A 57671-nucleotide genomic window follows, 5' to 3' on the forward strand; every position below is an offset into this window, starting at 1 on the left:
CCAGTCGCGCCAAAAAATCTATACCTCAATGGAAGTGCAGCCGAACTTTGCCAACAGCGGCAAAGCCTACCTGGTCGGTCTGGCGATCACCGATGACCCGGCGAGCCTCGGCACTGAAATGCTGGCCTTTAGCGCCAGCGCCCAAAGCAATCCCCTGGCGGCACGCAAGACCGCGCCGGAAAACCTATTCACCGCGGCGGTTGAGGTGGCGCTCGAATTTGAAGAGGTGACCGAGCCGGGCCTGTCGCTGTTTACCCGCGTGAAAACCCTGCTGACCAGCAAACAGACCACCGACGACGCCCGGCTGGCGGATGTGTTTAAGGCCGTTGAAGCGGTGGCCGAGCATGTGCAGCTCACCGCCACCGAGCACGACGGCAAGCTATCCACCCTGGAAACCACCTTCACCGAGCGCCTGGCCGTGCTGGAACACGCGGTGGTCACCGACCATAACCAGGTCGCCGCCCTGGCCACCAAACTGACCCAAACCGACAGCCAGTATCAGACCCGCCGCCCGCTGGCGACCGGCGGCCGCGAAGCGCCCGACGAGGTATTAACCGACTGTTAAACCCTGCCCGGTAGAGCCTTGGATAACCTGTTTTCCCTGTTTAGGACACCCAATGAAAACCAACACCCGTTTTAAATTTTATGTGTTTTTGACCCGCGTCGCCGAGCTGAACGGCGTCGGGGCCAACGACCTGAATAAAAAATTCAGCGTCGAACCGACCGTGACGCAAACCCTGATGACCCGCACCCAGGAATCATCGGAATTCCTTACCCGTATCAACATCGTGCCGGTGGCGGAAATGAAGGGCGAAAAAATCGGTATCGGCGTGTCAGGCTCCATTGCCAGCACCACCGACACCGCAGGCGGTGATGAAAGGGAAACGGCGGATTTTGCCACGCTGGATTCGGAGGGCAATTCCTGCCAGCAGGTGAATTACGATTTCCATATCCGCTATAACACGCTGGACCTGTGGGCGCGTTACCTGGACTTTCAGACCCGGCTGCGCGACGCCATCATAAAGCGTCAGGCGTTGGATCGTATTATGGTCGGCTTTAACGGCGTGAGCCGCGCCAAGACCTCCAACCGCCTGGCGAGTCCGCTGCTGCAGGACGTGGCGGTCGGTTGGCTGCAAAAGTACCGCGACAACGCTCCGGCCCGGGTGATGAACACCGCCACCGCCGAGGACGGCACCGTTTCCCCGACTATCCGCATCACCATGCGCTATGCGCACTTTGCCCCCGACCATCTGGAAGACGCGATCCATCTCAACCCATTAGCCGGTTTGAATGACTACAAAGTGTCTACAGAGCGCCATAATGGGTAGAATACGGTAGAACAGGGTGGGGTTAAGTGGCTGATTTATCACGTAAGTGGTTGATTACCCTGCCCCCATAAAAAAAGACCGAATACGATTCCTATATTCGGTCTAGGGAAATGGCTCTTGGGAGAGAGCCGTGCGCTAAAAGTTGGCATTAATGTAAGCTGCTTAGCCTTACATGCATTGAGTATAGAAGTCGCCGGCGGTTTTTCCATCGCCTTAGTCGCATTACCGACCCTATTGTTTTACCAAATGATAACTTTGTGATATCAAGCACACTTAGAATTATTAACATAATAAATTATAAGCTTTCTACTCACATTCCTGAACTCGCGCGCCTGGGGCGCGCCGAAACCATCCCGGGGCTTAGCCCGGCGCGTTGCATAGCTGTCCGGCGCGCTCGGCAAACGGCGCGATGCTCATCTTTTTACCGGGATTCGCCGGGTCATCCAGAAGGATGGTGTCGACAGGCGTGGCGTTGACCTGGCCGCTGGCCATGGCGCGGGTGGCCTGCTCATTTAGCGGATATTGCATCAGGGTGCTGATATTGAGCGCAAACAGCGAGCCGTCGGGGCGGCAGAGCAGCTGCACTTCCTCCTTGGTAAAGGCCCATTGCTTGCCGAACTGGAATTTACTGACGGTGATGATTTGCGCCGCGCTGACCGTCTGGGCGGTCAAGGCTAGCAGCAGTAACGCTATACTCCGGGTTTTCATGTTTTATCCTACAAGTGGGTCTGTCGCCCGCGCGGCGTCAGGGTTCAAAGGTGGCGAAAATGCTCACCAGGACCAGGACCAGGTTGCCCAGGATCATCTCCATAAGCGTGAGCAAGGTCAAGAGCCGGATAGCCGCGGGATGCCGTCGCGCCATGGCGGGCACCACGGCATAACGGTTGGTCGCCGCCAGGATCACCATGGCCGCCACCACGGCTATTTTTATCAATAGCAGCCGCTGGTACGGCGCCGACCAGTCGAGCGGCCAGCGTCCCAGTACCAGCATGGTATTGGCGATGCCGGTGAAAATGACCATCGCCACGGCCCCATGCCCGCTGCGTGAAAAACGAATCAGCGCGCGCAGCGCGTCCGGACGCTGCGCCTGACGAAGCAGCGGCAGGCAAAACAGCAGCGGCAGCAGCCCTCCCAGCCACCAGGCGGCGGAAAACAGATGCGCTATTTGATTAAACCGTTGCAGCACGCCGCGCAATCCCACACTCATCGCCGTGTGCCCGACCAGCGCCTGGCTCGCCAGCAGGCCCGCCATGGCGGCCAACAATAAGCGACTCCGGGTGGCCGTTAACGGCCCGCGACCCGCGGCGAACAGCGCCGCCACGGCAATAGCCATATGCCATAGCCAGACCGTGCCGAACGAGGTGCCGAGCACCGCCGACCAGACGGCGGGAGAGAGGGTTTGCGCCCAGCCGTCCCCCATTTGCCCGGATTGCAGCGCCAGCAGAATCACCGCCGTTGCCAGGGCGAACCAGGCCAGGATGCGCAGCGTGGCGCCAAGGGACGCGCGCAGCCGGTCGCGCAGCGCGGGCGGCGCCAGGTATTCGCAAAACAGCGCCGTGCCGAACGTCTGCATGACCGCCGCGATATGGAAATAGCGGCAGGCGGAATAACACTCCGCCAGGCTTAGCATCTATTTGACGCTGAACTGATAATTGCCTTGGGTTTTATGGCTGTCCACCGAGACCACATGCCATTGCACCTGATAATCGCCGGCGGCCAGGGGTTTTTCGATGGGTACGATAAGCTGCATGGGGTTGGCGGGGTCTACCTTGACGGCGCCGGTGGGAATAATGGCATTAGCGGGACCGGTGAGGGTCAGGCCGCTGAAAGCGGGCTCGATACCCTCGCTGAAGGTCAGGGTCAACGCCTGGGGGGCGTCCGTCATAGTGGCGTTGGCCGCCGGATATTGCGTTTTCAGGTGCGCGTGCGCCTGGGCCTGTTGCGAACCCAGCAGGGTCAGTGCGGTTAAAAACAGCGTAAACAGGGGGGCGGTAAAACGTTGGCTGGACATCGATGTCATTTCCTAAGACTAAACGGTTATCCTGTCGGTTAACCCGACGCTTTGCGGTCCATCGCGCGGGCGCTGTCGGTTATTCGTTTATGCTGAGGAAACAAAAAACCCGGCGCTGCTACCGGCTTGCCTGGACGCAAGCTGATGATAACGGCAGCCGGGGCTGAAGTCGAGCAAACCTCATTGCGAGCGCTTTGCTTACATCGGCGCGGCGGTATTATCCCCGCCGTTCATTTTTTTCAAATCCTGATCGATAAAGAACAACCCGCTGTTATTGGTATCCACCAGCGCGAGCTTGTCCAGAATAGATTTGAACAGTTTTTCCTCTTCATGCTGTTCGGAAACGTACCATTGCAGAAAATTAAAGGTCGAATAGTCTTGACTTATCATAGCCGCATGGACCAGCTCGTTGATTTTACGGGTGATCATCTGTTCATGCTCATAGGTACGCTTAAACAGTTCGGCAAGCGAAGTAAAACCGGTCGGCGGCGCCTCGATGGCGCCAAGCACCGGCATGGTGCCCGTATCGTTAAGATAGTCGAACAGGCGGCGCATATGGTCCATCTCTTCCAGAGACTGGGTTTTGAGGAACGCCGAAGCGCCTTCATAGCCTTTATCACTGCACCAGGCGCTCATCTGCAGATAAAGATTAGCGGAAAAAAATTCAAGGTTGAGTTGTTCGTTGAGCTTAATTGCCATTTCTTGTTTTAGCATGGGCAGGTGTCCTTTTAAAGATAAAGTAAATAGCGAATATATACATTATGCCAAATGCTAACAAAAATTACACTATAATTTAACCAATGAGTTATTTTAATAATTTTAGCTATAAAATCATGCATTTATTTATTATCAAATAAGGAATTTTTCATACAAAACAATATTTATTAATGCTAGTGATAGGCGTTCTTATTTGTATTATGAATTGCACGGGCAATTATTATGGCTATTTTTGACCGGTATTACCGCACCGACTGTTAACACAAACGATTATTATTTGTATTACTCCCCTGGCGACGCTTGCGTTTTGACGCCCGGTGCCTTATTTTTAGCATCATCATACCTTACAGGCACCGGGAGACTAAATGGAGTATAACCTGGCCAAACTGGGCAGCGAGGCGATGGACAAGATCAATGTCGATCTGGCCGCGTCCGGCGTGGCGTTCAAGGAACGGTACAATATGCCGGTGGTCGCCGAGCATGTGGAACGGGAACAGCCTGAGCATCTGCGCGCTTATTTCCGCGAACGGGTGGCGATTTATCGCCAGGCGTCGCTAAATTTTTCCCGTTTGCCGTATGAGCCACGAAAATAATCCGCCAATGGCTTATACTGTACTGGCAATGCCCCGGCCCGATCCTGAACCACAGGCTGGAAGGCAAGCAGGTGAATCGCGCGCCCTTCCCCGCGGGACATGGCTTGCCGGCTCGTCCGGCGACGTCCGCCGGGGGGCAGAAAAGCACAAAATGACTTGATTATCAGTGCCAAATGGCAGTTAATCATTTCTACATTTCCGGTTCTTTTACAGAGAGGCAAATATGAGTAAGGGAATGGATCGTAAAAAAGACACGAAAAAGAAACCGCTGAAATCGCCGGAAGAAAAACGCGCCGACAAGCGTAACAGAAAGACCCAGCCTGATATCGTGTAAGGCTAACCAATATTAAACCCGCATCTGATGCGGGTTTTTTGTTGGCCCGATTCCGGGCATAATGAGCATTCCTTCTTCTGGACAGGTAACCTCATGTCTTTTCGTGTTATCGATACTGAAACCTGCGGGCTGGACGGCGGCGTCGTGGAAGTCGCCTCGGTGGATGTCATTGACGGACAGTTGTGCAACGCCATGAGCGATCTGGTCAACCCCGACCGTCCCATCGGCCACGAAGCCATGGCCATCCACCATATCACCGAAGCCATGGTCGAGGATAAACCGCGTATCGCCAAGGTTATCGGCCGCTATCACGGCAGCCCCTATTATGTGGCGCATAACGCCGCCTTCGACCGCCGCATGCTGCCGGAAATGCACGGCCAGTGGATTTGCACCGTCAAGCTTGCGCGCAAGCTCTATCCGGGTTTGAAATACAGCAACCAGTACCTGCGCTACGCGCTGGACCTGGACGTCACCGTGCCGGAGGGTCTGTATCCCCATCGCGCCCTGTACGATTGCTACGTTACGGCGGCGCTGCTGGTGAAAATCATCGGGGATTCCGGCTGGAGCGCCGAGCAAATGGCGGCGCTATGCAACGAGACCACCCTGCTGACGACGTTTAAGTTTGGCAAATACCGGGGCCAGCCGATGGAGCGCGTGGCGCGTGACGATCCCGGCTATCTGAAATGGATGCTGGCCAACCTCAAGGACCTGTCGGCGGATATGCGTTTTAGCATCAAGCATTACCTGAAGCAGTCATCAGACGGAACGCTTTGATAAACGCGCCGCCTGATGTCGTCACGCCGCCATATCAAGCCGCCGGCGTTGCCATGCCGGCGTTCAGCAGCCTGGCATTGTCGGTCGTCAGGGACAGAATGAAGGTATACTCCATCGCAATGCCCTCATAACCCTTGAAACGCCCCGATTTACCACCGTGGCCGGCATCCATGTCGGTACAAAGCAGCAGCAGGTTGTCGTTGGTCTTCATCGTCCTGAGCTTAGCCACCCATTTGGCCGGTTCCCAGTATTGCACCTGCGAATCATGCAGGCCGGTGGTGACCAGCAGGTGCGGGTAAGCCTGGGCGCTGACCCGATCGTAGGGACTGTAGCGCTTGATATAATCGTAGTATTCTTTTTCCTCCGGATTGCCCCATTCGTCATATTCTCCGGTCGTCAGCGGTATGCTGTCATCCAGCATAGTGGTCACCACATCCACGAACGGCACCTGCGCCACCACGCCCTTGAACAGATCCGGCGCCATATTGATCACCGTGCCCATCAACAGGCCCCCGGCGCTGCCGCCCATGGCAAACGCCTGTTTTTTGTCGCCATAGCCGCTGTCCAGCAGATATCGGCTGACGTCGATAAAATCGTTAAAGGTGTTGAGCTTATTGAACAGCTTGCCGTCTTCATACCATTGCTGGCCCAATTCGCCGCCGCCGCGGATATGCGCCAGGGCAAAGACGAATCCGCGATCGAGCAGGCTGAGCCGGCTGGCGCTGAAATCAGGGTCCATGCTGCTGCCATAGGAACCATAGCCATACACCAGCAGCGGATTTTGCCCGGGCTGGAACAGATCCTTGCGGTAAACCAGCGACACCGGCACTTCGACGCCGTCGCGGGCGGCGACCCACAGCCGTTCGCTGCGGTAGTGATTGGCGTCGAAGTTTTTCACCTGCGACTGTTTGAGCAGCCTGCGTTCGCCGGTATCCATATTCAGTTCAAACAGGGTGGTCGGCGTGGTCATGGAGGAATAACCATAGCGCAGCCAGGCGCAGTGGGGATCGGGGTTATAGGCCAGCCAGGTGACGTAGGTGGGATCGTCAAAGGCGATGCCCTTTTCTTCCCCGCTTTGCCAATGGATTTGCCGCAGGCTGGTCAGGCCCTGGTGACGTTCCTCCACCACCAGCCAATCGCTGAACAGGGTAAAATTTTCCAATACCACGTCATCCCTGGCCGGTATAAGCGTTTGCCACAGTTTTTCATCACCCGTTTCGCTGCGGTAGAGCGCAAAATTCTTGCCTTCACGATTGGAGCGGACGTAGAAATGGCCCTGGTAATGATCCAGCGAATACTCATGGTCATGGCGGCGGGTCAGGAATACCTGCGGGCGGGCCTTGGGATCGTCGGCGTCCAGCAGCAGGATCTCACCCGAGGTGGTGCTGCCCAGCGCGATGATGATATAGCGTTCCGAGGTGGTTTTATGCACGCTGACATAGAAGGTATCGTCTTTCTCTTCATACACCAGTTCGTCGAGCGCCGGTGAGGTGCCGATCCGGTGGCGGTAAACCTGATAGGGCAGCAGCGTCTTTTTATGCTTGCGCACGTAATAGAGGATCTGGGAGTCGCTGGTCCATTCAAAACCCGACGAGGTATCCTCGATCACTTCCGGATACCAGGAATCGCGGGCCAGGTTCTTGAAACGGATGCCGTACAGGCGGCGCGAGAGGAAATCCTCCGCCGCCGCCATGATGGCGTTGTCCGGACTTATCTCCAGGGACCCCATGGTATAGAATTCGCTTTGCGCCGCGCGTTTGTTGCCGTCAAGCAGGATTTCCCATTCGGCGGATTCCGGCAGGTCGGCGCGCTGGCGGGTATAAATGGCGTACTCGTTGCCAGGCTCATAGCGGCTCTGGTAACGATAACCACGCCGGATATAAGGCACCGAGCGATCCTCCTGGGGAATGCGCTCCACCATTTCGGTGAATAAGCGGTGGCGCAGTTCCTCATGGCCCGCCATCATGGCTTCGCCATAGGTATTCTCCTGGGCCAGATAGTCCAGTACGGCGGGATCTTCACGTTTATCATCGCGCAGCCAATAATAATCATCGATCCGCGTCTCACCATGCACGGTCAGGTTATGTGGTCTTTTTTCAGCTATCGGGGGAAATCTCATACGCACCCTTCCTTATTTCTCATAAGAAACAGAGTGGCACGAATATGGCGGGATGCCAAGCGCAGCCGTTTCCATCGCCGGCGCCGGCAACCGGGAGTCAGCGCGGCGGGACGGGGGTTATCTGCGCTTTAAGCTGTTGTTCCAGGCCGGTTTTTACATCTTCGGGAATTTTCAGCGCCAGCGCCAATGCATCCATATAGCTTCTTTCCATAAAATGATCGACATCGACCACCGCGCAGCTGAGGTAATAGATCTCCAGGGCCTCGTCCTCGCCGTGAATATCCTGCGCCAGGCGCGCCGGGTCCAGCGGTTGGGCAATGGCGTCCTGAACCAGAAGCTCCACATCCTCGCCCAGGCCCAACTGATGCAGGTTGTCCCGAATGGCGCGTTGCTCATGGTCGTCGATATGGCCGTCGGCCTTGGCGGCAAAAACCAGTGCCGTCACCAGCCGCTGCGCGCGATGGTTGATGGGAGTTGGTGGCTGGGTAAACCGCGCATCGTTCTGATGCGTGTCGCGTACGCGTTTTTTATATTGATCCCAGAGCACCGCGCCTATCGCGGCGCCGCCGCCGATAAACAGGGCGTTCTTGCCCACCGCGCCAATCATCTTGCGTGACGATTTACTGGCCACCAGCAGGCCGGCCAGCCCGCCAAGCGCGCCGGGCGCCAGCAGGTCCGCCAGGTTGCCGCCGGGATCCCCCGGTCCGCCCTTCTGCTGGACCAGGGTCTGGATTTTCTGCATCCACTGATTCATTGCCGTTCCCCTTCAGGTAGGGTATGCCGGACGGAGTCCGGCGCCACACGTCCTAACCTAACGGCTTTTGTGTCAAGTTGTTAAAAGGATTTGCAAAGATAGCGGGGCCGTGGGTGTCCAGACGCGCATTTCACTGCGCGTCCGGCGGGGTATCTTATTGCTGGAGTGAATAACTTATTTCGCCTTTTTCACAGTCAAGGTTAACCGCATAGGCGCGATCGGCGGTTTGTCCGCGAATTTTCAACGGCGCCTGCCAGCTGTCGCCGCTGCCGGTAATATCCTCCGGGTTCACCTGGGCGACGATGGTATCGCCGCCGAGGGCCTTTTTATCGTCGTCGGTGTGGGGGAAGCGATTCTGGGTGTAATCCTGTTTAATCAGTTCCGCTACCTGAGGGGCGTTCAGATCGGGACAGGCCGCAACTTTATAGGTTTTACCCGGCTGGTTTTTTTTGGCCGCCGGCTTGTTATTCTCGACGGTCGCGGCAGCGGTGGTCGCCGTGGCGGCGGCCGGGTTGGCTTTATCCGCCGCGCTCTTTTTCGCCGGTGCAGGTTTAGCGGCGGCCGGCTTGTCGTCGGCCGGTTTTTCATCCGGCGCTTTTTTAGCCGGGGCGGTGGCCGCGGGCGTGGCCGGCGTTTCTGCCGGCGCGGCGTTGTTGGCCGGCGCCTGTGCCGGCGCTGCGGCGCCCTGTTGCGTATCCTGCGCCTGGCCGGCCGGCTGCCGGGCGGCGGATGTACCGTCCGTGGACGTTTGCGTGGTTGCCGCTTGCCCCGCCGCCGGCTGCGTCTGATCTTCCGCGGCCGCTACAGACGACAGCATCATGCCGATGGCGATAATGCCCATCAGGCCGATTCCTGTTTTATGCATAAAACCTCCACGTGTTTTGATTATCCGTTTCTCAAAGTATTGATTGATAATAGCCGGTTAAAATTACCTTGAGAACAGGAACTACACCAACTATACCAAATGCCGGCGATTTTTAGCGCCCTTCCGGCATTTTTTCACCCCTGTATCCTGCGGCCACGGGCCTGTGCTGCTGCACAGGCAAACGTTTTCGTTTATACTGCGCGCAATTTTTATCACCTCAGGGGAAAGCGGATGTTAATCATTGGAACGGCGTTACGTCCCGGCGCCACGCGCGTCATGTTGCTCGGCAGCGGTGAACTGGGCAAAGAAGTGGCGATAGAATGTCAACGGCTGGGCGTGGAGGTGATTGCCGTCGATCGTTATGCGAACGCCCCGGCGATGCATGTCGCCCATCGCGCGCACGTCGTCAATATGCTGGACGGCGTTGCGCTCAGGGCGGTGATTGAACTGGAACGGCCCGATTTTATCGTGCCGGAAATCGAAGCCATCGCCACCGATATGCTGGTGACCCTTGAACAGCAGGGCCACCATGTCGTGCCCTGCGCCCAGGCCACGCGCTTGACCATGAATCGCGAGGGTATTCGCCGCCTGGCGGCCGAAACGCTGGGCCTGCCCACCTCGGCCTACCGTTTTGCCGCCGACCGCGCCGAACTGGACCAGGCGGTGGCGGCAATCGGTTATCCGCTGATTATCAAACCCGTGATGAGCTCGTCGGGCAAAGGCCAGAGCCTGGTGCGCGACGCCGCCGGCCTGGACGCGGCCTGGTCCTATGCGCAGCAGGGCGGCCGCGCGGGCGGCGGCAAGGTGATTGTCGAAGGCCTGGTCGCCTTTGATTTTGAAATTACCCTGTTGACCGTCAGCGCCGTCGACGGCATCCATTTTTGCGATGCCATCGGCCATCGCCAGGAGGATGGCGATTACCGCGAATCCTGGCAGCCGCAGCGCATGAGCACGCTGGCGCTTGAGCGGGCGCGGGATATCGCGCAACGGGTGGTGACCGCCCTTGGCGGCCGGGGACTCTTCGGCGTCGAACTGTTCGTGCGCGGCGACGAGGTGATTTTCAGCGAGGTATCGCCGCGACCGCATGATACCGGCATGGTCACCCTGATCTCGCAGGATCTTTCCGAGTTCGCCCTGCATGTGCGCGCCTTCCTCGGCCTGCCGGTCGGCGCCATACGCCAGTACGGTCCGGCGGCGTCGGCGGTTATCCTGCCGGAACTGGACAGTAGCGATGTGCGGTTCAGCGGCCTGGAGCGGGCGCTGAAGGCGCAAACGCAAATCCGACTGTTCGGCAAACCCGACATCAGCGGCAAACGCCGGCTGGGCGTGGCCCTGGCCATGGCGGATACGGTGGAAGACGCGGTAAAAGAGGCCAAGGCCTGCGCGGCGGCGGTTAAGGTCAGCGGCTGACGCGCCTGGCCGGAGCCAAAAAAAAGCTCCTCTTGCGGAGGAGCCCGGATTGCCCACCAACGAGCACATGAGTTTGAGGCGGGTGTGATGGGCAAAGCGTCAAGCGTCGCGCGCCAGGTATGGCGCGTCGGCTTACAGCTTGGCGCCGGCTACCGCTTCTTTCGCCAGTTCGGTGATGCGCGCATAGTCGCCCGCTTCCAGCGCGTCGTTCGGCACCAGCCATGAGCCACCGATGCACAGCACGCTTTTCAGCGCCAGGTAATCGCGGTAGTTTTTCGGCGAAATGCCGCCGGTTGGGCAAAAACGCACCTGGGAGAACGGGCCGGCAATGGCTTGCAACGCCTTGACGCCGCCGTTGGCCTCGGCCGGGAAAAATTTAAATTCGCGCAGGCCGTAATCCATGCCGAGCATCAGTTCGGATACGGTGGCGATGCCCGGGATGAGCGGAATGGTGCCGGCGACGGCCGCTTTCAGCAACGGCTCGGTCAGGCCGGGGCTGATGGCGAATTGCGCGCCGGCGGCGGTCACTTCCGCCAGTTGCTCAATGTTGGTCACGGTACCCGCGCCGACAATAGCCTCGGGAACTTCTTTGGCGATGGCGCGGATGGCGTCCATTGCGCAGGGGGTGCGCAACGTGACTTCCAGTACGCGCACCCCGCCGGCGACCAGCGCCTTGGCCAAAGGAACCGCGTGTTCCAGTTTATTGATTACGATAACGGGTACTACCGGGCCTGAGGTCAGGATGGTTTCCGCGCTGGTTTTCCAATTCTTCATGACTGTATGTCTCCGTGTAAACATCATCACCCGGCGTTCATGCCCTGTACGCGTAAACACCGGGTTAAAAATTACCGGTGCGGGACATGTCCGGCACCGGTGGGGAATACCCTGCTATTCGAACTCGTTCCAGGAGCGGCCGTCACGGGTTATCATGGCAACCGAGGCCACCGGCCCCCAGGTGCCCGCCTGGTATGGCTTGGGAGATTCATTGTCGGATGCCCAGGCTTCCATAATCGAATCCACCCAGGTCCAGGCCTGTTCCACCTCGTCGCGGCGCACGAACAGCGCCTGGATGCCGCGCATGGTTTCCAGCAGCAGCCGTTCGTAGGCATCGGCCAGATGTTCATGGCTAAAGGTTTCGCTGAAACTCAAATCCAGCTTGGTGGTTTGCAGGCGATGTTTATGATCAAGGCCGGGCACTTTATTGAGTATCTCGATATCCATGCCTTCGTCAGGCTGCAGGCGGATGGTCAGCTTATTCTGCGGCAATACCTGATAGGAGTCGCGGAACAAATTAAGCGCCGGATTCTTGAAATACACCACCACTTCGGAACTTTTTGTCGGTAAACGCTTGCCGGTGCGCAGGTAAAAAGGCACGCCCGCCCAGCGCCAGTTGTCGATATCCACCCGAATGGAAACAAAGGTTTCGGTATGGCTCGATTTATTGGCGCCCTCTTCCTCCAGGTAGCCGGGGACTTTCTTGCCCTGAACAAAGCCGGCGGTATACTGCCCGCGCACCGTGGTGTCACGCACATTGGTATGGTTGATAGGCCGCAGCGCCCGCAGTACCTTCACCTTTTCATCACGGATGCGGTCGGTGGTCAGATCGGATGGGGGCGACATGGCGATAATGCTGAGGATTTGCAGCAAATGGCTTTGGATCATATCGCGCATCTGGCCTGCTTTATCAAAATACCCCCAGCGCCCTTCGATACCCACCTCTTCCGCGACGGTGATCTGGACGTGATCGATGGTGCGATTATCCCAGTTGGTGGCGAACAGCGAATTGGCGAAACGCAGCGCCAGCAGGTTGAGCACCGTTTCTTTACCCAGATAATGATCGATACGGTACACCTGGCACTCTTTAAAATATTCCGCCACCTGATCGTTTATCACCCGGGAGGAAGCCAGATCGGTTCCCAGCGGTTTTTCCATGACCACCCTGCTCGGCTCTTTATTCAGGCCGGCCTGGCCCAGGCCCTGGCAGATGGCGCCGAACGTGTTGGGCGGCATGGCGAAATAGTTAATGGTTACCCGTGATTCCTGATCGAGTTTTTCCCCCAACCGAGTGAAGTGCTTGGACTCGTTAACGTCGAGGTTGCAGAAATCCAGGCGTCCGCTGAGCGTTTTCCAAAGCTTCTCGTCGATGGTTTCCTTCATAAAGGTTTCCAGCGCTTCGCGCACCACCTTGGTATAGGCTTTCACGTCCCAGTCAGCGCGGCCGACACCGATAATGCGCGTCTCCGGATGAATGGAACCGGCTTTCTCCAGCTGATACAGCGAGGGCAACAGCTTGCGTCGCGCCAGATCGCCTTTGGTGCCGAAAATCACCAGATCGCATGCCTGGGCTATGGATGTTAACGCCATGTTCCTCTCCTCGTACAGGATGTTTGTAATTTTATTACATATTAAAAGGTTTTATTTTGATGCCGGCCAAAAAATTGCCAGAAAAACCGCGTGACAACGCTATTTTTTACCAAAAACCACCCTATGCCCTCTTTGAAAATGTAATTTAAAAACATTTTTGTCAATACATTACATTTCTGAAAGTTAGACACGGCTCATAGTCTGGCAAAAAACCCGCCATTCCAGTCAGATTAACTGCCTTTGCGGCGCGCGTCGTAGTATATTTCATCATATCGGTAATGATTTCTCCTTTGTGTGAAATCGGTGAAATCCATGAGCTATTAACTTATGAACATGCTGGAAAAAATTAACAGCCATATGGAATTGCTGAGTAAGTCCGAGCGTAAAGTGGCGGACGTGATCCTGGCCTCGCCACAGACCGCCATCCACGCCAGCATTGCCAAACTCGCCAGGATGGCCGACGTCAGCGAACCCACCGTCAACCGTTTTTGCCGCCGCCTGGATACCAAGGGCTATCCTGATTTTAAATTACATCTCGCCCAGAGTCTGGCTAATGGTACACCTTATGTAAACCGTAATGTGGATGAGAACGACGGCGTCGATTCCTATACTGTAAAAATTTTTGAATCCACCATGGCCGGTCTGGAGCAGGTCAAGACCCGCCTGGACATCCTCGCCATCAACCGGGCGGTGGATTTGCTGACCCAGGCGAAAAAGATTTCCTTCTTTGGCCTGGGCGCTTCCGCGGCGGTGGCCCACGACGCGATGAACAAATTTTTCCGCTTCAACATCCCCATTGTCTATTCCGAGGACATCGTCATGCAGCGCATGAGCTGCATGAATTCCAGCGAAGGCGACGTGGTGGTGCTGATTTCCCATACCGGCCGGACTAAAATGCTGGTGGACCTGGCGCGTCTGGCGCGGGAGAATGACGCTACCGTTATCGCCATCACCTCCCAGTACTCGCCGCTGGCCCAGGAAGCTTCGCTGACGCTGGTCCTGGATGTGCCGGAGGATACCGATGTGTTTATGCCCATGATATCGCGTATCGCCCAGTTAACCCTGATTGATGTCCTGGCCACCGGCTTCACCCTGCGCCGGGGCGCAAAATTCAGGGATAACCTGAAGCGGGTGAAGGAAGCATTACGGGAATCGCGCTTTGATAAAGCCGATTCAGCAGCGTATAAATTTGATTAATATCGTAAGATATGAACAATAACCCCTCATGACGTCCCTGCGCAGCGGGGCGTAACAAAGATGGGGAACGATTTAACACAGCCGGACTGGCGGATACGGGCGGCCTTGTTTCACCGCTGCCTGATATTACCGCCGGTACCGATGTTTTCGCTACACCAATAATGCCCAAGTCAACGGAGTTATCCATGTCCAGACGGCTCAGAAGAACCAAGATTGTAACCACCCTGGGGCCAGCCACCGACCGCGACAATAATCTGGAAAAGATCATTGCCGCAGGCGCCAATGTGGTTCGCCTTAATTTCTCACATGGCACGGCCGAAGATCATTTTAATCGGGCCAATAAAGTACGTGAAATTGCCGCCAAGCTGGGACGGCACGTGGCGATACTCGGCGATCTGCAGGGGCCAAAAATACGCGTGTCGACATTCAGGGAAGGCAAAGTGTTCCTGAGCGTGGGCGATAAATTTCTCCTTGACGCCAACCTGGGCGTCGGCGAAGGCGACAGGGAAAGCGTCGGCATCGATTATAAAGGCCTGCCCGGCGATGTGGTGCCCGGCGATGTCCTGCTGCTCGACGATGGCCGGGTACAGCTGAAGGTGCGTGAAGTCCAGGGTATGAAGGTCTTTACCGAGGTAACCGTAGGCGGACCCTTATCCAACAACAAGGGCATCAATAAAATGGGCGGCGGGCTCTCGGCGCCGGCGCTTACCGAAAAAGACAAGGCCGACATCATCACCGCCGCCAAAATCGGCGTGGATTACCTGGCGGTGTCCTTCCCGCGCACCGGCGAGGATCTTAACTATGCGCGCCGCCTGGCACGCGACGCCGGCTGCAATGCCAAGATAGTCTCCAAGGTGGAACGGGCCGAAGCGGTGGCCAGCGACGAAGCCATGGACGATATTATCCTGGCCTCGGACGTGGTCATGGTGGCCCGTGGCGACCTGGGAGTCGAGATCGGCGATCCCGAACTGGTCGGCATCCAGAAAAAGCTCATCCGGCGCGCGCGCAAGCTTAACCGCGCGGTGATAACAGCCACCCAGATGATGGAATCAATGATAACCAACCCGATGCCGACCCGCGCCGAAGTGATGGACGTGGCCAACGCGGTGCTGGACGGCACCGATGCGGTAATGCTGTCCGCCGAAACCGCGGCCGGCCAGTATCCGGCGGAAACGGTGGCGGCCATGGCGCGGGTTTGCCTGGGCGCGGAAAAAATCCCCAGCATCAATGTGTCTAAACATCGCCTGGACGTGCAGTTTGACAATATTGAAGAAGCCATCGCCATGTCCAGCATGTACGCGGCCAATCATCTCAAAGGCGTCAGCGCCATTATCACCATGACCGAATCCGGCCGCACGCCCCTGATGATGTCGCGCATCAGCTCCGGCCTGCCGATTTTTGCCCTGTCGCGGCATGAGCATACGCTTAACCTTACCGCGCTCTATCGCGGCGTCACGCCGGTCTACTTCGACAGCGACGGCGACGGCGTGGCCGCGGCTACCCATGCCGCCAACCTGCTGCGGGATAAAGGGTTCCTGATGTCGGGCGATTTGGTGATTATCACCCAGGGCGATGTCATGAGCATGGTGGGCACCACCAACACCAGCCGCATCCTGCTGGTGGAGTAATACCAGCCGCCCCATGGCATGCTATGCCCGCCAACGCCGGGCTCAAAGCAGGCGTGTTTAAGGGAGAGCGTGCCTATGGGGTCTTTTTTCTTGCCTGTTCTGGGCAATTAACGCTTATAGGGATCTTTATCGCCGGGCTTGCGCGTTTTCAGCAGTTTCAGGATCCAGGTATATTGCTCCGGATTCGGCCCCACCAGGTTTTCCACTTCCTCGTTCATCCGCCGGGCAATATAGCGATCGTCCTGGCCCGCAATATCGTCCATGGGCGGACGCACATAAATATCCAGCCGGCTGGTCTTGCTGTTATAGACGGGAAACAACGGGATCACCGCCGCCCGGCAGATTTTCATCAACCGGCCGATTGCCGGCAGCGTCGCCTTATAGGTGGCGAAAAAATCCACAAACTCGCTATGGTCCGGCCCATGGTCCTGATCCGGCAGATAATATCCCCACCATCCCTGCCGCACCGAGCTGACAAAAGGCTTAACGCCGTCGTTGCGCGCATGCAGGCGTCCGCCGAACCGGCGGCGCACCCGGTTCCACATATAGTCCACCAGCTCGTTGCGCTGGTTATGGAACATGCCCGCGACCTTCTGGCCGCGCGCCGACATCAGCATGGCCGGCACGTCCACCGCCCAGCCGTGCGGCACCAGGAAAATAATGTTGCGCTCCTGCGCCGCAGCCTGCCCGATAATCTCCTCGCCATGCCATTGTACCCGGCTTAATAACCGCTCAGGATTACGGCACGCCAGCTCGGCCATCAGCACCGTCGACTGCGGGACGGTGGCAAACATATCATCGATGATTTTTTCCCGCGCCGGCACGCTCAGCCCAGGCAGGCAATACAGCAGATTAGCCCTGGCGCGATGGCGCGCGCCCTTGGCGAGTTTACCCACCAAACGGCCAACCGCGCCCAACACCGGGTCGCGCAAACGCGGCGGGATAAAGGTGGCGCCGGCGATTAAACCAATGCCGCACCAGACTCCCCAATAGCGGGGATGATAAAATTCGCGTTTAAATGTTGGAATAAATTCAACGGCGGTGATTTTGTTATCGTTTTCCATGCAATTCTCTTTGCTGTCAATTGCCCAGGCGGTTGAAGCCCCGTACTGTCAATCGATTAGGCGGGCTCTATGTCCCTTCTTGGCGTAATGTTGTGATAATCATAAACATAAAACGGCAGCCGATCATCCATCGGCTGCCGTTAAGATAACACATCAGTTGAATTGAAGCTGCGGCATGGCCTCCCTGACCTGCGCCAGGTAATCCAGGCGCTCCTGGCCGCTCAGCCCTTCGGTGCGCGGCAGCTTGGCGGTCAGCGGATTGACCGCCTGCTGGTTGACCCAGATTTCATAATGCAGATGCGGCCCGGTTGAACGCCCGGTATTGCCCGACAGCGCAATGCGATCGCCACGCTTCACCTTTTGGCCCGGCTTCACCAGCAATTTCTTTAAATGCATGTAGCGGGTGGTGTATTGCCGCCCGTGACGTATGGCCACGTAGTTGCCGGCGCCGTCGCCGTTTTTGCTCACAATCACCTCGCCGTCCCCCACCGCCAGCACCGGGGTGCCCGTCGGCATGGCGAAATCCACGCCGCGATGCGGGGCGATGCGTCCGGTAACCGGGTTCAGGCGCCGGGGATTGAAGTTGGATGACACGCGGAACTGCTTCACGGTGGGAAAACGCATGAAGCCGCGCGCCAGGCCGGCGCCGTCGTTGTTGTAGAACTTGCCGTCCTCGGCGCGGAAAGAATAATAATCCTTACCGCCGGTGTTGATGCGCACGGCCACCAGCTCGCTTTGTTCGCTGCGCCCCTCGAGCATTTCCCTGGAGGTCAGCACGGCGAATTTATCGCCTTTTTGCAGTTTACGAAAATCGAGCTGCCACTGCATGGCCTTGATGACCGCGCTGACTTCCGCGTTGGACAACCCCGACGCGCGCGCGCTGTTGACAAAACTGCCGTTGAGCTGCCCGGTCAGGGCCGCATTTTGCCACTCGCCGACCTGGTTGGCCACGCTGAGCTTAAAACCGCCGTCAATACGGTCGTAGGTGCGGGTTTCCCGGCGCGACATTTCCCAGGTCAGGCGCTGCAGTTCACCGTCCTCATTCAATGTCCAGGAAATCTGCTGGCCGATCTTCAGATTACGCAGGTCGGGAAACTGCTGGGCCAACTGGCCGACGTCGGACATGTCGATGCCATACTGCGTCAGTATGCTGCCCAGGGTATCGCCGGTCGACACCACATATTCATGAACGCCCTTTTCATCCTCCATTTTATCATCCAGCTCATCTTCCGGCGGGACATCGTCGTCGTTATCGGCGGCGCTTTGATCGATAGGCTCGCTGGCCTCGGGAACAAGCACGCGGGCCGGCGTGTTTACCGCCACAGAGGATCGGCTGACGGGCGATTCCATGACCGGGGAATAGACGTATGGCCGCCATACCGCCACGGCCAGGGTAATCACGGTCAACGACCCCAGCATGACGCGGTGGGGCCGGGGCAGATTATTATACGCCAGCGTGATTGAGCGAAGTATCTGCTGCACTTATTACTATCCTTATAAGTTCTTCTCCAGGCAGCTCACGTACTGGTTCGTCAATTGCAGCAGGAAGTCGACATAACTTGCCTTGCCCAATGCGATACCGGTCCCCAGCGGGTCGAGGGTGCCGATGCGCACGTTCGTCCCCTGGGCTACAGCGTTGATAACGGCTGGCCTGAATTGTGGCTCAGCAAAAATGCACGCGGCTTTTTGCTCAACCAACTGTGTTCGAATATGGTGTAACGCCTGGGCGCCCGGTTGAATTTCGGGATTAACGGTGAAATACCCCAGTGGGGCGAGGCCATAATGTTTTTCGAAATAGCCATAGGCATCGTGAAACACGAAATACCCTTTTCCGCTTACCGGCGCTAGCATTGTAGCGATATTTTTGTCATTTTTTGTCAAGGCTGCGGTGAAAAACAGTAGATTCGCATCCAATTGCGATTTTTTTTCGGGCATCAGCCGCAATAATTGGTCATGGATGGCGAAAGCGGCCTGTTTGGCGATCTCCGGCGACATCCACAGGTGCATATTATATTCGCCGTGATGATGGTCGTCCGCGTGCGCCGGATCCGAAGGTTCGTCATGATCCCCCCCTTTCATCAGCAGCGGCCGGATGGACGGCAGCGCCGACAGCATCAGGTTTTTGTCCGCCGGCAACGCCGCCACCGGCTTGGTCAGGAAGGCTTCCATTTCCGGGCCGATCCAGATAACCAGGGTGGCGCCCTGAATACGTTTGATGTCGGAGGGACGCAGCGCATAATCATGGGGCGACGCGCCGTCGGGCAGCAGCACCTCGGTGGGCATGACGCCGTCGCCGATGGCGGAGGCGATAAATCCCAGCGGCCGGATGGACGCGACGATATTCGCCCAGGCGGGGCCGCTGGTCAGGGCCAACGCGACGACACCGGCCAACAGCCGGCGTAGGGATTTTTTACTGCGGGGATTCATGGCGATAATTCTCTTCGGCAACGGTTTGGCGTGTGATATTATAACATTTTGACCGTTTCGCAACTGTAATTCACATGGCCAATCTGGTAACTCTCGAGAGTATTTCCGTCTCCTTCGGGCAAAAACACGTCTTAAGTCATATTTCATTTGCGCTGAGCGCCGGGCGCATCCTCACCTTGATGGGGCCGAACGGCGCCGGAAAATCCACGCTGGTGCGGGTGGTGCTCGGCCTTATCGCGCCCACGTCGGGCAGCCTGTCGCGTGATCCCAGGCTGCGCATCGGCTACGTGCCGCAAAAAATCCATCTTGACGTCACCCTGCCGCTGACGGTCGGCCGCTTTATGCGGCTGCGGCCGGGCGTCGGTAAAGACGAGGTCCTGCCCGCGCTGGCGCAGGTCCAGGCCGCCCATTTACTGCAACAGCCGATGCAGAAATTGTCCGGCGGGGAGATGCAACGGGTGCTGCTGGCCCGCGCGCTGCTCAATAAACCGCAGTTGCTGGTGTTGGATGAACCTACCCAGGGCGTGGATGTGAGCGGCCAGGTGGCGTTATACGATCTGATCGACCAAATCCGCCACCAGCTTGGCTGCGGGGTGCTGATGGTCTCCCATGATTTGCATCTGGTGATGGCAAAAACCGATGAGGTCTTGTGCCTGAACCAGCATATTTGCTGTTCCGGCACGCCGGAAACGGTCTCCGCCCATCCGGAATTTATCGCCATGTTCGGTTACCATGGGGTTGAACAGTTGGCTATATACCGCCATCACCATAACCATGCCCACGATCTGCAGGGCCAGGTGGTGCATCGGCATCAGGATGGGGCGTTATGATTGAGCTGCTGCTGCCCGGCTGGCTGGCCGGCGTGCTGCTGGCCATGGCGGCCGGCCCGCTGGGGTCGTTTGTCGTCTGGCGCAAGATGTCCTATTTTGGCGATACCCTTGCCCATGCGTCGCTGCTCGGCGTCGCCTTCGGCCTGCTGCTGAATATCAACCCCTTTTACGCCGTTATCGCAGTGACCCTGGTGCTGGCACTGATGCTGGTATGGCTGGAGCGCTATCCGCAACTGGCCATCGACACCGTGCTGGGCATCATGGCCCACAGCGCCCTGTCGCTGGGACTGGTGGTGGTGAGCCTGATGTCGAACGTGCGGGTGGACCTGATGGCCTATCTGTTCGGCGATCTGCTGTCGGTCACCCTGGGCGATATTTTACTGATTGCCGCCGGCGTGGCGGTGGTGCTGACGCTTCTGGCCTGGCAATGGCGGGCGCTGCTGTCGGTGACCGTGAGTCCCGAACTGGCTCATGTGGACGGAATCTCCCTGCCGCGGGTCAAACTGTTGCTGATGCTGGTCACCGCCCTGACCATCGGACTGGCGATGAAGTTCGTCGGCGCGCTGATCATTACCTCGCTGCTGATCATCCCGGCCGCGGCCGCGCGCCGTTTTTCGCGCACACCGGAGCAGATGGCGTTGTTGGCTGTGGTTGCGGGGATTATTGCCGTGACCGGCGGCTTGAGCTTATCGGCCTGGTATGACACGCCGGCGGGGCCGTCGGTGGTGCTGTGCGCGTCGGTGCTGTTTGGGTTGAGTTTGTTTAATCGGCAACGGGTGTAGCGCCAACGGGTGTGGGGCCGTTTGCGGTGGCATGCGAGTGCCATGCGGGCTTGCATGGGTGCGCATTTCGGGATTGCATGGGTGCGCATTTCGGGCTTGCATGTAGGTATTGTGAGGGTTTCGCTTGCCATGCGTGGCGCGTTTTTATGCCGCACCGTGCGGGCAATCGACCCAGGGCCGGCAGTCGCCCCGGCCCTGGGGACCCGTGCTACCGGCAGATCGTCCGCCGCTGTGCGGTGCCCTCCTCCACTTATTCCGCCTTTCGCACCGCTCAGGACGCGCTCCAGGCGCGGCCTTCACTCTCGCCGCATCCCTGCGGCTCGCACGGGCGGTATAAGCCTCGTCGGCGGACTTGATGCCGGCCCAAGGTCAAGGTCAAGGTCAAGGTCAAGGTCAGTACCAAGGTCAAAAAACAGTATCTGGATGTACAACTGCGAAAAAAGTCCGTTGTTGTTGCTTAACGATAGGAGATACTTGTGATTATTGCTCAGATCTCAGACATTCATGCCACCCCCGATAATGGTAACTTGTCCAGGCTTGACCGCGCCATGAGATGGCTAGATCTCATGGCACCGGATGGGCTGGTCCTCACCGGCGATTTGATTGATGATGACTGGTTCGACGGCTACAAAGCAATAGCGGCTCGTCTGGGTAAGAGATCCTATCCTGCGTTTATCCTGCCGGGTAATTCCGATAACGGTGAAATGATGCGCTCCATTTTCGGCTGTAATTATTGGGCCGACGGCCCTTCGGGAGCCTTGCATTTTATGGCGGATATCGGTGATATTCGCCTCGTTGGGCTTGATTCCACGGTTAAGGGAACTTCCGCCGGTGAAGTGATTGAACATCTTCCTTGGCTGGAGAAAACGTTGTCCACTCAAGGCCCGGCAACATCAATACTGTTTCTACACCATCATGTAATCCGAAGCGGCATCCTTGCCATGGACCACATTATGTGTCGCGAATCTGTGAAATTGGGTGAATTTTTACGAAAACATCCGCGACGACCCATCGCCATAGCGACCGGACATGTTCATCGACCTGTCGCGGGCGCCCTGGCGGGAATACCCGCTTACATCTGCGGATCCATTTGCCCCGCAAATCCTCTGTGGTTTGGCGCGGACACCGTCCCGCCTGCCAATGACCCGCCCGCGCTTATGATCCATCGCTGGGTAAACGGTTCGCTGGTTAGCCACCATATTTCCGTTTGAGCCTGCGAATTGGGTGCATCTGCTTTCATTTTGCGTGCTGACGAACATAGCTGATTCCATGCGATATGCGTCACTATCCGTACCAAGCAGCCCGGTGATTGCATATATCCTGGGATCTTACGAAATCATTTTACTAATTGCCTAGGAAACCGGCGGTCTAATAATAAGTATGGTTTTGCCATTGACCTGGGTATTGACGCTAAACCGGCCATTATCTTTTTGACGGTAGGGTTCATAACCGGGAGAAATTGCCAAGATGCGGGGAAGGCGACAGGACACGCCAAGAGCACATCCCCTGCCGGTTATTGGACTGAGAACAGTAGTCGCCACGCAGCGGCAGCAAGATACCGGGCAGGTCTACCGCTCGCCGCTGCTACTGGTAAAAATCCCCCTATTCTGAAATAAGATCCATTTCATAAATAAACAGACCGTCTGGCTGTTGTATAAAAAAAGGGGTAATAATACAGTACTCATCACTATTAGTTTAATCTCTCATTAAACTAATAGTTCCACATTGCTTATCAGCTGACCCTTTTTAGCGGTAACAGTGACAGATTGGCCGGTAAAAAAACCGTATTCATGCAGCCATTGACCTTTAATATGCAACGCAGGCGGCGCGTTGCGTTTACCGCCATTTGGCACGTAACCCACAGTATAAAAATGGCTATCAACTTTTGCTTGGGATGAGACGGGTTCTGACTTACAATTCTGTTTAGCCATGGTAACTACCTTTTATAGTCGCTGATGGTGAGCGGTGGTAAGGAGCTGTCACTCTTTATCACCGCGTTATTACTTAGAATATTTACTATTCAATTCATTATATTAATGCAAATAACAGTAGTACAAATTATTTGATACATATATTTTAAATCATCATAATTCTATAGAAAGACTCACTTATAATTAAGCAATGAAATATTAATTTTATATGCCAACCCATTTTATATACCCGCTATCTGTTCACCTAAATTCAGTAGGTTTATACTGGATAAGTCACCAGTGAATGAACGAAATGTCGACAGAAAACACTAAAAAATCAGTTTAGTTTTATTATGTTATTCGCGTAGGCAACGTTTATAAAATCGACATCTCTCTCAATATACTTTTAGTTGCTGTGAATGCGAAGTATTTGTTGACATATTTTAAAGCTAACATAATTATAATAATCAATCAAAATACCCTGCGATAATTATCACTATCATGGCCGTATTGCTATAGTATATGAGCAGTTATACATACCCGCCAATGATGCGATTATACATTCATTCATTTCACTATTTACAATGTTAATTTCGCCAGCGCGTAGCACTAAATTGCCTCTTCAGGCCACGCCGTTTATTTCAAACTTGCTTTTGACCTTGAACATCTTTTTGACTTTGAGTTTTTTTGAACTTGCTTTTGACGTTGACCATGGACCGGCATCAAGCGCGCTGACGGCACGGTTGACGCCCGGACGAGCCGCAGGGATGCGGCGAGAGCCAAGGCCCGCGCCAGGAGCGCGTGCCGTGCGGTCCATGGGGCGTGAGCCGGGACGGAAGGCAACGCGCAGCGGCGCGCGATCTGCCGGAAGCCCGGGTGTCGAGAGGGCCGGGGCGACTGCCGGCCCTTCGTCGATTGCCCCGCACGGTGCGGCATAATACACCACTGCACATGGCAAGCGAAACCTTCCCAAGCGCCGACCCAGCACCCACGCCCGGCAAGCGAAACCCGCCCAAGCGCCGACCCAGCACCCACGCCCGGCAAGCGAAACCCGCCCAAGCGCCGACCCAGCACCCACGCCCGGCCGCGACCGACCGTCGCTAAATTTCCCCGCGCACTATACCAAAATGCTTATATGCAAACGCGGTCGCAATCCTGCCCCGCGGCGTGCGCTGGATAAATCCCTGCTGGATCAGATACGGCTCAATCACATCCTCGATGGTTTCGCGCTCTTCACCGATTGCCGCCGCCAGGTTATCCAGCCCGACCGGGCCGCCGACAAATTTATCGATAATCGCCAGCAGCAGCTTGCGATCCATAAAGTCAAAGCCTTCGGTATCGACATTAAGCAGGTTCAGCGCGTTGACCGCCACATCGTCGGTGATATTGCCCTGGGCGCGGACCTCGGCAAAATCCCTGACCCGGCGCAGCAGGCGATTGGCGATCCGCGGCGTGCCGCGGGCGCGTTTGGCGATTTCATGGGAACCGGATTCGGTGATGCTCAACTCCAGGCATTGGGCGCTGCGTTTAACGATATGCTGTAAATCCGCCACCTGGTAAAACTCCAGGCGCTGGACGATACCGAAACGATCGCGCAACGGCGAGGTGAGTGAACCGGCACGGGTGGTGGCGCCCACCAGGGTAAAGGGCGGCAGTTCGATTTTAATCGAGCGCGCCGCCGGTCCGTCGCCTATCATGATATCCAGTTGGTAATCTTCCATCGCCGGGTAGAGCACTTCCTCCACCACCGGCGACAGGCGGTGGATTTCATCGATAAACAGCACGTCGTGCGGCTCAAGATTGGTCAGCATCGCCGCCAGATCGCCCGGTTTTTCCAGTACCGGCCCGGAGGTGGTGCGCAGGTTAACGCCCATCTCGTTGGCGACGATATGCGCCAGGGTGGTTTTCCCAAGCCCCGGCGGACCGAAAATCAGCAGGTGATCGAGCGCGTCGCCGCGCATCTTGGCCGCCTGGATAAAGATTTCCATTTGCTCGCGCACGTGGGGCTGGCCGATATAATCTTCCAGGGTTTTCGGCCGGATCGCCCGGTCGATCACCTCTTCCTCAATCACCACGCCGGCGGAAATCAAACGGTCTGCTTCAATCATCCTCTACCTCACAGCGCGGCGCGCAGGGCGTCGCGGATCATCGATTCACAATCGGCATCCGGCCTGGCCACTTTACTGACCATACGGCTGGCCTCCTGAGGCTTATAACCCAGGGAAACCAATGCCGCAACCGCTTCCGCTTCCGGATCGGTATCCGGCTTGCCGCTGGCCGGCGCGGTAAGAGGCATATCATTGCCGCCGCCGAGGGCAAACAGTTCGCCGTTCATGCCCTTGAAGCGGTCTTTCATTTCCACCACCAGGCGTTCGGCGGTTTTGGTGCCGACGCCCGGGAGTTTAACCAGCGCGCTGATTTCCTGGCGCTCAACGGTATTGACAAACTGCTGAGCCGACATGCCGGAAAGGATGGCCAGCGCCAGTTTGGGGCCAACGCCGTTCACTTTGATAAGCTCGCGAAACAGCGCGCGCTCCTGTTTATTGGTAAAGCCGAACAGCAGTTGGGCATCTTCGCGCACGATAAAATGGGTATAGATGATCGCTTCCACGCCGGTTTCGGGCAGCGCATAAAAACAGGTCATGGGCATATGGATTTCATAACCTACGCCATGGATCTCAAGCAGCACCAGCGGCGGTTGTTTCTCCAGAATGATGCCTCTAAGACGTCCGATCACAGTAACCTTCCTTTCAAAGCTTATTTATCATATGGCGATGGAGTGTTTATAACATAATAAAGGCTGGATGAATATCCAGCCGGGTTCGGGCGTGCGGGCGTAATCGACACGAGGATAAAGGCGGCGCTACCCCAGGCGGCCTCTGGAAAGATTAAGCCGGCTGTTGCCTAAGCGCAGCGCGTTCTGGTTGACATGGCAGTGGGTAATGGCAATCGCCAGGGCATCGGCGGCATCCGCCTGGGGACTGGCGGACAGCTTGAGCAACACCCGCACCATATGCTGCACCTGGGTTTTTTCCGCCGAACCGGTGCCGACCACCGTTTGTTTGACCTGGCGCGCGGCGTATTCAAACACCGGCAGCGCATGGTTCATCGCCGCGACGATGGCGACGCCGCGCGCCTGGCCGAGTTTAAGCGCCGAATCGGCGTTTTTCGCCATAAACACCTGTTCTATGGCGAAAAAATCCGGTTGGAACTGGGTGATGATTTCGCTGACGCCGGCATAGATAAGCTTCAGCCGGGTGGGCAGGTCATCCACCTTGGTGCGGATACACCCGCTGCCAAGGTAGGTGAGCACTCGTCCCTGCTGGCGCACAATGCCGTAGCCGGTGATGCGGGAGCCGGGATCGATACCGAGGATAATGGTCATCTCCGGGCGCCGCCCAGGCCGCCGTCATACCGCAAGTCCGTCACAGCGTTGCCGCCACCTCATCGGAGATCTCGCCGTTATGGTAGACTTCCTGGACGTCGTCGGAATCTTCCAGCAGGTCAATCAGCCTGAGCAGCTTGGGCGCGGTTTCCTCGTCCAGGTCGGCCTTGGTGGCGGGTATCAACCCCACCTCGGAGGAATCGGCGTGTAATCCGGCGGCTTCGAGGGCGTCCTTGACCCGGCCGAAATCTTCCGGCGAGGTGTACACATCGATAGCCCCGTCGTCATAGGTCACCACATCTTCCGCGCCGGCGTCCAGCGCCGCGTCCATCACCTGATCCTCCGTCAGGCCCGGAGCATAGGAAATCACCCCTTTTTTGGTAAACAGGTAGGAGACCGAGCCGTCGGTGCCCAGGTTGCCGCCGGTTTTGGTAAAGGCGTGGCGCACTTCGGCCACGGTGCGATTGCGATTGTCGCTCAGACACTCCACCATCACCGCCGTGCCGCCGGGGCCGTATCCTTCATACACAATGGTTTCCATTTGCGTATCGTCTTCGCCGCCGACGCCGCGCGCAATGGCGCGGTTTAGCGTGTCGCGCGTCATGTTGTTCGCCAGCGCCTTGTCCACCGCTGCGCGCAGGCGCGGATTGGACCCCACGTCGCCGCCGCCCAGACGCGCGGCGGTCACCAGCTCGCGAATGATTTTGGTGAAAATCTTGCCACGTTTACTGTCCTGGGCCGCTTTACGATGCTTGGTATTGGCCCACTTGCTATGACCTGCCATAACTCTCTCCGAAATAAGCCTTCTCAGGCCGGATAAATAACAAATTCTTCAATCGCCTGCCGATTGCTCCAGGATTTGGTCAACAAGGCCGCCCCGGCGGCCGGCAGCCAGCGGTAAGCCAGATGTTCGCTGATTGCGGGTACCCGCTCAGAGGGTAACGTTAAACTGAACCAATATTCTGTATTGCGCGTCACTCCCGGCGCATATCGGTGGCGTAAATGACTGAAAATTTCAAATTCGATACAACGTTCGCAGTCCCGCAGTGGCAGACGCTCTGCGTCGATATCGATGCCGGTTTCTTCCATGACCTCGCGCCTGGCGGCGGCGGCCGGGGATTCGTCTCCTTCCAGGCTGCCGGTCACCGACTGCCAGAACTGCGGATCATCCCGCCGCTGCAGCATCAGCACCCGGCCGCTGTCGCCGGCGTAAATGACGACCAGGACCGAGACCGGGCGTTTGAAGGCCATTATTGCTGTCCGCGCTCCGCCGCTTCCTTGCCCTTGCCCACCACGGCAATGGACAGTTCCGCCAGCGCCGCGGGGTTGCCGAAGCTTGGCGCGTCGGTCATGGGATCGGCGGCCGCGGTGGTCTTGGGAAAGGCGATGACGTCGCGGATATTATCGGTGCCGGTCAGCAGCATCACCAGGCGGTCAAGGCCAAAAGCCAGGCCGGCATGGGGCGGCGTGCCATATTTCAGCGCGTCGAGCAGGAAGCCGAATTTTTCGCGCTGTTCGTGTTCAGTGATGCCGAGTATGCCGAACACCGTCTGCTGCATTTCGCTGCGATGGATACGCACCGAGCCGCCGCCGACCTCATAGCCGTTCAATACCATGTCATAGGCGTTGGCCACGGCGTCAAGCGGCGCGGCCGCAAGCGCGTCGGGATCCATGGCCAGCGGCGCGGTAAAGGGATGATGCATGGCCGCCAGGCCGCCTTCGTCATCTTGTTCAAACATCGGGAAATCAATCACCCACAGCGGCGCCCAGCGCGTTTCATCAGTCAGCTTCAGGTCGCGGCCCAGCTTCAGGCGCAGCGCCCCCAACGCGTCGGTGGTGATTTTATAGCGATCCGCGCCGAAGAACAGGATGTCGCCGTCCTGGGCGCCGGTGCGGGCGAGGAGGGATTCAAGCACGGCGGCGTCGAGGAATTTGGCCACCGGGCTTTGTATGCCGTCCAGGCCCAGGTCGCGCTGGTTGACCTTGATATAGGCCAGGCCGCGGGCGCCGTAGATTTCAATAAACTTGCCGTATTCGTCGATCTGCTTGCGGCTCAGTTGGCCGCCGCCGGGTACGCGCAGGGCCGCCACGCGGCCTTTACTGTCGTTGGCGGGTCCCGAGAACACCTTGAACTCCAGGTCCTTGACCAGATCGGCGACGTCGACGATCTCCATGGGATTGCGCAGATCGGGCTTATCGGACCCGAAACGGCGCATCGCCTCGGCATAGGTCATCACCGGAAACGCGCCCAGATCAACGCCCTTGGTTTCCTGCCACAGCGTACGCACCAGTCGTTCCATCACCTCGCGCACCTGTTCGGCGCTCATAAAGCTGGTTTCCACGTCGATCTGGGTGAATTCGGGCTGGCGGTCGGCGCGCAAATCCTCGTCGCGAAAGCATTTTACGATTTGATAATAGCGGTCGAACCCGGACATCATCAACAGCTGCTTGAACAGCTGCGGCGACTGCGGCAGCGCGTAAAATTTGCCTTTATGCACCCGGCTGGGCACCAGGTAGTCGCGCGCGCCTTCAGGCGTGGCCTTGGTCAGCATCGGGGTTTCGATATCCAGGAACCCCTCGCCGTCCATAAAGCGCCGCACGACGCTGGTAATACGCGCGCGCGCCTTGAGGCGCTGCGCCATTTCCGGGCGGCGCAGGTCCAGGTAACGATATTTCAGCCGCTGCTCTTCGGTATTGGTTTGGTTTGAATCGAGAGGCAGCGGTTCGGAGCGGTTAATAATGGTAAGCTGGGTCGCCAGGACTTCCACCTCGCCGGTGGCCATGTCCTTATTGATCTGGCTGTCGGGACGCGCCCGCACCATGCCGGTCAGCTGGATGCAGAATTCGTTGCGCAGCTCGGCCGCGCGGCTGAATGCCTCCTGGCGGTCAGGGTCGAAAAATACCTGCGCCAGGCCTTCGCGATCCCGCATGTCGATAAAAATCAGCCCGCCGAGGTCCCGGCGGCGGTTGACCCAGCCGCACAGTGTCACTTCCTGGCCTACATGGGACAGATTGATCTGCCCGCAATATACAGTACGCATAACGATATCCTTGATTTTCAGCCCGTGCCGTCCCGCTCGGTTAAACGGGTCAGGGCTGTTATTCATAATTGACGACGTGGCGGCGATGCAGCGGTATTTTGCCGGCGTTCGAAAGGCGGCCATTATAAAGGAAATTCACCCGCAGGATAAGCCCGTCTGCGCCCCGCGCGCGCCGGCGGGTTAAATAATTCCTGATTAACATATTTATTAACAAAAATTCCCCTTTAGGCGCTGTCATCATCCCGTGCGGATAACATACCCTCTTGTGTCAGTGATATGAACAGGCAGCGGCCTGGATACAGGGTATTGTCATCAACCGGAGACTTTTTATGCTTAAGCTAGACCCCGCGCGCAGCGCGCTGGTACTGATTGACCTGCAAAAAGGGATAGTGCCGTTTGCCGGCGGCCCTTACAACGGCGAACAGGTAGTGGCCAGGGCCGCCGCCCTTGCCGCGCGCTTTCGCGCCGCGGGCGCGCCGGTGTTCCTGGTAAGGGTCGGCTGGTCGCCGGATTTCGGCGATGCGCCGAAGCAGACGGTGGATGCGCCCATGGGGGCAAGGAGCCTGCCGGAAGACTGGTGGGAATTTCCCGCGGAGCTGGGCGTAGAGGACAGCGATATCCGCATCCAAAAACGCCAGTGGGGCGCGTTTTACGGCACTGATTTGGATTTGCAGCTGCGCCGCCGCGGCATTTCCACCGTGGTGCTGGCCGGCATCGCCACCAATATCGGCGTGGAGTCCACCGCGCGCAACGCCTGGGAAATGGGCTATGAACTGGTGCTGGTGGAGGACGCCTGCAGCGCCCATAACAAGGAACAGCATGACGGCAGCATGCAAAATATTTTCCCGCGCATCAGCCGGGTGCGCTCAACAGGCGAGGTGTTGGCCGCCTTTTAGCCGGTAGCCGGCGTAAGGCGCCGGCGGGGTTCCCGAGCCGGCGCCGTCCGGCCCCGGGCCGGCCGCGTTGGCGCGCCGGGGGGGAAACAGCGGGTCCGGGTGCCCGGAAAATCGCCGACCAACCTGGCCAGCACCGCCTCCTCGCCGTTGAATACCGTCATCCAGATGGACCAGCCGCCGCTTAACGCCGCCAAATCAACAATCACCTGCGCATCGATGGCGCCCGCGCGCAACGGCGTCAGGTAACGCTCGGCCAGCGCCCAGATGGCCCGGCGATCGCTCCAGCGCTTATCTTTCAGGCTGTAAGCGGGATGGCCCGGACGGCGATCCAATCCCACCAACCGGATCAGCGCCCGCGCCCGCTCCAGGTCGGCCGCACCGGCCAATGCCGCGCTGTTCACCTCGACCCGGCCATCGCCGTAATAGGTGAAAATGCGGAAGGTATTGCTGACGGTGGGAAAAAACATGCCGCTCACGGCATTGACGCCTTTTACCGCATTGCAGTTTTTACAGGCCAGCAGAAAGTTGGACCATAAATATATTCGCTTGATATACAGGCTTTTGTGCCTGATATGTTCCACATCGATACCGCATGAATAACTGTGGCGCTCACAATAGCTGCAGTAGCCGCCTATGGCCAGCATCAGGTCGTGCTTGGCGCTGCCATAGGGTTTATATTCCGCTTTCCCTGCGGTGAACACTCTTTTATTAAGTGGTCGCATTATAATCCTTTTAACTTTCTCTCGGTGGTTAACAGATATGCCAGGACAGGATTATCGATAAATTCCACCTCAATATCGTCCAACCGGTGTTTTATTATCTTTACCTGCTCCCCGGCCGCGCCATCGCGGTTTAACAACGAGAAATACAGTGCGGCCAGACGCTGGTACTCAAGGAATTTTTTACTGCGCCTCACGTCGCCGATATCCATTTCATCCGCCACGATATCTTCCAGCCCCTTCATGTTGAGGTTAATCGAGGTGCTTTCCACGCCGCTGCCGGCGAGTTTAACCAGCTCATGGCTTTGCATCGACTGGATAATAAACGGTGAATGGGTGGTTACGATAAACTGGATGCGCGGGAAGGCATCCTTGAGCAATTGCACGATGTCGCGCTGCCAGGAGGGGTGAAGATGCATATCCAGTTCATCCACCAGCACCACGCCTTCGGTGTGCAATACCGCGTTTTCCCGCAGGTGCGGGTTTAATTTAATCGCCCGGTAGGCAATGTCGGCGGCCAGCCTGACGATGCTGCGATAGCCGCTGCTCAGCATGTCGAACGACGTCCATACGTCATCCGCCATGCGCCCGAGTATGGCGTTGTGCGCCCAGCTGTAATGGATTTTTTCCCAATCCGGCACCAGGGTGGTGATGGTATTGACGAACGCGAGGTATAAGCTCTTTTCCCGGCCGAATTTTAAAATGGAATCCTCATACTCCGCAAACCAGGAGACGAAGCGTTCGCGCAGGGTATCGGGATCCAGCGCCGCGGCATAGCCTTCCGTGCGGGCCGTGGCCCTCGAAGTGCGGCTGCGCGGCGTTTTATCGCTGAATAAACGGGCGGTGCCATAATAGGCAATCAGCGGCAGGGTGGTCTTGTCATCTGCCTCATAAATGTTTTTGCACAGACGTTCCACGTGCTTGATCATGGCGTTGGCGTCTTTATAGGTTGTCGCGCCGCCCGCGATTTTGTCGGTTGAGCGCGACCAGCAATATTCCTTTTCCTGCAGGGTATGGCATAACGTCACGTTAAACGGCAGTTGGTAATGCAACGCGTTTTCCGTCAGGACTTTCCTTTTATCCTGCTGGCGGAGCGTGCGGATATCCATGGCGCTGTCGCCGGTGACCTTTCTGACCCCGATAAAAAAGGTGCCCAGGGCAAACGCGATGGCGTCGAGAATACTGGTTTTACCCGTTGCGTTATCGCCGATAATAACATTGAAGCACTCATCAAGTTGCAATTCCAATAATTCAAAACATTTAAAATTTTTCAGTAAAATATGTTTAATTTTCATCAGGCAGTCCATTGCATTGCACTTTATTTTATTATGCCGCAGCGCGCTGTTAACATCCATAATAAATAGGCCTGCCGTTTATCGGAAAAATAAGCTCTCTCCGGCGCATGGCGGCCATGGATAATGTCGCCGCGCGCCGTCGCAAAGTTAATTTGTTATTATTAATATGCTAAGATGTGTACCATTGCCCTTCATTAAGGAAAACGCACCGCCATGTTTATCGGCTTGCCGCAGTGGCAACATAGCGCCTGGAACGCCCTGGGCATCGCCGGCCTGGCGGATTACGCCCGCCATTTTAACTGTGTGGAGGGCAATACCACCCTCTATGCCCTGCCCGACCCGGCGCGGGTCCATGACTGGCGCGCCATGACCACCGACAGCTTTCGCTTTTGCTTTAAATTTCCCGCGGCCATCAGCCATCAGGGCGCATTGCGTGATTTCCGCGCGCCTCTGGCGCAGTTCTACCAGGTGCTGGATCCGCTGGCCGGACGCATCGGTCAATACTGGCTGCAACTGCCCGCCGCCTTCGGTCCGGCGCAGCTTGATGACCTGTGGTCGTTCCTTGACGCCTTGTCCGGCGATTTCAGCTACGGTGTGGAAGTGCGCCATCCGCTGTTTTTCGCCAAGGGCGACGACGAGCGCCGGCTCAACCGGGGCTTGCAGCAGCGCGCTATCAATCGGGTGATGCTCGACAGCCGCCCGGTGCATCAGGCCGTCGGCGACTCACCCGCCCTGTTGGCGGCGCGGCGGCAAAAACCCAAGCTGCCGGTGCATGCCGTGCTCACCGGCGATCGGCCGCTGGTGCGCTTTATCGGCAATGAGGATAGCGCCGACAGCGTGCGTCTGTTTAAGCCATGGCTGGATAAGCTGGCGTTATGGTCGCAAAGCCGCACGCCTTATTTGTTTATCCACACGCCGGACATCGGCCACGCGCCGCGCCTGGCCCAGCAGCTATGGCCGCATCTTATGGCCCGGATCGGCGGACTCGGGCCGATGCCGCCCTGGCCGCGGCAGGAGACCTTGTTTTAACCTTTGCCGGGCGGGTGGGCTAAACCGGATGTTGATCGCGGCATGGCGCGGACGCGGGCGTCATAAGGCACGCGGGCGCATGCTTTGTGGCGCCAATCTGTTAGAATAACGGCTTTCCCTGACCAACCCCGATATTCCGATGACAAATCACGATAATCTTTTCTGCGCGCCCATCGCCAAACTGGGCGACTGGACCTTCGACGAGCGGGTGGCCGAGGTTTTCCCGGATATGATCCAGCGCTCGGTTCCCGGCTATTCCAATATCATTTCCATGATCGGCATGCTGGCCGGGCGGTTCGCCACTCCCGGGTCGCAGGTCTACGATCTCGGCTGCGCGCTGGGCGCCGCCACCCTGTCGATGCGCCGCAACATTACCGTCGACGATTGCCGCATTATCGCCGTGGATAATTCCGCCGCCATGGTGGAGCGCTGCCGCCGGCATATCGAAGCGTTTCGGGCCACGACGTCGGTTACGGTTATCGAGGCGGATATTCGCGACGTGCCGATAACCAATGCGTCGCTGGTGGTGCTGAATTTCACGCTCCAATTCCTTGAACCGGCGGATCGCCAGCGGGTGCTCGACCATGTTTTCGCCGGGCTGAACCCCGGCGGCGTGGTGGTGCTGTCCGAGAAGTTGAGTTTTACCGACGCGGGCATCGGCGAACTGCTGTTTAATATGCACCATGATTTTAAGCGGGCCAACGGCTACAGCGAACTGGAAATCAGTCAAAAACGCAGCATGCTGGAAAACGTCATGCTGACCGACACGGTGGAAACCCATAAGGCCAGGCTGCGCCAGGCCGGTTTCGGCCACGCCGAGGTCTGGTTCCAGTGCTTTAATTTCGGTTCGCTTATCGCCGTGAAACCGGAGGAACCGGCGTGACGGATTTTGGTGATTTTTATCAGCTGATTGCCAAAAGCCCGCTGAGCCATTGGCTCAATACCCTGCCCGCGCAGCTGAGCGCCTGGCAGCAGGATTCGCTGCACGGCAAATTCCGCCAGTGGTTTAACGCTGTCGAACGCCTGCCGCTGCTGACGCCCGAGCGGCTGGATCTGCTGCACGGCGTGACGGCGCGGGGAGCATCGCCCCTGTCGCCGGGGCAAAAAGAGGGGGTCGAATCCTTATTGCGCCAGCTGATGCCCTGGCGAAAAGGCCCCTTTTCCCTATACGATATCGAGATTGATACCGAATGGCGTTCAGACTGGAAGTGGGAGCGGGTCGCGCCGCATATCAGCCCGCTGGCCGGACGGATTATCCTGGATGTGGGCTGCGGCAGCGGTTATCACCTGTGGCGGGCTATCGGCGCGGGCGCGCAGCTGGCGGTGGGCATTGATCCCATGCAGCTGTTCCTTTGCCAGTTCGAGGCGGTGCGTAAACTGCTGGGCGGCGATCGGCGCGCCCATCTGCTGCCGCTGGGTATCGAGCAGTTGCCCGAACTGGCCGCCTTCGACACGGTATTTTCCATGGGGGTACTGTACCACCGGCGCTCGCCGCTGGATCATTTGCTACAGCTCAAGAACCAGTTGGTCAGCGGCGGCGAGCTGGTCCTGGAAACCCTGGTGGTGGAAGGCGACGACCGGCAGGTGCTGGTGCCGGGGGAGCGTTACGCCCAAATGCGCAACGTGTTTTTTATTCCCTCCACCGGCGCGCTGATGCTGTGGCTGGAAAAATGCGGTTTTGCGCAGGTACGGCTGGCGGATAGGGCGCCGACCACCACCAAAGAGCAGCGGCGCACCGCCTGGATGACCAGCGAATCGCTGGCCGACTTCCTGCATCCCGACGACCCCGGACTGACGGTCGAAGGCTACCCCGCCCCGCTGCGCGCCGTGGTGATTGCCCGCAAGCCCTGACGCTCCCGGCGGATAAAAAAAAGCCCCAAGAAATATTCCGGGGCTTGGTACTTGCAAGCATCACGTGGGTTAGTTCGTGTGCGCGGCAAAATCTGCGGTCAGGCCGGCCGATGCGAGGGGGTGGGTGCGGGGTTCGGCAACGGGGTGGATAACGCGTGCTTCATCGCAGCCACCATATCGCCATCAACGCAGTAGCGGGTAAATTCATCCACTTCATTGTCCACGCTCATGCTTACGCCCGCTTTGCGATAACGCATTCCGGAAGCAACCACCTGTCTTGCGGAACTGTGCAGTTCACGGATGCCGATTTGCTGGAACTTATGCAAATTGGTCAATCGCACGCCTGCGCCTGCCATAATGATTGGACCACGGCTTTGGCTATTCAGTTCCCTTAATAATGCCAAACCTGTTTCCGCGCTCTGCTGCTGGCCGGAGGTCAGGATGCGCGCCACGCCGAGATCGGTTAACTGCTGCAGGGCCTGGTAGGGATTGATGCACATATCGAACGCGCGGTGAAAGGTCACCGCCACGCCGCTACACTGCCCCATGATGCGCCGCATGCGCTGCAAATCGATATGGCCTTCCTCGTCCAGCACCCCGACCACCACGCCGGGAAACCCCATGTCGCGTATAGCCGCCAAATCATTAAGCATGCTGTCGAACTCGATGTCGCTGTAGCAAAAATCCCCACCCCGGGGCCTCACCATGGGATGAACGGGCAGCGCCAGCCTCTCCTTCGCCAGCCGGAGCGTGCCGTGGGAGGGCGTCAATCCCCCTTCTTTCGGGGCTGAGCACAGCTCGATTCGGTCCGCACCCGCTTGCTCCGCCGTTATTGCGCACTCAAGGCTATAGCAGCAGACTTCCAGTATAGGCATTGTATACTCCTTATAGACATACCCCAGGATAACAGGCAATCAAAACTCGGGCCCAGGTCAGCCGCGCTAATTTCTTATTTATCACCCAAGGAAACAACTATGGCATTCAACTTTGACGAAAGTATCGACCGACGTCACAGCGACAGTTATAAATGGCAAAAGTATGGCGGTCGGGACATCATTCCCCTATGGGTGGCGGACACCGATTTTCGATCTCCTCCCTGTATTATAGAAGCTTTGCACGCGCGCGTGGATCACGGCGTGTTCGGTTACGGCGCGCCTCCCGCCGAGCTTGCCGCGCTGTTTGTCGAACGCATGTTCAAACGTTATCAATGGCGCGTCAAACCCGAATGGTTGGTTTTTTTGCCGGGATTGGTTAGCGGCCTTAACCTGGCGGTGCGCACGGCTACCCAGGCGGATCGCGGCGTGGTGATCCCGGCGCCGATCTATCCGCCGTTTCGCTCGGCGGCGCGCGGCGCCGGGCGCGGCCTGCGCCTGGCGCCGATGGTCCTGGCGCAGGATCGCTGGTGCGTGGATCTGGCGGCGATCGAGCCGGAAATGGACGGTTCCGAGCAGTTGCTGATGTTATGCAATCCCCATAATCCGGGCGGCACCGTTTACCGGCGCGAAGAGCTGGAACGGCACCTGGCGTTTGCCCGGCGCCACGACCTGCTGGTGTGTTCCGATGAAATCCACTGCGATCTGCTGCTGGAGCCGGGAGTGGCGCATATCCCGTTCGGATCGCTTGGCGAGGATGCCGAACAGAGTTCCATTACGCTGATGTCTCCCTCCAAATCCTTTAACATCGCCGGCCTCGGCGCCTCGCTGGCCATTATCCCCAATGCGCGGCTGCGTATGAAATTTATCGCCCAGCGCAGCGGCATCGTGCCGAATGTGGATGTGCTGGCTTATGTGGCCGCCACCGCCGCCTGGCGCGACGGCCAGCCCTGGCTGGAGGAGCAGCTCGACTACCTGCGCGGCAACCGCGATTGGCTGGCCGCGCGCATCAATACCCTGCCGGGGTTAAGCATGGCGACGCCGCAAGCCACCTATCTGGCCTGGATCGATGCCGGCGGGCTGGGCGTGGACAATCCACAGCGGTTTTTCGAGCAGGCGGGCGTCGGTCTTTCCCCCGGCGCGGATTTTGGCGACGCCCGGTTTGTCCGGCTGAATTTTGGCTGCCCGCGCGCCCTGCTGGCGCAGGCGGTGGAGCGTATGGAACAGGCGGTACAAGATCTTGGCTAGCGCTCACCGGTCGCCTCGTCGCTCAGAATGTCGCGCAGGCTGTAGGGGTGGAACTTAATCGTCACCCGGCCGTCGGTGACCGCAAGCGTCGGATTGGGCAAACGTTCGCCCGCCGCCGCGGGCGCGCTGTGTTTCACGCTGATGTCGGGCGCCGCCAGGGCGGAGTCCGACAGCAGCGCCAGCGCCCGCCGCGCAAGCGTAGCCGGCGGTCCGGGCAGGACGATTTCGATATGCTCCCAGCCCTCATGGGGATAACGGCGCTGCCCCGGCCAGGGCAGTTCCACACAATCGATGCGCAGCGCTCCGAGGGCAATGGGCGAGGGCAGCGCGAACAGCGCAATGGCGCGCCCGTTGAAGTCGTTTTTTTTCAGGCAACGCGCGCATTGCTTCCAGCCGTCAAACCAGCGCCGCGCCGTGTCCTCCTGATGGCAGCGCAGCGCGATATGATCGATATGATAGTCGGTGAGCGTCAGGCCGAGACGCGTGGCCAGCCCCGCCAGATGCTGTTGAAAACAGGCGAGGTCATCGAGGAGATCCGCTAATTGCGGCACGGCGGTCCAATTCATCATAATTACCTTAATTAACGCTCCGTAACGCCCGCCCAGTCAATTAACGCACGCGGGAAAAGATTTTTTTTATTACATAACTTAATGTTTCTTTAATGATAATTACTGAAAATTAATATTCAATTAAACTTACCCCATTGACGGCAATCGTTAGCGCCGCTTATGCCATTTTCAACAATGAACTTTAAATGCTCAGTATTATCTTAAAGCGCTTCTCATGCATTGTATACGCCGGGTAATTACGTTACTTTCATGATTGATATTACTCTGAGTATATATAATTATGATGTTATTAACATTGTGCATAATACTTGTTGTTATTGCGATATTTTCAATACTTCAACATTTACGTACCAGGAATCGCAATCAGCTGGGCGCGTCCAGAAAATCGCGCAATCGTTAACCCGCCGCCTGCTCTACCCGGGCGCATTGACCTATTTTAACCTCTTGCCTATCTACCCTACCGTCTTTACTTTACACCGACCAGGCCGGTCATACTGACTCGAGACGCCGATTATGGTATAAGCGGTGTTTCTTTTACTTTTTCGACCCTCGCCAAGGCATGCATCCGCCGCCGCGCGCGGTCGGCTTTTCAGGTAGCCGGAAACACGGGGCGGCGTTCCTCCCGGGTCCGGCGTTAGTAAGAAAGGTATTACGGTGAATATTCAGGCTCTTCTTTCAGATAAAGTCAGTCAGGCGTTGACGGCCGCCGGCGCGCCGGCGGCGAGCGAAGCGCAGGTGCGCCAGTCCGCCAAGCCGCAGTTCGGCGATTATCAGGCCAACGGCGTCATGTCGGTTGCCAAAATCCTCGGCATGCCGCCGCGCCAGCTGGCGGAAAAGGTGGCGTCGCTGCTGGATCTCGACGGCATTGCGGCAAAAATCGACATCGCCGGACCGGGTTTTATCAATATCTTCCTGGACCGGGACTGGCTCGCGCTCCAGGCCGAAGCCGCGCTGGATTCACCGCGGCTTAATATTACCCCGGTTGATCCCCAGACCATCGTGGTGGATTACTCCGCCCCGAACGTGGCCAAGGAAATGCACGTCGGCCACCTGCGCTCCACCATTATCGGCGACGCGGCGGTGCGCACGCTGGAATTCCTCGGCCATAAGGTGATTCGCGCCAATCACGTGGGCGACTGGGGCACCCAGTTCGGCATGCTGATAGCCTACCTGGAAAAGATCCAGTCGCGCGGCGAGCCGGAAATGCAGTTATCCAGCCTGGAAGAATTTTACCGCGCGGCGAAAAAAACCTATGACGAAGACGCCGCTTTCGCCGAGCGCGCGCGCGGCTACGTGGTCAAACTGCAGGGCGGAGACGAGTACTGCCGGCAGATGTGGCGCAAGCTGGTGGATATCACCATGGCGCAAAACCAGCGGGTCTACGATCGCCTGAACGTGACGCTGACCCGCAAGGACGTCATGGGCGAGAGCCTGTATAATGATATGTTGCCGGGCATCGTCGCCGATCTGAAGGCCAAGGGGCTGGCGGTGGAGAGCGACGGGGCCACCGTGGTTTACCTGGAAGAGTTCCGCACCAAGGAAGGCGAGCCGATGGGTGTCATCATCCAGAAGAAAGACGGCGCCTACCTGTACACCACCACCGATATCGCCTGCGCCAAATACCGTTACGAAACGCTGAAGGCCGACCGGGTGCTGTATTATATCGATTCCCGCCAGCATCAGCATCTGCTGCAGGCCTGGGCCATAGTGCGCAAGGCCGGTTATGTGCCGCAGTCCGTTCCCCTTGAGCACCATATGTTCGGCATGATGCTCGGCAAAGACGGCAAACCCTTCAAAACCCGCGCCGGCGGCACCATCAGGCTTGCCGATCTGCTGGACGAGGCGCTGGAACGCGCACGCCGGCTGATTGCGGAAAAAAATCCGGCCATGACGCCGGACGAACTGGAAACCCTGGCGCGGGTGGTGGGGATTGGCGCGGTAAAATACGCCGACCTGTCCAAAAGCCGCACGACCGACTATATCTTCGATTGGGACAATATGCTGGCCTTCGAGGGCAATACCGCGCCTTATATGCAGTATGCCTATACCCGGGTGGCGTCGGTGTTCAAACGCAGCGGCCTGGATGAGCGGCAGCTCACGGCGCCCATAAAACTTCTGGAGGAACAGGAAACGCTGCTGGCGGCGCGCCTGCTGCAGTTCGAGGAAGCCCTCACCGTCATGGCGCGCGACGGCACGCCGCATGTGATGTGTACCTACCTGTACGATCTGGCGGGGCTGTTCTCCAGTTTCTACGAGCATTGCCCGATCCTGAACGCCGATTCCAACGGCATCTTGCAAAGCCGGCTGAAGCTGGCGCTGCTGACCGCCAGAACCCTCAAGCAGGGCCTGGAGATGCTGGGCATCGAGACCGTCGAACGGATGTAGCCAAGATAGCCGGAAACACCGCGCCCTGACCCGCCGGCGCGGTGTTTTATTAACTGACCGAGCGGGCGAAATCCCGCAGGCGAAATCCCAGCGCCGCCAGGGTGGCGAAATAGACCACCACGCCCACCGCCACCACCAGCGCCAGACGCAGCAGCCTGGCCAGCATCGTGCCCTGCGCCCAATCGGGCATAACCCACAGCATGCCCAGCAGCGCCGCCGCCATCAACGCCACCGCGATAACCAGGCGCGCCAGAAACGCCAGCCAGCCCGGCTGCGGCTGGAACATGTTCTTCTTACGTAATTGCCAGTACAGCAAACCGGCGTTCAGGCAGGCGGCCAGGCCGATGGACAGCGACAGGCCGGCATGCTTAAGCGGGCCGATAAACGCCAGGTTCATCAGCTGCGTCATGATTAACGTTACGATAGCCACCTTGACCGGCGTCTTGATGTCCTGGCGCGAATAAAATCCCGGCGCCAGCACCTTTACCATGATAAGGCCAATCAATCCCACCGAGTACGCCATCAGCGCCCGTTGCGTCATGGCGGCGTCAAACGCGGAAAACCGCCCGTACTGAAACAGCGACACGGTAAGCGCTTTCGCCAGAATGCCCAGCGCCACGGCGCTCGGCAACGCCAGCACAAAACACAAACGCAGCCCCCAGTCCATCAGCCGGGAATATTCCTCATGGTTGCCGCTGGAGAAGCTCCTGGCGAGCGAAGGCAGCAAAATGGTGCCCAGCGCCACGCCCAGCACCCCCGAGGGAAACTCCATCAGGCGATCGGCGTAATACATCCAGGACACCGAACCGGACACCAGGAACGAGGCGAAAATGGTGTTGATGATCAGGGAAATCTGGCTGACGGACACGCCCAGGATCGCCGGCCCCATCAGGCGCAGCACCCGCCAGACGCCCGCATCCTTAAACTGGATGCGCGGCATCACCAGCATGCCGATTTTTTTCAGGTGCGGCAGTTGATAACCGAGCTGCAGCACGCCGCCCACCACCACCGCCCAGGCCAGGGCCAGCACCGGCGGATGAAAATGCGGCGCGGCGAACAGCGCGAATCCGATCATGCTGACGTTCAGCAGCGTCGGGGCAAACGCCGGCACCGAAAAGCGGTTCCAGGTATTGAGGATGGCGCCGGCTAGCGACGCCAGCGATATCAACAGGATATAAGGGAAGGTAATGCGCAGCAGTGATGACGTCAGGATAAATTTATCCGGCGTATCGGTAAAGCCCGGCGCGGTGACCATGATAACCCAGGGAGCGGCCAGCATGCCGGCAAGCGTAACCACGGCCAGCGCCAGGGTCAGCAGGCCGGCGATATAAGCGATAAAAGTACGGGTGGCTTCCTCGCCCTGCTGGGTTTTATATTCGGCCAGGATCGGCACGAACGCTTGGGAAAACGCGCCCTCGGCAAAAATACGCCGCAGCAGATTGGGCAGCTTAAAGGCGACGAAAAAGGCATCGGTCGCCATGCCGGCGCCGAAAATGCGCGCGACGATCGCATCGCGGGCAAAACCCAGCACCCGCGAGAACATCGTCATGGAACTGACCGCGGCCAGTGATTTCAATAAATTCATGGAGTTATTTTTCTACAGCGATGGGATACCGGGGGAGGATGGTACATCGTTGCCCCCGCCGGCATCCTTATCCTTTTATAAGTGCGCTTAGTCTACCCTGACTTCAGGAAATCGCTACTGCGAGTTGTTACGCGGCGTAAGGCGGCCTGCGGCGAGCCGTGGCGCCTTAGGCCGCGGGCGGCGGAAACTTCTCCGTCCCCGGGCGGCGTCGCGCTATAATTTCAGCACCAGGTGATGCGTTCCCCCGTCGAGGGGCGCGCGCGCCTGCCGGCCGGTCAACGCCAGCGGCGCGTCGTTAAGCTTCGCTTCGCTCACTCCGCGCGGATACAGGCCGCTATTGGTGACCTCAATGGTGAAACGGGTACCCAATACCTGAACTTCAGCGTCGAATCCCGGCCAGCCGGAGGGCAGGCACGGATCGATAATCAAGACCTCCCCTTCCCGGCGAATACCCAGGATCCCTTCCACCCCGGCGCGATACATCCAGCCGGCCGAGCCGGTATACCAGGTCCAGCCGCCGCGCCCGACATGCGGCGCCACGGAGTACACATCGGCGGCGATAACATAGGGTTCGACCTTGTAACGCGCCACCTGTTCCGGCGTACGGGCGTGGTTGACAGGGTTAAGCAGCGCAAACAGCTCATGCGCCTTATCGCCCTGCTCCAGCCCGACGAAGGCCAGGATCGCCCACATGGCCGCATGGGTATACTGGCCGCCGTTTTCGCGCAATCCCGGCGGGTAGCCCTTGATATAGCCCGGATCGTGCGTGGTTTTGTCGAACGGCGGCGTAAACAGCAGCGCCAGCTTATCCTCGCGGCGGATGAGCAAACGGTCCAGCGCGGCCATCGCCGTCGCCGCGCGCGTGCCGTCGGCTTCCCCGCACAGCACGGACCAGGTTTGCGCGATGGAGTCAATCCGGCACTCATCGTTATCCTTGCTGCCCAGCCAGGTGCCGTCGTCGAAGGTCGCCCGCCGGTACCACTCGCCGTCCCAGGCGTCGCGCTCAATCGATTGGCGCACCGATTCCTTGTGCGCCCGCCACCGCGCGGCGCGCTCAGGCTCGCGGGCCGATACCCAGGGCATAAACAGGTTCAGGGTGCGGATCAACAGCCAGCCCAGCCACACGCTTTCCCCTTTACCCCCTTCGCCGACCCGGTTCATGCCGTCGTTCCAGTCGCCGGTGCCCATCAGGGGCAGGCCGTGCTCGCCGGTCAGTTCCAGGGTTTGTTCCATGGCCTGCACGCAATGCTGGTAAAGCGTCGCGCTCTCGGCGGCCACCATCGGCTGGAAGAAGGCGTCGTGCTCACCCTCCGCCAGACGCGGCCCTTCCAGATAGGGCAGCACTTCGTCCAGTACCGCTTCATCATGGCTGCAGTTGATATAAGTGGCGACGGCAAACGATAGCCAGACCCGGTCATCGGAAATGCGGGTGCGCACGCCCTGGCCGGAATGGGGCAGCCACCAGTGCTGCACGTCGCCTTCCATAAATTGCCGTCCGGCGGCGCGCAGTAAATGGCCCCGCGTCTGCTGCGGCTGCGCGAAGGTCAGCGCCATACCGTCCTGGAGCTGATCGCGAAAGCCATAGGCCCCGCTGGCCTGGTAAAACCCGGAGCGGGCCTGGATACGACAGGCCTGGGTTTGATACAGTAGCCAGCCGTTGAGCATGATATCCATGGCGGGATCCGGCGTGGTGACCTGTATCGCTCCCAGTCGCTGTTGCCAGTGGCTGGTCACCTCCGCCAGCACCGCGTCCAGATCGGCGGCGCGGTAACGTTCGATCAGGCGGCGAGCGCTTTCAGCCGAGTCGCTCTGGCCGATAAACCAGACCACCTCGATACTCTGGCCCACCCCCACCTCGATATGGGTCTGCAGTACCGTGCAGGGATCGAAGCCCGCGCCGCAGGCCCCGCTCAGACGGCCGCCGTTGACCAGCGCGGCGGGCGCATCCATGGCGCCGTTGCGGCCGAGAAACTCGGTGCGATCGGCGCTGAACGCGTCCTGACGGCCGTCAAGGTCGGCAAACGCCACCCGGCCCTGGAAGGCGGTTCCCCATGAATTCCTTACCAGCACCGCGCCGGTGCTTTCATCATGCTCGCTGATGATAAACGGCGCGGACCCGCTGCGCGAGGTGCCCAGCACCCACTCCACGTAGGCGGAGACGGACAGGTGCAGGGTTTGATCGCTCAGGTTGCGGATGGTCAGCCGGGAGATCTTGATGGCATCTTCCAGCGGCACATACTGCAGCAGTTCAACCGCCGCCTCGAGGGTATTATGCTCGAAGCGGGAGTAGCCGAATCCGTGGCGGGCCAGGTAACGACCGCCATCATTGATGGGATGGACCGTCGGGCTCCACAACGCGCCGGTGATCTCATTGCGGATATACAGCGCCTCGCCGCCGCTGTCCGCCACGGCATCGTTCAGCCAGGGCGTGAGCTGGTTTTCGCGGCTGTTTTGCGCCCAGGTATAACCGGCGCCGCGGGCCGAAACCTGGAAACCAAAGTCCGGATTGGCAATCACATTGATCCAGGGCGCGGGCGGAGAGGTCTGCCCGTCCATCACGATGAGATATTCGCGGCCCTGCCGGGCAAAACCGCCGGTGCCGTTAAAGAACACCAGTTCCGCGGGAATGGGCAGCGCGCCGGGGGTCGGCAGTCGCATCTTGCGCTGCGGCAGCAGGGAGACCTGCGGCAGCTCAAGCAGGGCCAGCTGGGAGCCGATGCTGCCGCGCCGCGCCAGCAGCGCCACCCGCGCCACCGACTGCAACAGCATGCGCGCTTCCTGGCTCATCAGATCCGCGCGCAGGGTATAGACGCCGCCGCGCGAGGCATCGCCGGTATACCGGGGGTGGGACTGGCTGCTGCGCACCGCCGTCTCGATGGCGATTTGCAGATCCTGCAAATAGGACGAAGAGTGTTCATTGATGATCACCACATCGACGCTCAGCAGCTTCATATGCCAATATTCATGGGCGCGCAGCAGTTGCTTGACCTGGGCGATATCCTGGATATCGTCGATACGCAGCAGCACGATGGGCAGATCGCCGGAAATGGACAGCGGCCACAGGCCGGACTGGATGCCGGAACCGCGGATAATGGTGGCTGAAGGCGCGCGGAACCGGGAATCGGCATACAGCAACGGCGCGGCCAGGCGCTGGAAATCGGCCGCTTCCTCGGCGTTGACATCCAGATGGCGCAACTGCACCTGCGCCTGGGTCCAGGCCAGGGTTTTCGCCCGTTTGTAGGCGCTGCGGTCGTGGTGCTTATCAATCAGCTTCATCAGCTCTTCTTCAGACGAGGCCACCAGCGTCCAGTAGGTGACCCTGACCGAGGCGCCCGCCGGTATGCGCACCTGCCGCCGCAGCGAGAAAATCGGATCCAGCACCGTGCCGACGGTATTGGACAGCGGCAGCCGTCCCGTCACCGCGTCGCCATGGGTGGGCGACGATCCTGTGCCGATAAACCGCGCCCGGTCGGTTTCATACTGCGCGTCCGAGAGGCTTTCGCCTTCCACGATCGCCAGATGCGCCGCCCAGACGTGCGGTTCCTGCGGGGTGCGGGTTCGGCGGGTGGCGACCAGCGCGGTAAATTCCGGCAAATAGCGGGTCTGCACAAACATTTTGGCAAACGCCGGATGGGCGGTATCGGCATTGGCGGGCGCCAGCACGATCTCCGCATAGGAGGTCAGTTCAACCTCGCGGGTGCGCCGGCCGCTGTTGGTCAGCATGACCCGGCGCACCTCGCCGTCATCCTCGCCGGAGACCAAAACGTTAAGCGTGGTGGTCAAGGTGCGGTCATGATGGATAAAGGTGGCGTCGTCCTCGCTGAAGATAACCTGGTTAAACGACTTGCCCTTCAACGCCCGGATACGGCGTTCGCTCAGCGAATCCGTTCCCTGGATTTGCAGCCCGGCCGACCAGATCTTGCCGCTGCGCAGATCGCGAAAGCGAATAAATGAACGGCTATCGTCGCGGGTGACGTCCTCGCGCCAGCGGGTAATGGCGATATCGCCCCAACGGCTGTAACCGCCGCCGGAGACGGTGAGCATCACCGCGTAATGGCCGTTGGACACCAGATGGGTAACCGGCGCGCCGGCGGGCAAGGCGGAAAAGCGGCGCTGGGTGAGATAGTCATGGCCGGATTTCGCCACCGCTTTTTTCACTTCCTCAGCGTGCGGTTTGGTCAAGGCCACTTCCCTTGGCATACGCTCTTGCAGCAACAGTTCGCTGGCCTGGATCATCGGCTCGCGATGAAAACGCGCGCGCATGGCGCCGGCCAGCAGGGTATTGTTCAGCGCGACGATGGTCATGCCCTGATGATGGGCCATATAGCTGCGCACGATAGCCACCTTCTGGTTATCCGGCAGCCTGGCGGCGGTAAAGTCCAGCGCTTCGTAAAAGCCGTAATCGCCGCGCGCGCCCATCTCCGCCAGCCGGCGGTAGTTAAGCATCGCGCCGCGCGCGTCCACCATCGACGCCAGGCCGGTGGCGTAGGGGGCGATAACCTGGTTTTGCGCCAGGCCGCGCTGTAGCCCAAGACCCGGCACGCCGAAGTTGGAATATTGATAGGTGAAATCCAAATCGCGCGCGTTATAGGCGGATTCCGACACGCCCCAGGGAATTTTCAGCGAGCGGCCATAGGCCTGCTGATGGGCCACCACGACCCGGTTGGTTTGCTCCAGCAGCGTGCCGGCGGCGGCGCGCATCACCAGCGACGGCATCAGGTATTCGAACATCGACCCTGACCAGGAGATAAGCGCGGCGCCCTTCCCGGACTGGATGGCGGCCCGGCTGAGACGGAACCAGTGGCGCGTGGGAATATCGCCCTTGGCGATGGCGAACAGGCTGGCCAGCCGGGCTTCGGACGCCAGTAAATCATAACAGCTGCTGTCGAGCTGGTTATCGGTAAACGAGTACCCTATGGAGAGCAGCTTACGCTCGTCGTCCACCAGAAAACGGAAGTCCATGCCCAGCGCCAGCGCCCTGGCGCGATCCGCCAGCTGTTGCAGGCGCTCGTTGTAGCTGTCCGCCGCCAGCAGGCGGTCGGCGTTATGGCCGGCGATGCTGGTTTTCAGCGCATCCAGCCAGAACAGCAGCACCGCGTCCGCCGCGCCGTCGTGCGAGGCGTCGTCGGCCGGCTCCGCATCGGGGAAAATATCCAGATCGTGCATCAAGCCGCAGGCCTCGGCGCTTAGCGTGGCAAGCGTCGGCAGCAGGGTATTATCGGGTTGATCCAGGGCCAGCTGGGCGGTGATTTCGTCCAGTAGCGCATCGAGCGGCAGGCCGTCGATTTCAGGGGATTTTTTCAACGCCTGACGGATCAGCAGCAGATGATCCATGACGCCGGCGCGCCAGCCCGGCGCCAGCGGCGCGCAGCGCCACTCCTCGCAGGCGTTGGCCAGGGCGATCAGGTGTCCGGCCAGATTGCCGCTGTCCACCGACGACACATAGGCCGGCGCCAGGGCCTCCAGATTGCGGGTTTCGTACCAGTTGAAAAAGTGGCCGCGGTAACGCTGCAGCTTATCCAGCGACGCAAAGGTCTCTTCCAGCCGGTCAAGCGTCGCGCCGGTGGAGGCCCAGCCGAAATCCCGGGCGGACACCGTCGACAGCAAATACAGTCCGATATTGGTGGGCGAGGTGCGATGCGCAACCACCGGACGGGGTTCCTCCTGGAAGTTATCCGGCGGCAGCATGTTATCCTGCCCGGTGACGAAGGTTTCAAAAAAGCGCCAGGTGCGGCGGCCAATCAGGCGCAGCGCCTGGGCTTCTTTTTCGTTCAGCGCCTCCACGGGCGCAATCACCGGCTCCCGGCTGGCCCATAGCGCCATGAGGGGCGACAGCAGCCATAACAAGGCGAACACGGCGATAAGCGGCCAGTTCAATGGCGCAAGCGTCAGCGCCAGGGCCGCTATCAGCAGGCCGAACAGAATGCCGGGCGCCATTTGCCGGTAAAATCCGCCCAATCCCAGGCGCGGGCTGCCGCCGGTCTGGGCCGAAGTCGTCCATTCCAGCAGCTTGCGCCGGCTGAAAAATACCCGTGATAAGGAGCGGATGATGGCGTCCAGCATTTGCCAGGCGTTGTCGGCTAAAAAAACGATTTGCATCAGGATACGCAGCAGCGCGTAGCGCAAATCGACGGTAACGTTGCGTAAATGCTTGCGCAGCGGGATACGCCGCCGGCGTGGCAGCAAATCGCAGAAAATCGGCAGTAAGGACGGCACGGCGAAGGCGGCGATCAGGCTCAGGATACCCAATGCGGCCGTGGCCGGCGGCAATAGCCAGCACCAGCCGATAGCCAGCAGGCTGAACGGCGCCAGCAGCGAGCGGCGCAGGTTGTCGATCATTTTCCAGCGCCCGACGGGGGGGACCGGGCTGACGCCGCTGCGCCCATTTATTATCCAGGGCAATAACTGCCAGTCGCCGCGCGTCCAGCGATGCTGCCTTTTGGCCACCACGTCGTAGCGGGCCGGCGAGTCTTCCACCAGCTCCACATCGGAGGCCAGGCCGGCGCGGGCGTAAATGCCCTCGAACAGATCGTGGCTGAGCAGCGTGTTTTCCGGAATACGCGCCTCGAGCGCGGCGTCGAAGGCATCCACATCATAGATGCCCTTGCCGGTATAGGACCCTTCGCCGAACAGATCCTGGTAGACATCCGACACCGCCGAGGCATAGGGATCCATGCCGCCCGGCCCCGAGAAGACGCGCTGGTAGACCGAACCGTCGCTGCCTAACGGCAAGGACGGCGTAATACGCGGTTGCAGGATCCCGTAGCCGCTGACGATGCGCTTTTTGCCGGCATCGAATTTCGGCCGGTTAAGCGGATGGGCCATTTTACCCACCAGCAGCAGCGCCGTTTCACGCGGCAGCCGGGTATCGGCGTCCAGGGTAATAACATAACGCACCCCCTCCGGCACCTGGCTGCCCGGCAGGAAGCTGGTATCACGCGCGCCGCGCAGCAAACGGTTCAGTTCATGCAGTTTGCCGCGTTTGCGTTCCCATCCCATCCAGCAGGACTCGCGTTCGTTGTATTGCCGGCGGCGATGCAACAGCAAAAACCGCGCGCCGGCCGGCCCAGCGCCATAGCGCTGGTTCAGCCGGGCGATGCCCTCCCGGGCGCAGTCGATGAGTTCCGCGTCGCCGGGCAGTGTTTCGAGCGGGGCATCCAGACTATCGGAAAGCAGGGCAAAAGTGAGATCGCCCTCGCCGCTGGCCAGGTAATGGACTTCCAGGCGCTCGATTTGCCCGGTGATGTCTTCCTGGTCGGTCAGCAGCACCGGCACCACGATCATGGTGCGCAGCGACGCCGGCACCCCGTCGGTTAACGCCAGGCCGGCCAGCGGCGACGCGCCGAGCCGCCAGTTGACCAACCGGTTGATCAGCGCGCTGGCGGCTTCGCTCAGCGCGGGCAGCGCCAGGATGATAAATACCACCAGGGCGCCGGCGCCGAGACCGGACGCCGCCAGTTTGCTCCCCGCCCAGGCGGCGAGCAGCAGGCTTAGCAAGATAATGGCCCCGCCGTAGCCGGCGATGCCGGGCTCGATGGCCAGGCGGCTGATGCGTAAGCGCCAGGGCGGTTTAAAATCGATGGATTTCTCCAGCCGTCGGCGTCCGCCGGCAATCAGATGATAACCGGGATCGCCGACGCGGGCGATTTCAAGCGGATCGGTCTGGCCGGCCGCGGCCTCATGGGCGGCCACCAGCACCCTGTCCGCGATATCCAGCTCAGTGTATGCCGACCCCCGCGACAGCTGCTCGATGGCGCTGCGGTATAGGTTGCGGGTGGTAAAATTCATTTCGTCGAACGCGCTGTGCCGGCGTAAACGCTCATCCACCAGGCTGATGCTTTCAAACAGCGTCGCCCAATCGATATCCGAGATCAGGCGCATGCTGGTGATGATATTGCGCACCGTGACGTTGGAGGCGCCCAACCGCTGCTGGGCGTTTTGCACAATCAGTTCGATGGAGGAATCCTGCTGGCTGAGCTTGTCCTCCAGCCAGGCCAGTGAGGGCGTGGTGCGGGGATCCTGGTTGCGCAGGCGTTTCGCCAGCTGCGCGGCGAAATGTTCATTGAGCGGCACGGTGTAGCGTGATAAATGCGCACTCTCCATCGCCGCCTGGGCATTACCCTTGGCCAGCAGCTTATTGGCCAGGTCCTCGGCCTCCTGGCGGGCTTTGCGCCCTTCGCTCATCTGATCGGCCAATCGTCGCAAATTTTCGATAAGCACGATGCGCAGGGTAATGGCCACCGCCCATAGTTCCCCGATGGTGAGGGGCTGCACCCGTTGGTAGGCGGCGATAAAACGCTTGAGGTTTTCCGGATCGAAGTGGCTGTCGGTATGGGCGATAAACGCCCAGGCCACGCCGAAGACCCGCGGATAGCCGGCAAACGGCCCCTGCGCCAGCTTGGGCAGCAGCCGGTAGAAACTGGGCGGCAGATCTTCGCGGATTTCGCGGATTTGCGCTTCAACCAGATGATAGTTATCCAGCAGCCATTCGGCGGCCGGCACCACGGTGCGTCCCTTCTCCAGCTCCAGCGCGCTGTCGCGGTAGGCCGCCAGCAAAACCGCCGCGTTATCATTGAGCCGCTGGCGCAGCGGGGAGACCAACGGCGGGCGCTCGGCGATCGCCTGCGCCGCCGCCAGGCTTTCCGCATGCTGTTCCAGGCGTTCCACGCCAAATAATTCTTTCCTGACCGGAGCAGGATCATTCCACGGTGACGAGGCTTCACGAAAACGGTAGATCCCAGCAAGCAATTTTTTCATAGCAGCCTTAACCTGCGGCTTCATGCCACAGGCATTACGAAAATGTTATCGATGCAAAATGCAGCGTAGTGGCGCCGGGGCGCAAAATTTATCGCCGTCATTAACGACATGGCTAAACCCGCCTTGTCACAACGGCGTTACAAACCCTGGAAATAGGCGCTATGCGTTGCGCCTTGAATGGAATGCCCCGAGGGCTGAACAGATATGTAGGAATTCGTGCGGGGGTGGTTATCACCCCCGGGCGCGCCGCCTTGCCGCGCGCCGGTAACGGTTCACTGAATATGGACCATAAACCCCGTTTGCGCCAATCGGCCGGCGTAATAATGCCGGTATCGTCATGGCAAAAGCGGAAAAACCCGCTTTGCCGATGAAAATCCCCGGGGCGGGTTGACGGCGGGATGGGACAGGGGGCGGTTTAACCGCCCGCCAGGCGCTCTATCCAGGCTTGCGCCAGCAGGGCCTGTTCGCCGCTGGTTTCAGGTTGGGTTTGATGAGCCACCGCGGCGATAAAATGCGCCACCGCGCCGGTAAAACCGCGCTGGGTCAGGACCGTTTGCCAGGCGGGGACCGGCAGCTCGCTTATCACCCCCTGGCTTTCGCTGCGCCACACGCGCATTTCCTCAATACGATATACCGCGCCCGCGGTCACCGCGCTTACCGTTTCGGCCTGGCTGCCGGCCTGGCGATGCATACTGGTGGTGATCGCGCAGCCCCGGTGCATAAAATGATGTTCGGCATAGAGCATCTGGCCGGCGGCGTTTTCCCGCAGAATGCCGCCGGTCAGCGTGGGCGCGTCGGCGGCAGGCCCGGTGGCGCCATTCGCGGGCTGCTCCCGCGCGCCGTCGGCAAGCCACAGCGCGGTATCCACCACATGCAGGTAGTCGTCCAGCAGCGTAAAGCGCGTCGCCTCGGGACCGACGCTGTCCAACCGGTGTTTATCCATACGGATCGAGACGGGTTGCCGCATCTGCTGCTTCAGCCGCAGGTAGAGCGGCGCAAAGCGGCGGTTGAAACCCACCATCAGCACCCGTTGTTTCCGGGCAGCCAGGAGAACCAGCCGTTCGGCCTGTTCCAGCGTTTCGGCCAGCGGTTTATCCACATAGACATGCAGGCCCCGCGCCAATAAATGGCTTACCACATCAAAATGCGTGGCGGTGCTGGTATGGACAAACACCGCGTCGCAGCGCTGCGCCAGGGCGTCCAGGCTGGCAAAGCTTTCGATGCGGTAGCCGGCGCACAGCGCGCGCGCCTTGGCCTGGTTGGGCGAAAAGGCCCCCGCCACCGCCCAGTCCCCCCCTTGGCACAACAGCGGCAGGTAGACTTTTTGCGCAATGCCGCCAAGCCCGACGATTCCGATACGCAGTGTCATGGTAAAATGCCCCTTAAGAAAATATTACCGGCCGGATTTCCAGGCGGAATTGGTGAGAGCGGTCAGAACGTGATCGCGCCATTGCCCGTCGATCAGCAGATAGTCCTTGGCATACCCTTCCCGCTCGAATCCCAGGCGTGTCAGCAGATTGCCGCTGCGCTGGTTGTGCGGCATATAATTGGCCATGATGCGGTGCATTTGCTGATGGCGTTGCATATAGCGGATGGCGGCCTGCAGGGCTTCGAACATCATCCCCTGCCCCTGCCACTTTTCCCCCAGCGAGTAGCCGAGAAAACAGGCATGGAACGAACCGCGCAGCACATTGCTGAAATTGGCCACGCCATAGACTTCCGTTTCCTCCGGGTCGAGCAGGATAAAATAGTAGGCGGTTCCCTGCCGGTGCATTTCGGTAATCAATCCCAGCCGGGCCTGCCAGCCCGACGGGAAACAGTGGCTTTCGTCACGCACCGGCTCCCAGGGCTTCAGATATGCCTGGTTGCCGGCGTAATATTCCGCCAGTCGGTACGCATCGCGTTCGTGGACCAAACGCACCACCAGTCTGGCGGTAACCAGTCGCACCTTTGGCGACGCCTGTCGATAGCCAAACATCTTCCCTCCGCTGTCCGGGCAATCAAATAATTTTTACCTTGGGGTCTGGGTTGCGGCGTGTCGCGCGGCAATGACGTAAACCCGGCTGATGTCATCATAATACAATTTCCCGGCGTCAATATTCTGGCCTTAACGCACAAGAAGATGAGCACACACATAAATTACCGTTTCTACTGATATTTTTCGATAAAAAATTATCATCTCCGCCGGACTTTCGTTATGGGCTCATTACGTTCAGAATAAGCGTTCTCGTCAAATGTCTTTATTTTTTGTGGTGAAGCATGTCCTCGGTGTCGCAAGCTCGGAGCTTGGGTAAATATTTTCTGCTTATGGATAATATGTTGGTGGTCCTGGGCTTTTTTGTCGTCTTTCCGCTGATTTCCATCAGGTTCGTCGATCAGCTGGGCTGGGCCGCGCTGCTGGTGGGGATTGCATTGGGGCTGCGTCAGCTTGTCCAGCAGGGCCTGGGTATTTTTGGCGGCGCCATCGCCGATCGCCTGGGCGCCAAGCCGATGATTATTACCGGCATGCTGCTGCGCGCGCTGGGCTTCGCGCTGATGGCTGTCGCCGATCAACCCTGGATACTGTGGCTGTCCTGCCTGCTGTCGGGCCTGGGCGGCACGCTGTTTGACCCGCCGCGCACCGCGCTGGTGGTTAAGCTTACCCGGCCCCACGAGCGCGGCCGGTTCTTTTCGCTGTTAATGATGCAGGATAGCGCCTGTTCGGTGATCGGGGCGCTTATCGGCAGTTGGCTGCTGAAGTACAATTTCCATCTGGTGTGCTGGGCGGGAGCGCTGATGTTTATCCTGGCGGCGCTGTTCAACGCCTGGTGGCTGCCGGCATACCGCATTTCGTCGGTGCGCGCGCCCATGATGGACGGCATGCGGCGGGTGCTTAGGGATCGGCGCTTCGTGACCTACGTGCTGACGTTGACCGGCTATTATATGCTGGCGGTGCAGGTGATGCTGATGTTGCCGATCCGGGTTAACGAAGTGGCGGGACAGCCCGCCGCGGTAAAATGGATGTACGCGATCGAGGCGGTATTGTCCCTGACGCTGCTTTATCCCATCGCCCGCTGGAGTGAAAAGCGCGTCAGCCTGGAAGTGCGGCTTATGGCGGGGCTGCTTATCATGACCCTGAGCCTGTTTCCCATCGGCATGACCGGCAGCCTGCAGATGCTGTTTTGCCTGATCGGCATGTTTTACCTGGGGTCGATCATAGCCGAACCGGCCAGGGAGACCCTGGGCGCATCATTGGCGGACAGCCGGGCCAGGGGCAGCTACCTGGGTTTCAGCCGACTCGGGCTGGCGCTCGGCGGCGCCATTGGCTATAGCGGCGGCGGCTGGTTATACGACGTCGGGCACAGGCTGGATTTTCCCAATCTGCCCTGGATCATGCTGGGCCTTATCGGACTGGCGACCCTGTTCGGGCTGTACCGCCAGTTCCACCGGCGCAGGATTGAGCCGGCGATGCTAAGCGGCCGCTGAGGGTTGGTGCCCGGGCGCCTGTTGTCGCATAATGACTATCAACACCGCGCGGCGCGCCCCGGTATGACGCGCCGCGCTCATTCAACCAGGAGAACATGCCTCATTATGAAACTCTACATTTATGAGCACTGCCCTTTTTGCGTCAAGGCACGGATGATATTCGGCCTGAAAAATATCCCCGTCGGCCTTCAGGTACTCCTTAACGATGACGAGGCCACGCCCATCGGCATGGTAGGCAAAAAAGTCGCGCCGATCCTGCAAAAGGACGACGGCAGCTACATGCCTGAAAGCATGGATATCGTCCATTTCGTCGATACCCACTACGGCAGCCCCCTGGTGACGGGACCAGCCAACCCGGCCATCGGCGCATGGCTTGAAGCCAATCATCCGGTTTCTTATCCACTGGTGTTGCCGCGCAATGTCAACGGCAAGTTTGAAGAGTTCTCCACCCCTGAGGCGCGCGGCTACTTTATCAAGAAAAAGGAAGCCGCCAACGGCAGCTTTGAGGAGCACCTTTCCCATACGCCGGGGCTGGTAAAAAAAATCAATCAGCAGCTGCGCGAGCTTGACCCGCTGATCCAGCGGTCAAACGCCTGTAACGGCGAGTTGTCCGATGACGATTTCCATTTATTTGCCCGCCTGCGTTCCCTGACCATCGTCGCCGGGCTGGAATGGCCGACCCGGGTGGCCGAATACCGCGATAATATGGCCAAGCAGGCCCAGGTCAACCTGCTTAGCAGCGTCGCGCAATAACCACCCTGCCCGCGCCCGGCCGGAACCCGCCGGGCGCCGAGTCATTCCTTTGGCAATTTCAGTTTTTTTGCGGTGCCGGCGCCGTGATCCGGCGCTCCTTACGCCTGGGCAAATCTGTTACCCTTTAACGGGCTGGATCCGCGGCATCGATCGTTGAGGACAGTATGGAAAATCGTTTCACTGCGTGGTTTACGTTGCTTTCCAGCTGCGTGCTGGCCGGCAGTTTATTAAGCGGCTGCAATAATTTAACGCAATACACCATCAGCGAACAGGACGTGAACGCTTATCTGCAAAAACATAACGACTTCAGTAAAGACATCGGCGTTCCCGGCGTGGCCAACGCCCATATCGCGGTGACCAACCTGACAAGCGAAATCGGGCGCGCCGAGCCCAATAAAGTGCGGTTATCCGGTCACGCCATGGTGAATGTCGATTCCCTGTTCGGGTCGCAGCAGGCCGAGGCCACCCTGACGCTGCAGGCACAGCCGTATTATGACAAGTCTCAGGGCGCGGTGTTTCTAAAGGAGATGCGTCTAGTTGATTATCAGGTGCAGCCGGCGAATGTCGACACCACCTTTCGCGCGTTGTCGCCTTATCTTGACCATGCGCTGAAATCCTATTTCGATAACACGCCGGCTTATGTGCTGGATGCCAGTCGGAATAAAAACGAGGCGTTGGTGAAAAAGCTGGCCCAGGGGCTGGAAGTGAAACCGGGCAAGCTGGTGATTCCGTTTGGGTGAAACCCATGGGCTTATGCCAGCTTGACCCGTCTGGTGCGGGAACTGCGATGGCGGGCTTAGGCGGTCGGGGTTTCGTCCAGTTCTTCGCGCAGCGCCTCGAGGGCTTCGCGGGAGACTATCGCCAGCGCCCGGTAAAAATCGCCGGTGGCGCAGGCCTCGACCTTAGCTAAAAAGCCATCGCTCCAGGGCAGCAGAAAGCGGTCGAACAGCTGGCGCTGCGCCAGGGTTTCATCTAATCGGGCGTGGTCTTCCAGCCACGAACCGGCCAGCAGCAAAGCGCCGAAATGATCGGCCGGGCCGTCGCCGGCCGGCATGCCCAGCTGTTGCAGGAACGCGCCGACCTCGCCCGCATCCGCCGCCAGCCACGCGGAGCGCAGCGGCGAGACCATGGCCTCGTCCCCGGCGAACAGCCGCGCGTATTGCCCGGCCAGCGCCGTGGGATCGCAGCTTTGCTGCAGGCGGGCCAGCAGGGCATCTTGTTCCAGCGGCCAGTGGGCCGCCAGCTTGCCCTCGCCGATAAGCGCCATCAGCGGCGCCAGCGTGGCATCCTGCGGCTGCCGGTAAAATAACGTTCCCAGCACCCGGCAAACCATGGAAAAATCATTCATCATTTATATCCGTGTTAATTAGCAAGGTAAAACCGGCGCCGACCTTGGCATAAAACGGCCGCGGATGCAATGGCGTCAATACCCGTTCGGGCGATCCACCCGGCCGAGCGGCGTTTGTCCGGCCTCGATGCGCCGTATATTATCCGCAATGCTGTCCATGGCCAGGGGCGGCAGCGTCGTGGCGGCAATATGCGGGGTCAGGGTAATACGTGGCGCGGACCAGAAGGGATGGTCGCGCGGCAGCGGCTCCTGCCGGCAGACATCAAGCGTCGCCGCGGCGATGTGTCCCCGCGCCATGGCGTCAAGCAGGTCGCGTTCGATCAGATGGGCGCCGCGGGCAATATTAATGATATACGCGCCGCGATTGAGACGCGCAAACAGCGCGATATTGAGGAAACCCGCGGTCTGCGGCGTATTCGGCAGCAGGTTGACCAAAACCTGAACGCCGCTGAGAAACGCGCCAAGACTTGCCTCGCCGGCAAAACCGGCCACTCCCGGGATAGGCTTCGTCCGCCGGCTCCAGCAACGCACCGGGAAGCCCAAGCCACGCACCGCCATCGCCACTTTACCACCCAGTACCCCTGCGCCGGCGACGCCGACGACAAAAGTGTCCCGCGCGGGCAACGCCAGCTCTTGCCATTCCCCCAGGCTTTGTTGCCGGTCGTACTCATCCAGGCGCCGGTAGTAGCGCAGCACCGCGGCGACGGTATACTCGACCATTTGCTGCGCCATGCCGGCATCCTCCAGCCGCAGCAGCGGTACAGACTCCGGCAGCATGTCAGGATGCAAACGCACCTGATCCATCAACGCATCCACCCCCGCGCCAAGGACAAACACGCCCTTAAGCCCTGAACGGCCTGCCAGCATGCCGTGGGGAGGGTGCCAGACCACGGCATAATCGGCCGGCAGGCTATCGCCCTCCCGCCACGGCCTGATATCAGCGCCGGGCAACCGCCGCCGCAGGCCATCGATCCAAACCGCCGGGTTTTCCTGCGGGTGATAAAAAATGATCCTCATTAATGAAAATCCTTTCATCGTCAGTTTTATTTCACTCTTTGGCATTCAACATACCGTCAGCACAGGCAAAGCACAATCTTCGCCAGGATGAGCGTCCCGGCGGGCAAATTGGCGACACATGCTAAAAATTGCAATAGCTTATGATAGCGCCGCGGCATATAGTCACTTTTCACCAGCATTTAACATTTTGTGCTCTATTGCCTTTACTTATGCCACCCAGTTAAGGAGTTTTAAACATAAAAAAGCCTCCTGGTAAGAACTAATTAGTGAAATCGTTCAGATTTTCCTCAGACAATGACTGATGGAAATCGTAATACAAAACTTTTCCAATTCTCTTGTGAAAAGATGT

The 57671-nt window shown here is 58.9% G+C and carries 48 protein-coding genes and 1 pseudogene; 19 read left to right on the plus strand and 30 right to left on the minus strand.

Annotated elements, in window-relative coordinates; translation table 11 throughout:
• Both VGC33_RS06125 and VGC33_RS06130 read left to right on the plus strand, forming a co-directional pair.
• Positions 1-565 (plus strand): GPO family capsid scaffolding protein (locus VGC33_RS06125; protein ID WP_331119867.1); only part of this gene is annotated, 565 nt, incomplete at its 5' end.
• 52 nt (positions 566-617) lie between these two features.
• Positions 618-1217 (plus strand): annotated as a pseudogene (locus VGC33_RS06130) (P2 family phage major capsid protein); the annotation flags it as partial.
• Between the two features lie 471 nt (positions 1218-1688).
• Here VGC33_RS06130 and VGC33_RS06135 read toward each other — a convergent pair.
• The 4 genes from VGC33_RS06135 to ftnA all read right to left on the minus strand — a co-directional run bounded on the left by VGC33_RS06135 (position 1689) and on the right by ftnA (position 4053).
• On the minus strand, positions 1689-2036 hold the full coding sequence (locus VGC33_RS06135) for a YebY family protein (protein WP_331119868.1): 348 nt from the start codon (positions 2034-2036) through the stop codon (positions 1689-1691).
• A gap of 37 nt (positions 2037-2073) precedes the next feature.
• Positions 2074-2958: a copper homeostasis membrane protein CopD gene (gene copD, locus VGC33_RS06140; RefSeq protein WP_331119869.1), complete on the minus strand. Its 885-nt coding sequence runs from the start codon at positions 2956-2958 to the stop codon at positions 2074-2076.
• Positions 2959-3348 (minus strand): CopC domain-containing protein YobA, encoded by a 390-nt coding sequence (gene yobA / locus VGC33_RS06145; RefSeq protein WP_414636895.1) that lies wholly within the window; start codon positions 3346-3348, stop codon positions 2959-2961.
• 189 nt (positions 3349-3537) lie between these two features.
• Positions 3538-4053: a non-heme ferritin gene (gene ftnA, locus VGC33_RS06150; protein ID WP_331119871.1), complete on the minus strand. Its 516-nt coding sequence runs from the start codon at positions 4051-4053 to the stop codon at positions 3538-3540.
• Between the two features lie 368 nt (positions 4054-4421).
• Here ftnA and VGC33_RS06155 point away from each other — a divergent pair, with 368 nt between their 5' ends.
• Together VGC33_RS06155 and exoX are read left to right on the plus strand one after the other, a co-directional pair.
• Positions 4422-4649 (plus strand): DNA polymerase III subunit theta, encoded by a 228-nt coding sequence (locus VGC33_RS06155; RefSeq protein WP_331119872.1) that lies wholly within the window; start codon positions 4422-4424, stop codon positions 4647-4649.
• A 427-nt stretch (positions 4650-5076) separates the two neighbouring features.
• A complete protein-coding gene (gene exoX, locus VGC33_RS06160) occupies positions 5077-5757 on the plus strand; it encodes an exodeoxyribonuclease X (protein WP_331119873.1) in 681 nt (226 codons plus the stop codon).
• Positions 5758-5791: 34 nt separating this feature from the next.
• On the opposite strand, the gene VGC33_RS06165 is transcribed toward exoX, so the two are convergent.
• The 3 genes from VGC33_RS06165 to VGC33_RS06175 form a co-directional block, all read right to left on the minus strand.
• Positions 5792-7876, minus strand: a complete 2085-nt coding sequence (locus VGC33_RS06165) for a S9 family peptidase (protein WP_331119874.1) — start codon at positions 7874-7876, stop codon at positions 5792-5794.
• Between the two features lie 97 nt (positions 7877-7973).
• Entirely contained in the window at positions 7974-8630 is a 657-nt protein-coding gene (locus VGC33_RS06170; protein WP_331119875.1) for a tellurite resistance TerB family protein, read from the minus strand.
• 154 nt (positions 8631-8784) lie between these two features.
• Positions 8785-9495, minus strand: a complete 711-nt coding sequence (locus VGC33_RS06175; protein WP_331119876.1) for a YebF family protein — start codon at positions 9493-9495, stop codon at positions 8785-8787.
• A gap of 231 nt (positions 9496-9726) precedes the next feature.
• Between VGC33_RS06175 and purT the strand changes: the two genes are divergently transcribed.
• Positions 9727-10905, plus strand: coding sequence for a formate-dependent phosphoribosylglycinamide formyltransferase (gene purT / locus VGC33_RS06180; protein WP_331119877.1), 1179 nt, complete (start codon positions 9727-9729; stop codon positions 10903-10905).
• 132 nt (positions 10906-11037) lie between these two features.
• Here purT and VGC33_RS06185 read toward each other — a convergent pair whose 3' ends face one another.
• Together VGC33_RS06185 and zwf are read right to left on the minus strand one after the other, a co-directional pair.
• Positions 11038-11679 (minus strand): bifunctional 4-hydroxy-2-oxoglutarate aldolase/2-dehydro-3-deoxy-phosphogluconate aldolase, encoded by a 642-nt coding sequence (locus VGC33_RS06185; RefSeq protein WP_331119878.1) that lies wholly within the window; start codon positions 11677-11679, stop codon positions 11038-11040.
• A gap of 114 nt (positions 11680-11793) precedes the next feature.
• A complete protein-coding gene (zwf, locus tag VGC33_RS06190) occupies positions 11794-13269 on the minus strand; it encodes a glucose-6-phosphate dehydrogenase (protein ID WP_331119879.1) in 1476 nt (491 codons plus the stop codon).
• Positions 13270-13596: 327 nt separating this feature from the next.
• On the opposite strand from zwf, the gene VGC33_RS06195 reads away from it, so the two are divergent.
• Positions 13597-14466: a MurR/RpiR family transcriptional regulator gene (locus VGC33_RS06195; RefSeq protein ID WP_331119880.1), complete on the plus strand. Its 870-nt coding sequence runs from the start codon at positions 13597-13599 to the stop codon at positions 14464-14466.
• A gap of 185 nt (positions 14467-14651) precedes the next feature.
• Positions 14652-16094, plus strand: a complete 1443-nt coding sequence (pyk, locus tag VGC33_RS06200) for a pyruvate kinase (RefSeq protein ID WP_162365274.1) — start codon at positions 14652-14654, stop codon at positions 16092-16094.
• Positions 16095-16201: 107 nt separating this feature from the next.
• Here pyk and lpxM read toward each other — a convergent pair whose 3' ends face one another.
• The 3 genes from lpxM to znuA all read right to left on the minus strand — a co-directional run bounded on the left by lpxM (position 16202) and on the right by znuA (position 19585).
• A complete protein-coding gene (lpxM, locus tag VGC33_RS06205; protein WP_331119881.1) occupies positions 16202-17158 on the minus strand; it encodes a lauroyl-Kdo(2)-lipid IV(A) myristoyltransferase in 957 nt (318 codons plus the stop codon).
• Between the two features lie 153 nt (positions 17159-17311).
• A complete protein-coding gene (gene mepM, locus VGC33_RS06210) occupies positions 17312-18640 on the minus strand; it encodes a murein DD-endopeptidase MepM (RefSeq protein ID WP_331119882.1) in 1329 nt (442 codons plus the stop codon).
• Positions 18641-18652: 12 nt separating this feature from the next.
• Positions 18653-19585 (minus strand): zinc ABC transporter substrate-binding protein ZnuA, encoded by a 933-nt coding sequence (gene znuA / locus VGC33_RS06215; RefSeq protein ID WP_331119883.1) that lies wholly within the window; start codon positions 19583-19585, stop codon positions 18653-18655.
• Between the two features lie 74 nt (positions 19586-19659).
• Between znuA and znuC the strand changes: the two genes are divergently transcribed.
• The 3 genes from znuC (at position 19660) to VGC33_RS06230 (ending at position 22408) form a co-directional block, all read left to right on the plus strand.
• A complete protein-coding gene (gene znuC, locus VGC33_RS06220; protein WP_331119884.1) occupies positions 19660-20415 on the plus strand; it encodes a zinc ABC transporter ATP-binding protein ZnuC in 756 nt (251 codons plus the stop codon).
• Positions 20412-21197 carry a zinc ABC transporter permease subunit ZnuB gene (gene znuB / locus VGC33_RS06225; RefSeq protein WP_331119885.1) on the plus strand — a complete coding sequence of 262 codons (786 nt, stop codon included), beginning with the start codon at positions 20412-20414 and terminating at the stop codon, positions 21195-21197. Before znuC ends, znuB begins: the two co-directional genes overlap by 4 nt.
• A 476-nt stretch (positions 21198-21673) precedes the next feature.
• Complete coding sequence (locus VGC33_RS06230) at positions 21674-22408, plus strand: metallophosphoesterase (RefSeq protein WP_331119886.1); 735 nt, start codon at positions 21674-21676, stop codon at positions 22406-22408.
• Positions 22409-22903: 495 nt separating this feature from the next.
• Here VGC33_RS06230 and VGC33_RS06235 read toward each other — a convergent pair whose 3' ends face one another.
• From VGC33_RS06235 to aspS, 8 genes are all read right to left on the minus strand, one after another.
• Positions 22904-23128: a SymE family type I addiction module toxin gene (locus tag VGC33_RS06235; RefSeq protein WP_331119887.1), complete on the minus strand. Its 225-nt coding sequence runs from the start codon at positions 23126-23128 to the stop codon at positions 22904-22906.
• A gap of 601 nt (positions 23129-23729) precedes the next feature.
• Positions 23730-23924, minus strand: a complete 195-nt coding sequence (locus VGC33_RS06240) for a hypothetical protein (protein ID WP_331119888.1) — start codon at positions 23922-23924, stop codon at positions 23730-23732.
• Between the two features lie 283 nt (positions 23925-24207).
• Positions 24208-25215: a Holliday junction branch migration DNA helicase RuvB gene (gene ruvB / locus VGC33_RS06245; RefSeq protein ID WP_331119889.1), complete on the minus strand. Its 1008-nt coding sequence runs from the start codon at positions 25213-25215 to the stop codon at positions 24208-24210.
• Between the two features lie 8 nt (positions 25216-25223).
• Positions 25224-25844, minus strand: coding sequence for a Holliday junction branch migration protein RuvA (ruvA, locus tag VGC33_RS06250; protein ID WP_331119890.1), 621 nt, complete (start codon positions 25842-25844; stop codon positions 25224-25226).
• Between the two features lie 126 nt (positions 25845-25970).
• A complete protein-coding gene (ruvC, locus tag VGC33_RS06255; RefSeq protein WP_331119891.1) occupies positions 25971-26492 on the minus strand; it encodes a crossover junction endodeoxyribonuclease RuvC in 522 nt (173 codons plus the stop codon).
• 40 nt (positions 26493-26532) lie between these two features.
• The gene (locus VGC33_RS06260; protein ID WP_331119892.1) at positions 26533-27276 is read right to left on the minus strand and encodes a YebC/PmpR family DNA-binding transcriptional regulator; all 744 of its coding nucleotides are present in this window, start codon (positions 27274-27276) and stop codon (positions 26533-26535) included.
• A 23-nt stretch (positions 27277-27299) separates the two neighbouring features.
• Complete coding sequence (nudB, locus tag VGC33_RS06265) at positions 27300-27743, minus strand: dihydroneopterin triphosphate diphosphatase (protein ID WP_331119893.1); 444 nt, start codon at positions 27741-27743, stop codon at positions 27300-27302.
• A complete protein-coding gene (aspS, locus tag VGC33_RS06270) occupies positions 27743-29533 on the minus strand; it encodes an aspartate--tRNA ligase (RefSeq protein WP_331119894.1) in 1791 nt (596 codons plus the stop codon). The genes nudB and aspS overlap by 1 nt, the downstream gene beginning before the upstream one ends.
• Positions 29534-29862: 329 nt before the next feature.
• Here aspS and VGC33_RS06275 point away from each other — a divergent pair, with 329 nt between their 5' ends.
• Positions 29863-30429 carry a hydrolase gene (locus VGC33_RS06275; protein ID WP_331119895.1) on the plus strand — a complete coding sequence of 189 codons (567 nt, stop codon included), beginning with the start codon at positions 29863-29865 and terminating at the stop codon, positions 30427-30429.
• Here VGC33_RS06275 and VGC33_RS06280 read toward each other — a convergent pair.
• Positions 30426-31151 (minus strand): HNH endonuclease family protein, encoded by a 726-nt coding sequence (locus VGC33_RS06280; RefSeq protein ID WP_331119896.1) that lies wholly within the window; start codon positions 31149-31151, stop codon positions 30426-30428. The two genes, VGC33_RS06275 and VGC33_RS06280, sit on opposite strands and share 4 nt — an antisense overlap.
• The gene (locus tag VGC33_RS06285; RefSeq protein ID WP_331119897.1) at positions 31151-32443 is read right to left on the minus strand and encodes an AAA family ATPase; all 1293 of its coding nucleotides are present in this window, start codon (positions 32441-32443) and stop codon (positions 31151-31153) included. The genes VGC33_RS06280 and VGC33_RS06285 overlap by 1 nt, the downstream gene beginning before the upstream one ends.
• A gap of 213 nt (positions 32444-32656) precedes the next feature.
• Between VGC33_RS06285 and VGC33_RS06290 the strand changes: the two genes are divergently transcribed.
• The 3 genes from VGC33_RS06290 to cmoB all read left to right on the plus strand — a co-directional run bounded on the left by VGC33_RS06290 (position 32657) and on the right by cmoB (position 35323).
• Positions 32657-33472 (plus strand): DUF72 domain-containing protein, encoded by an 816-nt coding sequence (locus VGC33_RS06290; RefSeq protein WP_331119898.1) that lies wholly within the window; start codon positions 32657-32659, stop codon positions 33470-33472.
• A 139-nt stretch (positions 33473-33611) separates the two neighbouring features.
• Positions 33612-34355, plus strand: coding sequence for a carboxy-S-adenosyl-L-methionine synthase CmoA (gene cmoA / locus VGC33_RS06295; protein ID WP_331119899.1), 744 nt, complete (start codon positions 33612-33614; stop codon positions 34353-34355).
• On the plus strand, positions 34352-35323 hold the full coding sequence (gene cmoB, locus VGC33_RS06300; protein WP_331119900.1) for a tRNA 5-methoxyuridine(34)/uridine 5-oxyacetic acid(34) synthase CmoB: 972 nt from the start codon (positions 34352-34354) through the stop codon (positions 35321-35323). The genes cmoA and cmoB overlap by 4 nt, the downstream gene beginning before the upstream one ends.
• Positions 35324-35421: 98 nt before the next feature.
• Here cmoB and cutC read toward each other — a convergent pair whose 3' ends face one another.
• Positions 35422-36198 (minus strand): copper homeostasis protein CutC, encoded by a 777-nt coding sequence (gene cutC, locus VGC33_RS06305; protein ID WP_331119901.1) that lies wholly within the window; start codon positions 36196-36198, stop codon positions 35422-35424.
• Between the two features lie 99 nt (positions 36199-36297).
• Between cutC and VGC33_RS06310 the strand changes: the two genes are divergently transcribed.
• Positions 36298-37443 carry a MalY/PatB family protein gene (locus VGC33_RS06310; protein ID WP_331119902.1) on the plus strand — a complete coding sequence of 382 codons (1146 nt, stop codon included), beginning with the start codon at positions 36298-36300 and terminating at the stop codon, positions 37441-37443.
• On the opposite strand, the gene VGC33_RS06315 is transcribed toward VGC33_RS06310, so the two are convergent.
• On the minus strand, positions 37440-38012 hold the full coding sequence (locus VGC33_RS06315) for a VOC family protein (protein ID WP_331119903.1): 573 nt from the start codon (positions 38010-38012) through the stop codon (positions 37440-37442). The genes VGC33_RS06310 and VGC33_RS06315 overlap by 4 nt on opposite strands.
• A gap of 654 nt (positions 38013-38666) precedes the next feature.
• Here VGC33_RS06315 and argS point away from each other — a divergent pair.
• Positions 38667-40397, plus strand: coding sequence for an arginine--tRNA ligase (gene argS, locus VGC33_RS06320; protein WP_331119904.1), 1731 nt, complete (start codon positions 38667-38669; stop codon positions 40395-40397).
• 49 nt (positions 40398-40446) lie between these two features.
• On the opposite strand, the gene murJ is transcribed toward argS, so the two are convergent.
• The 4 genes from murJ to rimJ form a co-directional block, all read right to left on the minus strand.
• Positions 40447-41982 (minus strand): murein biosynthesis integral membrane protein MurJ, encoded by a 1536-nt coding sequence (murJ, locus tag VGC33_RS06325; RefSeq protein WP_331119905.1) that lies wholly within the window; start codon positions 41980-41982, stop codon positions 40447-40449.
• A 213-nt stretch (positions 41983-42195) separates the two neighbouring features.
• Positions 42196-50739, minus strand: a complete 8544-nt coding sequence (locus VGC33_RS06330) for a glycoside hydrolase family 94 protein (RefSeq protein ID WP_331119906.1) — start codon at positions 50737-50739, stop codon at positions 42196-42198.
• 415 nt (positions 50740-51154) lie between these two features.
• Positions 51155-52108, minus strand: coding sequence for a Gfo/Idh/MocA family protein (locus VGC33_RS06335; RefSeq protein ID WP_331119907.1), 954 nt, complete (start codon positions 52106-52108; stop codon positions 51155-51157).
• Positions 52109-52132: 24 nt separating this feature from the next.
• A complete protein-coding gene (rimJ, locus tag VGC33_RS06340; RefSeq protein WP_331119908.1) occupies positions 52133-52717 on the minus strand; it encodes a ribosomal protein S5-alanine N-acetyltransferase in 585 nt (194 codons plus the stop codon).
• A 281-nt stretch (positions 52718-52998) separates the two neighbouring features.
• On the opposite strand from rimJ, the gene mdtH reads away from it, so the two are divergent.
• From mdtH to VGC33_RS06355, 3 genes are all read left to right on the plus strand, one after another.
• On the plus strand, positions 52999-54204 hold the full coding sequence (gene mdtH / locus VGC33_RS06345) for a multidrug efflux MFS transporter MdtH (RefSeq protein ID WP_331119909.1): 1206 nt from the start codon (positions 52999-53001) through the stop codon (positions 54202-54204).
• 105 nt (positions 54205-54309) lie between these two features.
• Positions 54310-54957 (plus strand): glutaredoxin 2, encoded by a 648-nt coding sequence (gene grxB / locus VGC33_RS06350; RefSeq protein ID WP_331119910.1) that lies wholly within the window; start codon positions 54310-54312, stop codon positions 54955-54957.
• Between the two features lie 164 nt (positions 54958-55121).
• Positions 55122-55697 (plus strand): lipoprotein, encoded by a 576-nt coding sequence (locus tag VGC33_RS06355; RefSeq protein WP_331119911.1) that lies wholly within the window; start codon positions 55122-55124, stop codon positions 55695-55697.
• Positions 55698-55753: 56 nt separating this feature from the next.
• Here the strand turns inward: VGC33_RS06355 and VGC33_RS06360 are convergent, their stop codons facing one another.
• Together VGC33_RS06360 and VGC33_RS06365 are read right to left on the minus strand one after the other, a co-directional pair.
• Positions 55754-56305, minus strand: a complete 552-nt coding sequence (locus tag VGC33_RS06360) for a TorD/DmsD family molecular chaperone (protein ID WP_331119918.1) — start codon at positions 56303-56305, stop codon at positions 55754-55756.
• Positions 56306-56380: 75 nt separating this feature from the next.
• Positions 56381-57322 carry a 2-hydroxyacid dehydrogenase gene (locus VGC33_RS06365; protein ID WP_331119912.1) on the minus strand — a complete coding sequence of 314 codons (942 nt, stop codon included), beginning with the start codon at positions 57320-57322 and terminating at the stop codon, positions 56381-56383.
• Positions 57323-57671 lie beyond the last annotated feature (349 nt).

It is taken from the genome of Acerihabitans sp. (assembly GCF_036398755.1).
Classification (GTDB): Bacteria; Pseudomonadota; Gammaproteobacteria; order Enterobacterales; family Enterobacteriaceae; genus Acerihabitans.

Excerpts from the sequence above, each read along its gene's own strand:
- VGC33_RS06135 (WP_331119868.1), bottom strand. The coding sequence starts at position 2,036 with ATGAAAACCCGGAGTATAGCGTTACTGCTGCTAGCCTTGACCGCCCAG.
- copD (WP_331119869.1), bottom strand. The coding sequence starts at position 2,958 with ATGCTAAGCCTGGCGGAGTGTTATTCCGCCTGCCGCTATTTCCATATC.
- yobA (WP_414636895.1), bottom strand. The coding sequence starts at position 3,348 with ATGACATCGATGTCCAGCCAACGTTTTACCGCCCCCCTGTTTACGCTG.
- ftnA (WP_331119871.1), bottom strand. The coding sequence starts at position 4,053 with ATGCTAAAACAAGAAATGGCAATTAAGCTCAACGAACAACTCAACCTT.
- VGC33_RS06155 (WP_331119872.1), top strand. The coding sequence starts at position 4,422 with ATGGAGTATAACCTGGCCAAACTGGGCAGCGAGGCGATGGACAAGATC.
- exoX (WP_331119873.1), top strand. The coding sequence starts at position 5,077 with ATGTCTTTTCGTGTTATCGATACTGAAACCTGCGGGCTGGACGGCGGC.
- VGC33_RS06165 (WP_331119874.1), bottom strand. The coding sequence starts at position 7,876 with ATGAGATTTCCCCCGATAGCTGAAAAAAGACCACATAACCTGACCGTG.
- VGC33_RS06170 (WP_331119875.1), bottom strand. The coding sequence starts at position 8,630 with ATGAATCAGTGGATGCAGAAAATCCAGACCCTGGTCCAGCAGAAGGGC.
- VGC33_RS06175 (WP_331119876.1), bottom strand. The coding sequence starts at position 9,495 with ATGCATAAAACAGGAATCGGCCTGATGGGCATTATCGCCATCGGCATG.
- purT (WP_331119877.1), top strand. The coding sequence starts at position 9,727 with ATGTTAATCATTGGAACGGCGTTACGTCCCGGCGCCACGCGCGTCATG.
- VGC33_RS06185 (WP_331119878.1), bottom strand. The coding sequence starts at position 11,679 with ATGAAGAATTGGAAAACCAGCGCGGAAACCATCCTGACCTCAGGCCCG.
- zwf (WP_331119879.1), bottom strand. The coding sequence starts at position 13,269 with ATGGCGTTAACATCCATAGCCCAGGCATGCGATCTGGTGATTTTCGGC.
- VGC33_RS06195 (WP_331119880.1), top strand. The coding sequence starts at position 13,597 with ATGAACATGCTGGAAAAAATTAACAGCCATATGGAATTGCTGAGTAAG.
- pyk (WP_162365274.1), top strand. The coding sequence starts at position 14,652 with ATGTCCAGACGGCTCAGAAGAACCAAGATTGTAACCACCCTGGGGCCA.
- lpxM (WP_331119881.1), bottom strand. The coding sequence starts at position 17,158 with ATGGAAAACGATAACAAAATCACCGCCGTTGAATTTATTCCAACATTT.
- znuA (WP_331119883.1), bottom strand. The coding sequence starts at position 19,585 with ATGAATCCCCGCAGTAAAAAATCCCTACGCCGGCTGTTGGCCGGTGTC.
- znuC (WP_331119884.1), top strand. The coding sequence starts at position 19,660 with ATGGCCAATCTGGTAACTCTCGAGAGTATTTCCGTCTCCTTCGGGCAA.
- znuB (WP_331119885.1), top strand. The coding sequence starts at position 20,412 with ATGATTGAGCTGCTGCTGCCCGGCTGGCTGGCCGGCGTGCTGCTGGCC.
- VGC33_RS06235 (WP_331119887.1), bottom strand. The coding sequence starts at position 23,128 with ATGGCTAAACAGAATTGTAAGTCAGAACCCGTCTCATCCCAAGCAAAA.
- VGC33_RS06240 (WP_331119888.1), bottom strand. The coding sequence starts at position 23,924 with ATGGACCGCACGGCACGCGCTCCTGGCGCGGGCCTTGGCTCTCGCCGC.
- ruvB (WP_331119889.1), bottom strand. The coding sequence starts at position 25,215 with ATGATTGAAGCAGACCGTTTGATTTCCGCCGGCGTGGTGATTGAGGAA.
- ruvC (WP_331119891.1), bottom strand. The coding sequence starts at position 26,492 with ATGACCATTATCCTCGGTATCGATCCCGGCTCCCGCATCACCGGCTAC.
- VGC33_RS06260 (WP_331119892.1), bottom strand. The coding sequence starts at position 27,276 with ATGGCAGGTCATAGCAAGTGGGCCAATACCAAGCATCGTAAAGCGGCC.
- nudB (WP_331119893.1), bottom strand. The coding sequence starts at position 27,743 with ATGGCCTTCAAACGCCCGGTCTCGGTCCTGGTCGTCATTTACGCCGGC.
- aspS (WP_331119894.1), bottom strand. The coding sequence starts at position 29,533 with ATGCGTACTGTATATTGCGGGCAGATCAATCTGTCCCATGTAGGCCAG.
- VGC33_RS06275 (WP_331119895.1), top strand. The coding sequence starts at position 29,863 with ATGCTTAAGCTAGACCCCGCGCGCAGCGCGCTGGTACTGATTGACCTG.
- VGC33_RS06280 (WP_331119896.1), bottom strand. The coding sequence starts at position 31,151 with ATGCGACCACTTAATAAAAGAGTGTTCACCGCAGGGAAAGCGGAATAT.
- VGC33_RS06285 (WP_331119897.1), bottom strand. The coding sequence starts at position 32,443 with ATGAAAATTAAACATATTTTACTGAAAAATTTTAAATGTTTTGAATTA.
- VGC33_RS06290 (WP_331119898.1), top strand. The coding sequence starts at position 32,657 with ATGTTTATCGGCTTGCCGCAGTGGCAACATAGCGCCTGGAACGCCCTG.
- cmoA (WP_331119899.1), top strand. The coding sequence starts at position 33,612 with ATGACAAATCACGATAATCTTTTCTGCGCGCCCATCGCCAAACTGGGC.
- cutC (WP_331119901.1), bottom strand. The coding sequence starts at position 36,198 with ATGCCTATACTGGAAGTCTGCTGCTATAGCCTTGAGTGCGCAATAACG.
- VGC33_RS06310 (WP_331119902.1), top strand. The coding sequence starts at position 36,298 with ATGGCATTCAACTTTGACGAAAGTATCGACCGACGTCACAGCGACAGT.
- VGC33_RS06315 (WP_331119903.1), bottom strand. The coding sequence starts at position 38,012 with ATGATGAATTGGACCGCCGTGCCGCAATTAGCGGATCTCCTCGATGAC.
- murJ (WP_331119905.1), bottom strand. The coding sequence starts at position 41,982 with ATGAATTTATTGAAATCACTGGCCGCGGTCAGTTCCATGACGATGTTC.
- VGC33_RS06330 (WP_331119906.1), bottom strand. The coding sequence starts at position 50,739 with ATGAAAAAATTGCTTGCTGGGATCTACCGTTTTCGTGAAGCCTCGTCA.
- VGC33_RS06335 (WP_331119907.1), bottom strand. The coding sequence starts at position 52,108 with ATGACACTGCGTATCGGAATCGTCGGGCTTGGCGGCATTGCGCAAAAA.
- rimJ (WP_331119908.1), bottom strand. The coding sequence starts at position 52,717 with ATGTTTGGCTATCGACAGGCGTCGCCAAAGGTGCGACTGGTTACCGCC.
- mdtH (WP_331119909.1), top strand. The coding sequence starts at position 52,999 with ATGTCCTCGGTGTCGCAAGCTCGGAGCTTGGGTAAATATTTTCTGCTT.
- grxB (WP_331119910.1), top strand. The coding sequence starts at position 54,310 with ATGAAACTCTACATTTATGAGCACTGCCCTTTTTGCGTCAAGGCACGG.
- VGC33_RS06355 (WP_331119911.1), top strand. The coding sequence starts at position 55,122 with ATGGAAAATCGTTTCACTGCGTGGTTTACGTTGCTTTCCAGCTGCGTG.
- VGC33_RS06360 (WP_331119918.1), bottom strand. The coding sequence starts at position 56,305 with ATGAATGATTTTTCCATGGTTTGCCGGGTGCTGGGAACGTTATTTTAC.
- VGC33_RS06365 (WP_331119912.1), bottom strand. The coding sequence starts at position 57,322 with ATGAGGATCATTTTTTATCACCCGCAGGAAAACCCGGCGGTTTGGATC.